Raw genomic sequence first — 57,671 nt, forward strand, 5'->3', positions numbered from 1 at the left:
CTTGTTATGGAGTTTGGTAATGTTTTGGTATCTTTCCTGTGAATCTGTATCTTTATTGCAATTGATTTGAATGATATTTGTGGGCGTTATACCCACAAATATACAAAGGTTAGATTAGGGCTTCACAAAGCAGTGAAATAGGATGGATAGTTGTAGTGTTAGTGTTTTCTTCGATTTGCCATTTACAAGTTTCACAATCAGTAATTGCGTAATCAGGTTTGGCAGCTTTAATTTTGTCGAATATATTCTTACCTATCGCAACTGATGTTTCGTAGTTTTCAGTTTTAAATCCATAAGTGCCCGCTAAACCACAGCATTCACTATCTAATACCTGCACCTCTAAGCCAGGAATCGCTCGGAGTAACTCAATAGTATAAATATTGCCGCCACTGCGTTCTAAATGACAAGGAGTGTGATAAACAATTTTCTTATTTAGAGGCTTCATTTTAGGTCCTCGACCATTCATGATTTCTTTTAATAAGAAACGAGTAACGTATTCAATCTTTTTGGCTACTTTGGTGTTATCTACATCTAGAACATGAGGGTACTCTTGTTGCAAAGTAAATGAACAGGTTGAAGAGGTGGATAGAATCGGAACATCTTGACGTTCAATCGCAGCTTCTAAGTTAGCCACATTAAATTCTGCATTCTTCTGTGCTTTTTTATGAAAACCATTAGCAATAAGAGGGACACCACAACACTTTTCTTTATCTAACAATTGAACCCCGATGTTCATATTGTTCATTACTTTAATGAAGTCTTTACCTAGTTGTGGATGGTTGTAGTTGACAAAACAGCCATGAAAATAATGCACTTGTCGCTCAAATACACTCTGATCATTCACTTCTTTTTTATACCATTTTCTAAAAGTACCATGAGAGTATTTAGGCAGTGATTTATGATCATGTACACCAATGGTTTTATGCATTACTTTTTTTACTAAAGGAACGCTGGTAACTGCGTTTACAACAGGTGCTACAGGAGTGGCAATTGAACCAAATAGATCCGTATGACTTAATACAAAATCACGAAGACCTTTCATGTTGTATGCTGGCTTGCCATATTTTCCACGAGCGACTGCAATCATGTCGCCAATTTTTACCCCAGATGGACAAGCGGTTTCACAACGTTTGCAATTTGTGCAAAGTTTAAGGGTTTCATCATAGTATTCTGGGCTTTTAAAGCGTAGGCGTTCGCCATCTGGTCCGCATTGTTTTGGCCCTGGATAATCAGGGTTTTCTTTTGCTACTGGACAATAGACGGTACAAACGGTGCATTTTAAACATTGATCAAAACTGGTATTCGCGGGTGCTCTAAAAATAAGATTGTCTTTTAATACGCTGTCTTTGAGAAAAGACGACTTAAATAATGGGCTGCTCATAACGCGACCTCTGCTTTTGTATTGTTATTTTGTAAAGAGTCGTTGCACTGTAATTGTTCTATGATGGATTCTGCAGCGTGAAAGCCTGAACTAATTGCAACACCACTACCGCTACCTTCTAATATAGGGTTATAGCCAGATAGAATTGCGCCAGCACAGTATAAATTGTCGATCACATGACCTGATTTAATCGCTTGGAAATTGGTTGTTGTCTTAATACCCATACTTAAAAATGGGTGCGATTGAGTACTAAAAAAATCGTGACTGTACCAATCCGTTCTTTTATCACTTTGTGCTATATCCAATCCAAAGATGGGTTCAATCATTGAATCAACATTCGCCTTTAATCCTTGGCTAAAAAAGCTACCAGTGGCTAAGACAAACTGTTTGGCTTGTAGCGGAAAATCGCCATGGTTTTTAGTGAAAAGACGATTTAAACGATAGTGAGAATGCTCAGGGTCACTTTTATCCACATAAGAAAACTCCCCTTGAACGACATGATCACCATTTAACATGGTACCACCTAGCTCAATAAAGGCGTGTTTCATGCTTTCTTCTAAGCGTATACCTAGTAATGAAGGCGGCATAGTAGGTACTTCGCATAGTGTTAGCTTAGTTAATTGCTCAATTTCACGAAGGTAGCTTAATCCCGTGCCATTTCCAAAAATAGATGGGAGTACAACTAAATCACCTGGATTGGCGTGTTGCTGTAAAGCGTAAGCTAACTCTTGTCGGTTTGCTCTTTTAGATAATAAGCGAGATATATCGATAGAGCGTAATTCACAATGATTACGCTGAATATCATTAAATGCAGAAAGTGATATGCTCGCTGTTGTTATTTCAAGATCAGATAATTGAGTGATCTGTTTTAAATTGTCTTGAGCCAGTTTAGGTTGGAAATCACGAAAGCCATCAATAGTAATCAACACCATTTTTTGTGTTTTGTTTTTTTCTAAATCAATAGGGAATTGATGTACAAAAGGTTGTGATAACCACGTTGATTTCATTGTTCCTAATGGTGTTAGACGGTAGTGATTCAAACCATCTTTTTGGGATGTTAAAGGAACACCAATAGCTGATAATGTTGTTTTATACCAATTGATAGCCCGTTCTACGGTCTCTTTACCCAATGCTGCGTAGGGGTGAGACGGATACTCTTTCGAAAAAGTTTCGAGACTATCCATTGGATTAATAACATGCTTACCTGAGGGGGTTTTGGCAAGAACATCAATCGAACCTGATGAGAAATGCAAAGCGCTTTGACCTGAGGCAATCACTGCGGTCTTTAGTCCTGCTTCTAAGCAACGTAAAGCACAGCTTAAACCAGCCATGCCGCCGCCGATGATAATGGTGTCGAAATTCATAATGTTGCCTCTTTTGATTCTTTTTCAGAGTGTTGGTTTGGAATGTCACTTGCTCCGAACAGACCTTCATAAATCCAATAGCTAAACTCTGCTTCTCGTAGTGCATCTCCCCAGAATACAGGTTTGATGCCTTTCCAGCGTTCTTCTAAAAAGTGAGTTAATAGTTGGCTTGATTGGTTACCACTGATTTGTCCACACTCTTCAAATAGTCCAGCCGCACGATAGGTACATAGTTCTCCTTGGCAGGGGCCCATACCTAAGCGAGTGCGGCGACGAAGATCAACCAGGTTGTGAACATCTAATTGGTTAATGGCGTAGTTAATTTCACCTTGGGTTACCATTTCGCATTCACAGATCACGGCTTGATCTTTAGCTTCATCGGTTAAAAACTGTTGAGCACGTTCACCGTGTCGATAAATCGCACTTTGGTAAACCGGTTTTGCAAGACTTGCGGTTTTTTTTGCGGTAATTGATGCGCCATTTGAGCCCGGTAGCGGACGAATATGAGTGGTACACTCTTGTGTATTTCCTAGCTTATTAGCCACAAGATCTGTTGTCATTTCTGCCATTAAACGAGAGGTCATTAGTTTACCGCCGGTAATGGTTGTAAATCCGTCTAAACCGTCTTTTTCACCGTGGTCGAGTAGCACTATGCCGCGACTGATGTTTCGACCTGTACCGTCGTCGTCAACAGCAACTAATGGGCGGACACCAGCATAGGCGCGTAAAACTCGTGTATTTGCCATGATTGGTGCGAGTTTTGCGCCTTCACGCATGAGAATATCAACTTCTTTAGCACTTACATGCAAATCATCAATCTTGTCATAATCAATGTGTTCTGATGTGGTTCCGATAAGTGAAATCGTATCCCCTGGCACTAAAATATCGGCATCAGAGGGTTTACGGCAACGGTTAATCACTAAGTTATTAATACGATAATCTAAGATCAGTAATGAACCTTTTGCTGGAAACATTTTGATGCTCAAATCGGCGTATTCGCAAATATTTTGTCCCCAAATACCAGCGGCATTAATGACTTGTTGTGCAAAGATTTCAATTTTCTGATTGGTCTTTACATCAATACAGTTCACTCCGAGCACCGTATCTTGATGTCGAATAAGGGAAGTCACATGGGTATGTGTGAGCAAACGCGCACCATTTTCTTTCGCATCTAGGACATTCGCTGCACATAAACGAAAAGGATCGAGCGTTCCATCGGGGACTTGAACGGCGCCAATTAAATCAGGGTTTACGTTTGGTTCAAGTAATAACGCTTCTTTTGGTGTAAGTTGTTTTGCCTCAATACCAGCAGATCCGCATGAATCAATAAACTGTTTTTGAAAATCTAAGTCATCATCAGGAAGTGAGATAAATAAGCCTTGAGTATTTTCAACACAATGCTTAGCAATGGTTTTTAAGATCTTGTTTTCATGGATACATTCTTTTGCTGATTCGTTATCAGTCACGGCATAGCGGGCGCCAGAGTGAAGTAAGCCATGGTTGCGACCTGTGGTACCAGAAGCTAAATCGTCTTTCTCAATTAAAATACAATCGATACCTCGCAAAGCACAATCACGCATAATTCCGGTGCCTGTTGCTCCGCCACCAATAATGATAACGGAAGTTTCTAATCGAGAAGTTTTGTCCATAATTTAGTCTCTTTTTTTACCACTTTTGATGTATGAAATCATCATGATATTAATGTTCGACACATTCTTTGATCTAACGCAAAAATGTTCGTTCGCGCATTCGTCTCGTTTTCGTTTTGGTGGATATGTCACATAGAAATAAATGAACGAACAGAAAAAAGTTGAAAATTGAGAGGGGTAATGAGAATAAATGTCGTTTGTTGAGTTGGGATTTTGTAAAGATACGATCTGGTTCAAAACCAGACTAAAAGTGGTGATATAATCGAGAAAATTAATAGTCAATCTTAGGTATTGAATGATGAAAATAACTATAGATAAACAAACATTCACTATCGATGAAGAGATAACACTTTTAGCAGCTGCAAAGGAATGCAATGTCGAAATCCCTTCACTATGCGGAAACAATATCAATGGTGAGAAAGTACCATGTGATTTATGCGTAGTTGAAATTGAAGGTCAAGGAATTCAACGAGCTTGTGAAACTCAAGCGGTTGATGGTATGCAAGTGATCACTTCGTCTGAAGCGTTAGTAAAACGTCGTCAAAGTGCATTAAACAAAATTCTTTCTGATCATTACGCAGATTGCGAAGCGCCGTGCCAAACTGCGTGTCCAGCGGGCGTAGATATACAATCATATCTGTACCATATTTCACAAAATGATCATCAAAAAGCCATTGAGGTCATTAAACGAACATTGCCAATGCCATTATCTATTGGTCGTGTTTGTCCTGCGTTCTGTGAAACGGAATGCCGTCGTGGTTTGGTTGATGAGCCATTAGCTATTCGTCAGTTAAAGCGTCACGCAGCTGACGTGGACCTGCATGCTCAAGAATCTTACGTACCACCAAAGAAGGCAGGCAAAGGAAAATCCATTGCTGTGATTGGTAGTGGTCCGGGTGGATTAACCTGTGGTTATTATCTGACTAATGAGGGTTACAGTGTAACGGTGTTTGAGTCAATGCCTAAAGCAGGCGGTTGGCTACGTTATGGTATTCCTGAATATCGTTTACCAAAATCGATTTTAGATAAAGAAATCGAATTGATGTGTCGTAACGGTATGGAAATTCAAACTTCTGTGAAACTAGGTGAGGATTTCTCATTAACACAGTTAAGTGATGAGTATGATGCTGTCTGTTTGGCTGTTGGTGCTTCAAAAGCCGTTGAAATGCATTATCAAGGCAGTGAGCTTGGTGGTTGTTATTTAGGTGTTGATTACTTAAAAGATTACGTAACAGAATCTAAATTAACGACAGGTAAAAAAGTCGCGGTTATTGGTGGTGGTAATACGGCGATTGATTGTGCTCGTACAGCGGTGCGTGATGGTGCCGATACAACGCTTATTTATCGTCGTACTCGTGAAGAGATGCCAGCAGAAGATTATGAAGTGGTTGAAGCTGAACATGAAGGTGTTAAGTTCCATTTTTTAACTAACCCTGTTGAAAATATTGCTGATGAAAATGGACGAGTAGCTCAAGTTCGCTTGGAGAAAATGGCATTAGGTGAACCTGATGCGTCTGGTCGTCGTAGTCCTCAGGCAACCGGTGAATTTTTCATTGAAGAGTTTGATACCGTGATTTCTGCGGTATCACAAAAACCGGATTTAAGCTTTTTAGAGAACGATACGATTGATTTGCCACTGACTCGTTGGAATACCGCTGACGCAAACAGTTTGACAATGCACAGTGGTGTGAAAAATATTTTTAGCATCGGTGATTTCCGTCGTGGTCCTGCGACGGCGATTGAAGCGGTTGCTGATGGCCGTATTGCTGCAGAAGCGATTGATCGTTTCTTTAACGGTGACATGGAGAAAATCCCAACCAAACCGTTTAATTCTCAAAAAGAGAAGAAGACTAAGCAAGTTGATCCTAAGCACTTTGAACATATCCAAAAAGCAATGCGAGTCATCATGCCTGAGTTAACGGCAGAGCAACGTGAACAAAGCTTTGATGAAGTTGAAACGGGCTTTGATAACTTGGATGCAATACGTGAAGCTGAGCGTTGCTTAGAGTGTGCATGTCAGGCAAACACCAATTGTGGACTGCGTGATTACGCAACGGAATATAAAGCGGATGAAACGGATTTAAGCAACGAAAGTAAACAGAAGTTTGCTATTGATACCAGCTCTGAATTCATCGTGTTTGATGCCAACCGTTGTATTAGTTGTGGTCAATGTGTTGAAGCGTGTAACGAAAAAGGCGTGCATGGCGTTTTAAGCTTCATGAAAAATGAAGATGGAACTAATGCCTCTCGTCCTGAATGTCGTGCAGGGTTTGAGCACGGTTATCAAATGGGTAACTCAAACTGTGTACAATGTGGTGCGTGTGTTCAAGCGTGTCCTGTTGGCGCATTGGTTGATTCTCGTGATAAATCTCAAGGCCGAATCGAAGTTTTAAAACCGGTTGATACGATTTGTACATACTGCGGTGTGGGTTGTAAGTTAACCATGATGGTTGATGAATCAACAAACAAAATTAAATACGTTCAAGGCGCTAAATCGTCTCCTGTGAACGAAGGCATGCTGTGTGTTAAAGGTCGCTTTGGTTTTGATTTTGTTAGCAGTGATGAGCGTTTAAAAACACCGTTAATTCGTAAAAATGGTGAGTTAATTCCTGCTAGTTGGGAAGAGGCGATCACATTAGTTGCTGATAAGTTCAGTACCATTAAATCTCAACATGGCGGCAATGCGTTAGCGGGATTCTCGTCGGCAAAAACCACCAATGAAGATAACTACGCATTCCAAAAATTAGTACGTCGTGAGTTTGAAACCAATAACCTTGACCACTGTGCACGCTTATGTCACTCAACGACGGTAACGGGCTTAGAAGCGTCTATTGGTAGTGGGGCGATGACCAATGATATTCCAAGTATTAAACATTCTGATCTGATCTTTATTATTGGTTCAGATACCACATCAGCTCACCCGATCATTGCTTCTCACATTAAACAAGCCATCCGTCATCACGGTGCTCGTTTGATTGTTGCGGATCCAAAGCAAGTAGATATCTCTGATCATGCTGAGCTGTATGTAGCACAACGTCCGGGTACGGATGTGATGCTACTTAACGGTATTATGCAGCAGATCATCAAAAATAACTGGCACGATCAGGCATACATCGCTGAACGTGTTGAAGGTTTTGATGAACTAAAAGCAGAAGTCATGTCAGAGGCGTATTCACCTGAGAAAATTGAGTTAATCACAGGCGTAAAAGCACAAGATGTGATTGAAATGGCACGTTACATTGGTACTGCTAAACGTACTGCTATTTATTATTCAATGGGTATTACGCAGCATACGACGGGCCATGATAACGTTCGATCTATTGCTAACTTACAAATGCTGTGTGGCAACATTGGTATTGAAGGTGGTGGTATTAATCCACTTCGTGGTCAATCAAACGTACAAGGTGCGTGTGATATGGGTGCGTTGCCAACAGATTTCCCAGGTTACCAAAAGGTCGAGAATCCTGCGGTTTATGAGAAATTTGTAAAAGCGTGGAATAAGCCAACATTGCCAAGTAAGAAAGGCTTAACATTAACAGAAATCATTGATGCAGCCTGCCATGAACAAGTAAAAGGTCTATTTGTGATGGGTGAGAACCCAGTATTGAGTGACCCTGATCAAGCACACGTTATTCACGGTTTAGAGAAATTAGATTTCCTAGTTGTACAAGATATCTTTATGACAGAAACCGCAGCGTATGCTGATGTGATTTTACCGTCGTGCTCATTTGCAGAAAAAGCGGGTCATTTTACCAATACTGAGCGCCGTGTTCAGCGTATCTCACCTGCGGTAAATCCTCCGGGTGAAGCGAAAGAAGATTGGTGGATCATTCAAGAAATTGCTAATGCAATGGGTGGTGAATGGAATTACCAATCGGTTGAAGATATTACTGAGGAAATCACTCAAGTGACGCCTCAGTACCAAGGTATGCATTGGGATGCGATTGGTAAAAATGGACTTCAATGGCCGTGTAATGATGCGAATCTACAAGGCACTCGCATTATGCATAATCAGCAGTTCTTACGTGGTAAAGGCCAAATGGCAGCGGTTCCATTTAGATATGCGGCAGAGCTTCCAGATGAAGAGTATCCATTAGTATTAACAACGGGTCGCTTATTGGAGCAGTACCATACAGGCACCATGACACGTAAAACCAAAGGGTTGAACAACCTTGCTGGTCCGCGCGCTATGATGAGTGTGGCAGATGCTGAGCGCTTAGGTATTTCAAACAGTGAGATGGTTCGAGTATCAACACGCCGTGGTACGATTGAAGCACCAGCATTTGTGACTAAGCGTATGCAAGAAGGGGTGATATTTGTACCGTTCCATTTTGTGGAAGCGGCAGCGAATAAACTGACCACAACAGCACTTGATCCTCATGCCAAGATCCCTGAGTTTAAAGTCGCAGCAGTGAAGGTAGAAAAGGTATTACAACCAGAACCTGAAGTCTGTGTATAAATAATGTAATAACGTAAAATAAAATGCCGATGATTTGAGTAATCATCGGGCATTTTTTATGTTTAGAAATAGTGTTATGAATTACTTATTGTTGATGGCGTTCAACTCTGCAATTTTCACAATCACATCAACCGCTTGTTTCATGCCATTAATCGTAATGAATTCATGAATACCGTGGAAGTTATAACCACCTGTAAAGATATTAGGGCAAGGTAAACCCATGAAGGATAAACGAGCGCCATCCGTACCGCCACGAATAGGCTTGATATCAGGTTGAATGTCACACGCTGTCATTGCTTCTTTAGCTAATTCAATCACGTGTGGGTGAGGTTCTACCATTTCACGCATATTAAAGTAGCTATCGGTTAAGACTAATTCAACGCGACCTTTCTCTAATTTTGCATTTAATTCATTCACTTTTTGCTGCATAAAGGCTTTACGCTCAGCCATACCTTCACGGCTAAAATCACGAACAATATAACCAAGTTCGGTTTTGGCTACGCCTGCGTTCATTGATTTTAAATGATAGAAACCTTCATAGCCTTCGGTGCCTTCTGGTGTTTCATCTGCTGGCATCATCATTTGAAATTGAGCTGCGATATTCATGGAGTTAACCATCTTACCTTTAGCCGTACCCGGATGAACGTTCACACCATGACAAATGACATCCGCACTTGTGGCATTAAAGTTTTCATATTCCAACTCACCTACAGGGCCGCCATCGATAGTGTAAGCCCATTTTGCATTGAACTTCTTAACATCAAATAGGTTTGCGCCACGTCCAATCTCTTCATCGGGAGTGAAGCCGATACAAATATCACCGTGTGGGATCTCTGGGTTCGCTTTTAATACAGCAATGGCAGTTAGGATTTCGGCAATGCCTGCTTTGTTATCAGCACCAAGTAAAGTTGTACCATCTGTGGTGATCAAATCGTGACCGATTAAGTTGAGTAAGTCAGGGAACTGGTTTGGTGTTAATTCTTCACCACTAGTGCCAAGGGTTATTGTGTCGCCTTGATAATTATTGATGATTTGTGGTTTTACATCTTCACCTGATGCATCAGGGGCTGTGTCCATGTGAGCAATAAAGCCAATTGCAGGCACATCATAGTCTACGTTTGAAGGCAAACGCCCCATGACATAACCATTTTCATCAATAGAGACATCAGAAAGTTCTAATTCATTTAATTCAGAAACTAGTTGGTTAGCCAAATTGAATTGTTTTTCAGTGCTTGGACATTGTGGTGCAGAAGGATTGGATTGAGTATCAATACTCACATAAGAAAGAAAGCGTTCTACAAGGTCTTTCATGATATTCACTCTATGTAATTGAAAACAAAATTGAGTGAAAGTATTGATCAAAAAGGTATTTTAAAGTTTGCGATGGGTCATAAAAAACAAAGTGGTTAGCGCATATTTAGATTATATGCGCTAAGTAAAAATAGTTATTTCTTATCTTTAGCTTTTAAGATGAAACCAAATTGTTCAATTAAATTGCTGATAGATTTAAACAACATAGTACGTTCTGATTTCGAGTATTTTGATAGTTCCTGATGGAACTCAATAACATCAGACATTGTGACCCCTAGCCAGTCGGGAATATTATCACTACCTGAAATGATCCAACCAATCTCTTTTCTCAGAATAAAGCTTAAAGGGATCAATTTGGATATATGAGGGCTAGAAAGTCCGCTAGTCCAGTTAATTACCGTTCTTGTAGAGACGTCACATGCTGTAGCAATTTGAGAATTAGATAGTCCTAGCTCTGTTTTTCTTGCCTCGATCCGTCGAGAAATGCTTTCCATAGAGGTGCTTTCATCTAACACAATTATATACCTCGGAAATGTTAATTTTTAAAAACGGTTTCATTATTGAGAGAAATAATATTTCAGACTTTTATAGTTACATAAGAAATAAAGTTCATTTTGTGATTTTATTCTAAATAATAGGAACTATGCACTTTATTTAAGATGTTCTTTCTTTCAAGAATAAACGTTTTTAAATCGTCGAATTTTAAAAGAGTTAACACGAATATGTGATAACTAGATGTTGCGTGTTAAGATAAAAGTAAATTAATTTATTTTTATCTTATTGATTATTATCCAATAAGAGTGTATCGGATTGATTGTATGGCTGCATATTAATCATATTTAGATAGTATTGCAAATAGTTTATAGAATAAATATCTAATTAATTAATGTGAAAGTGTTTTATAATGTTATTATTATTTTAATATGTGTATGGAATAGGTTTTTAAATACATTTCATTCATTTTCTATTAATAACTTGTTCACTATGGCGAAATATGATTAGATATACTTTTATTAAGGTAATGTATTAATTTATGGTTAATTGTTTGTGTGTTTTTAGGGGGGGGAATGGCAATAGCAAGACATATTCAAGCATCGGTTACTTTTGATACTTTGCCATCGGACATTTATCTATTATTTGATGCATTTCGCTCTAACACAGAGACAAGATCTCATTCTCACTCTTGGGGGCAATTACAAATTATAAGTGGTGGGATTTTAGAGTTAGAAGCAGAAGGGCATCGTTTTTTAGCACCTTCTCATTTTGCTATATGGGTACCTGCTGGTGTGCAACACCAAAGTTATAATCGAAAACCGATAGCGTATTGTTCGGTAAATATTATCCCTGAACTTGCGAAACAATTACCTGACCATACCTGTTTATTAGAAGTCAGCCCTTTAGTTGAAGTTTTAATTGCGGAATTACGTGAGAATAAGATCCAGCAACCTCAGAATGAACAGCAGGAAAGGTTAATTCATGTTCTTTTTGATCAGCTTCTAATTGCTAAGCAGAGTGAGCGATTTTTACCTACATCACAAGATAAGTTGCTTAAACCTATTTTAGAGGCGCTAGAAGCGAATCCTGCAGATGAAACATCTTTAGCTCAATGGGCAGCAAGAAATCATACAACAGAAAGAACATTGGCTCGTCATTGCCAAAATGAATTAGGCATGAGTTTTACTGAATGGCGCTTACGGATCCGATACCTTTATTCTTTGGATTTATTGCGAAAGAAGATGTCGATTAAAGAAATTGCGTTTAGTTTAGGCTATAACCAAACCAGTCCTTTTATCACTATGTTTAAACGATACGCGGATTGCACTCCCGAGCAGTATAAATTAAAACATTCAATATAATGTATTAACGCTGGTCGTTTTTTTGAGCAAATCTAAAAGAAAAAAATACGATAAATAAAAAACTTAAGGGAATAATGGCTGCAGTAATTTCAAGCCAGTAAGCACCTGAAAATAAACTACTTAAAATCAAATGGCCTACAATAGATAGAAGAGCACAGAGAATAGCAATTAGAATCAGTTTTAGTTCTGGTGACATAAGCATTTTATTGATAATTAGTGTTGTCATTACTTTAACACGAGTGTATCTACGAAAAAGGATTAGATGTGTGATGAGGAGAGCAGAGTGATACGAAATGAATATATTGATTATCTATTAGCGAAACCATGCTGTGAAGATTCTTTTCCATTTGGTCCTGAAGCTCATGTTTTTAAGGTATTTAATAAAATGTTTGCACTTATAGGGTATAGGAATGAACAGTTAAGCATTACCCTTAAAGCGGCACCGGAAGATGTTACGTTTTTAACGGAGGAATTTACCTCTATTGAACGAGGTTATCATATGAACAAAAAGCATTGGATAACCATTACGCCTTCAAGTGATATTACAGTCAGTATGATAGAAGCGTGGATTGATGACTCATATTCTCTGGTTACATCAAAGTTAACCAAATTAGAGAAAAGTCAGATTAAAAAATAACAACACAACGACTTCTTCTATTTAGACGTTCAAAGTATGTACTAGATAAATAGGGTTGGTAAAACAGCCATTTCCAATGTGAAAATGGCTTTTCATTAAAGACTAAAACAGCTGTTAAGTTGGTATTCATCTCCATTCTTGGCTGTATATTCTTTATCTACTTGATGAGCTTTAATGTGTGAACTGCTGTCACGCTTTATTAAACTAATCCAATGACGCATAGCCGCTAAGCTAAAGTCCTGACTGAACGTTGTGCATGTTTCTATTTCTACATCAGCTATGGTAACCAGTGAATCTTTACCTGGCGTATGAAGACCAAAAATAATTTCAACATGACTGCCACTGTTGTCTTTTAATAAAATAGTATCAGGCGATGATCTGTGTCCTGTGAAAGCAACAAATTTTCCTGGATTGCGTAATCCACTGCAACCACCATCTTTAAAGAAAACTACTAAATGATGATAATCAAGTAAGTAGTTAGTAACGTCTTGATGTGAGCCTTTTGTTAGTGGGAATAATTGGTCAAGAAGACCTTTGATTTGATGTTGTTTCTCTTCTTGTTTTGCTTCCATTTTTTCGACGGCATAAACAGCTTCAGCCATAAACGGAGTTTCATGTTGTGTATTACTTTCTTTGTTTATATTGGTAATCGCCATAATGGTACCCTCGAAAAAGTCTTTATCTAATACCGATTTAATTATCGGCATTGTTAGGTAAGTCACACTGGTCAGAGTTGTTTGCTTACTTAAATTGAAGCTTAGCTTAATTTTAACTACAATTTCACAACAAAAACTTAACAGTGTGAATTTTACAAGATGCGACAGTCAAAAAGTATTATTAGACAGAGCCATTTTCTTGGAACAAAAATTCGTAATCTGAGAAAACGCAATCACTTAACGATGGAAGATCTTTCTACTCGGTGTATTCGAGTGGATCCTGAAAACTCTCCATCAGTCTCGTACCTTTCTATGATCGAAAGAGGAAAGCGTGTTCCTAGCGCTGATATGCTTGAAGTGATTGCAACCGTATTTCAAAAAGAAAGCAGTTGGTTTTTAGATAATGAGCCCGAGCCACAAGCGATAACACCTGATAAAGGAAGAAAAGGCGGGATTAGTGGAATGGTTCTTGAACCAAGTTTTCTTTTTTCCAATGACATTCTTCAAATTGCAATTCCAGAAATGCTTAATCAAACAGGTGTGACAGGAAGGCAATTTGCTCATCTTCTTATACGGGCACACCAAGAAAATAATCAAAATCATTTCCCTGATCTAGAGCGGGCAGCAGAAGAGGTGGGGTTAAAGCAATTGCCTCTGAGCGTTGAACAAATGATGGATATGGCATTAAAGCATGGGTTAGTTTTAAAGTGGGTGAAGGAAACACCAAAGGCTGTTATTGATGAATTTGGTGTTAATGGAAAAGAGTTGCTGACCTCTTTTTTTGAACCTCCTTCTACGGTTTATTTAAATGAGATGCTAAAACAGCATTCAACAAGATTGAAATATGATTTAGCCGTTTATATTGGCCATTGCGTTTTACATAATAAAGAAGGATTAAAAAGTTCGCTATCTGTAGGAAGTCACCGAGTTTTTGATGAAGAAGTCCATCACACAGACAGTGCTCTGAATGCACAAGATATACTGCATGCATGGCGTGATTTTGAATCGAGTTTTTTTGCTGGAGCTCTGTTGTGTCCTAAAGTGCCATTTAGACAATTACTTGACCGGTATGGATATGAAGTTGAGGCTCATCGTTTAGCTGGTGTTTCTCCTTCTGTTGCGATGCGAAGAATGACGGTTGTTTCACCTTATCCTCATTGGCATTATTTTGATGCTTATGCTCCAGGAAAACTTAAAGCTGTATACAGAGGTAATGGGATCCCTTTGCCATGGGGTAATATGAAGCAGGTTAGTGACCCATGTCAGCATTGGGCGGTATTTAGACGATTAACTGAGCCTAAAGAGGGCAGTTCTGCTCAAATTTCGATTTTAAATGTAGGGTCAGAGCCACGAATATATTGCTGTGAATCAATAAATATGACAGATCCTGCAGGTAATAATAGGGTGTTATGTGCTGGTGTAGATTTAAACCCAGCAATAGAAGCACAAGGCAAAGATGCAGTTGCTTTAGCTAGGGATCTACAGAAAGCATGTGTAAAAAATGGAGGAGAAAGTTCGATTTCGAAAAGTATTAAACGAGAGCTTATTAGTGTCGCTAAAATTTTAAATATTAACTGGATTGAGCGTGGTGTAGAGAGTGATGCTAAAGTGATATGCTCTCGAGGGGCGGTTTGTCCTAGAAAACCTACTTGCTATAAATAATAGCCGTTACTGATTGATTTAACGGCTATTTTTAATTTTAGCTATACTGATATACTAAGTAAGATAATCCGGATTCTGTATTGTAAAATAAGGATACATCGTCATCTATTGGAAATAATAAAATGTTTAACCCAGTTGTGGGATATTGAAATAAGTTTTTATATGCAACCGCTTTTTTAGGATCAGATATAGAGCCAACATAACTTGCACAGTCACCTTCATTGCACTCAAGGAAAGGTTTTTCCGGTTCTCTAGTGTATGAGCATTGTCCTGCAAAGCCAGTTTCATCAATAACAATAGATACTTTATTATAAACGTATTTATTATTTCTTTGCTTTAAGTTGTAATTGGCAATTACCAGTCCGCTGTAATAATTATCATTTTCGCTTTTAACCATTATCTGAGCTGCATAATTAAATCGCACAGGATTTGTATTTAATTCATCTTTATATTTTGTTTCTGTAAACTTAACATCTTGAATATATTGAGTAATAATTGTATTCGATTCATTGTTTTGTAAAAATATAACTTTATTGTATGTTAAATCACACTGTGTACCAATTTGTCGACAAGCTGATATGTTTAAGTTATTTGATTGTCGATTAATATAATAAGTTGTGTTACTTCTTAAAACAGTTGGATCAAAAACAAATGGCAATGAGTCACTTGTTTGAAATACATTTGGCATTAACTCTTCTAATTTTATTTCATCATTGTTTTTTTCATTTGATATATGCTTTTCAAAATCAATCAAAAATAAACAAAAGGATATGATAATAGTAATTAATAAAAACAAATGATTCTGATTTAGTTTACTTTTTTTAAATAAAGTACCATTTACATCTGCCTTATATCCCTTTTTCTTAATAGTTTCAATTAGATAGATTTCATTGTGATTTAATTTTTTGCGTAAAACTGAAATCGTCTGTGGTACAACACCTATATTGCTTGCTGTTCCCTCCCAAACATAAGTAAAAATCTCATCTTTTGAGAAAACTTTATTTGGTGAGGTTAAAAGCAATTTTAAAATTTTTGATTCACTATGAGTCAGCTTAATTATGCAATCGTTCTTAATTATTTGGTTTGTTTTTGGATTAAACGTTATATCTTTAAATCGTATAAGATTTTTATTGAGCATTATGTAACCTAAGAGAAGGAAACTGAAAAACTAAAAGGATTATTAATATTATTGTTGTTATAACAGCAAGCATATCAAGAAAGAAACTTCATTATCAATAAATAAACCAAAATCAACCATGAATGTTTTCTATTGTTACGATAAAAAAAGCAAATCATTTAACCTTTTGATTTAAAAGGAGTTGTTTTTGTTGTGGTAATATTAAGAATAATTATTCTCACTTATTGTCAGTTTACACAAAAATTATCAATATAATTATCGAGGAAAAGAATTACATGCTGGTTTTTGGTGAGGATTATTATTTCAATAAAATAATAAAAATATAAAGATGTGTATGAGGTATTAAGATAAATGAAAATGGCACTTATATTATGATTTAGTATGAGATGAAAATATAAGTACCATTATTAATTTAATTAAAGGTTGGTTTTATTCATCAATATCATCTGCATAGCCTTTTGGTGGTGGAGTCCAAGCTCGTTCAGATTGATTGTGTTTATCTGAACGATCCTTACTCATTGCGTGTTTAATCGTTCCTTCTAATTCAATGAAAAGCTTACGGTAGTTATTATCAAAACGTTCACCTTCAGAATCGTCTAACCATGCTTGATAAAGTTTATCTGAACTTTGATTTTCTACTTTTTTGTAGGCTATTTTTTGTTGCTCTACATGAAACGGGTGTTGTCCTAGATTGCGCATGGCTTCAGCACCCATTTCAAGTGCTGAGCGGGTGGTTTCTGATTCAATGAAATCAGCACCAGCACAACGAAGCATATATGAGTGGCCTCTATCAAAAGCACGTGCGAGTATTTTTACTTTTGGATACGTGTGCTTGACGTATTTAACCAGTTCTATACTGCTTTCTTGATTATCAATAGCCACAACAAGCATGGCAGCGTGCTCAATTCCTGCTGTGTGAAGTAAATCAGGACGAGTTGCATCGCCAAAGTAACTTTTGGTATTTACTTTTCTTAAAGAATCGACTTGATCTGCTTGATGATCGAGTACAACAGTATTTACATGATTAGATACTAAGAAACGGTTGACGACTTGGCCGAACCGACCGCCACCAGCAATAATTACCGTGCCTTTTTCTTCAATTGTGTCACTTTCTCTTTCATTTGATTGTTGTTCAAATTTAGGCAGAATTACTTTATCAAATAAGATAAATAAACCTGGGGTAAAGAACATAGAAAGAGCAACAACCAATGACAATGGTTGAGCGACTTCTTGTGGTAATACATGGTTTTGAACGGTAAAACTTAATAAAACAAACCCAAATTCCCCTGCTTGCGCTAGGCTAAGCGTAAATAACCAACGGTTACTGTTTTTGATCTTAAAGATCAGAGCTAATATATATAAAACAGCTGCTTTTAGTACCATGACACCGATTGTTAAACCGATGATTAGGAAGAAATCATTAAATAGGATGCCAAAATCGATCCCTGCACCTACGGTAATGAAGAATAATCCCAATAAAAGCCCTTTAAATGGATCTATGTTGGATTCAAGTTCATGTCTAAATTCTGAGTTTGCCAAAACAACACCAGCAAGGAAAGTACCTAGAGCTGGAGATAGGTCGACTAAACTCATTAAGGCTGCAATACCAATAACAAGCATGAGTGCTGTTGCTGTGAATATTTCTCTAAGTCCAGAGCTTGCTACAAAGCGAAATAGAGGGCGACTTAAATAATGACCGCCAACGACAACTAATGCGATGGATGCGGTAATCACTAGTCCATATGCCCAACCAGGAAGGCCTGCAACGAGGGTTAATTCTTCATGATGCTCAGCAGCGGTTGCGGCTGCCAATTGCGCTTTTGCTACTAATTCAGGTAAAGCTAATAGTGGAATAAAAGCTAGCATTGGGATCACAGCAATATCTTGAAAAAGTAATACCGAGAAAGCATTTTGGCCGCCTTCTGTTTTGGCCAATCCTTTTTCATTGAATGTTTGCAATACTATCGCTGTGGATGATAGGGCAAAGATTAGGCCAATGGTCAGTGCAATAGTCCATGATTGGCCGAAGAACATAGCAAGCCCCATTACGACCGCAGTAGTGCCGACAACTTGCAGTCCTCCTAATCCCATGAGACGGTTACGCATATTCCATAGCATTTTAGGTTCAAGTTCTAAACCGACAAGAAATAGCATCATAACAACGCCAAATTCGGCAAAATGTTGAATAGTCGTTGTTTCTTCGCCAACAAGGCCAATGATTGGTCCTATAACCACCCCAGCAATTAAATAGCCAAGAACAGAACCAAGTCCTAGACGTTTAGCGATTGGTACAGCAATAACAGCAGCAACAAGGTAGATAAAAGCTTGTAAAAAATATCCAGTCATAATGCTTTTATTCCTTAATAAATTTATCGAATGAGTGGTTTAGTTTGGGTAAAGTTTTTGCTACCTCAGTATCAACACGATTTTCAATTAATGCGGACAGTAAGACTTTAAAGCGCTCAGTATGTCTTTCAATTCGGTCATCTTCTAACGCGGTTCTAGCGCCAAATAGCACTAATGGAGCGATATACTCCATATGAGTTAGTGAGGCCATCTGTTCAAGCGGATGTAGGAGCTCACGGATAGTGAATTGATTATATCCATTGGTTTGATAAGCCTCTTCCTTACCTCCAGCTGTGATAGCACATAGAAAGGTTTTTCCTTTTAGTGCATTACCGTCTGTACCATAAGCAAAACCGTACTCTAAAACCATATCTTGCCACTCTTTTAAAATAGCTGGGGTTGAGTACCAATAAAGCGGAAATTGAAAGATAATAACATCATGATCTAAAAGTTGTTTTTGTTCTTTATCGATATCAATATTGAATTTTGGATAATCATGGTACAAATCGACAACAGTGACATGCTCAATTTTTTTAGCTTGTTTAATTAATGCCACATTAACTTCAGAGCGGTGTTGAGAAGGATGAGCGAATAAAATCAGTACTTTTTTAGCCGGGCTTGTCATAAAACCTCTTTATATTATTTAAGTTATTGTATTTATGTTTACATGATAGCAAGAAAATATAATAGAAATGTTTTTCAGCTTGTAAATTTTGCATAAATTATAACAATTAGGGTGTTTAATGTACGTGAGGCGTAGATGATAGGTTAATTATCGCAATGCCAATACTGATAAATCCAATACCTAACCAAATTTTATTGTCTAAATGTTGATGATAAAATGCACTTGAAATCAGCGTTACCGCAATGATTGCTAATCCCGCCCATGATGCGTGAGCAATTCCTACAGGTAATGTCTTCATTGCTTGACTAAGAAAATAAAAAGCACCTAGATGACCAGTAATTACAATGACATTTGGTATTAGGTGTGAAAGACCATCGGTTGCTTTAAGTGCAACGTGTGAAAATGCTTCTGAAGCAACTGCAAGAAGAAGAAAAAGCCATCCCATTTTATTAATTCCTATTTAGCGGTGTTGGTAAGTAGGTGTAGTATAGTTATTTCAAATTTAATGATAATAGCTAATAGAATTAATTACTTTTACGTGAGTGTAATAATAGGTGGATTGAAGAGGAGTCGGCTCAATATTAATGATATTGAGCCTAATTTTTAGAAGAAGTTAATTGAGCGACGACCACTCTCAGGATCAACGGTGGTTGGTTGATCTTGTTTTTGTTTTTTCTTCTTAGTTTTTTTGGTCTTTGGAGCTGAATACTCAGATTCGATTTGAGCTGGTTGAGGATTTTCTTCAATTTCAGGTAGCTCACCAACAGGAGTGTCACAAATTACAACGTAGTATTCTTCATTGAATTCAATGACATCGCCATCATACATTTTTCGACGTTTACGTTGTTCTAGTTCACCATTAACGCCAACATAGCCTTCGCCAATAACATGTTTAGCTTCACCGCCACCACTAACAACGTTAGCAATTTTTAGGACTTTATATAGCTCGATAGGTTGAACATTCACTTCAACACCAATGGCTTCAACTTCAAATTCTTCTTGATCTGACATGAGGATCTCTATGATTAGCAATTACACATATTGTAACTGAGAGCGTAAGTGTCGCCTAGGGCTATTTTCAGAAGAGTCAGGACTTAGTAAAGTAAAAACGGTGCTGTATTATTAGCACCGTTTTATTAAGAGTTAATCAACTATTTCAACATCTGTTTTAGGAACAGAGCAACAAGCCAGTATCATTCCTGCCTCTTTTAATTTTTGATTAAGAGCTGGGGAATCTTCTTGCTCAACCTCTCCTGATTCTAATGTTACTCGACAAGCACCACATAAACCGGCACGACAGCTGTTATTTATGCTTAATCCTGCCTCTTCGACTTGCATAAGAAGCGGTTGCTCCGTATTACCCGTGAATAAGTGACCATTTAAGCTGATAGTGACTTCTTCTGGAGTATCAGATTTTTCACTTGTGTGTGGGGTTGCTTTTTTCTCTTGTGTTTCAGAACTAGAATCAAGGTAAAACTCTTTTTCTTTACTTTCTAACACCTCAATCTTATCACCTAGCTTAATTGTGCCTTCATTTTTGGCAATGAGGTTTTGCCCAAAATACACATTGCCACTCTCATCTGCTCGGAAAGTTGAGAACGTTTTTAACGGTTCTTTGTTTGGGTGATATTGTGCTGTTCTTGGATTTACTGTTGTTAAAATGCAACGTTGGCAAGGTTTAACTATTTCAAATTCTACTTCACCAATGCGAATACGCTTCAAGAATCTTCAATAAAAGGCTCATCGCCGGAAATAACTAAATTTGTGCGAAATTGCGACATTGTATGGTGACTAGTACTGCGCTTATTTAGCTCTGCAAGAGAGGCTTCGCTAATGACAAGCAATGGATAACCATCGGCAAAGCTCACGTTTGTTTGGATTTTTTCACGGATACGATTTGATTGTTCACCAGTATAAAGTAATTGTGCATCTGTTGATAAAATGGAAGAGAACCATTGATTAGCTTCTTGATTCGTTGAGTAGGCAGAAAAAGAGTCATTCCATACTTTTGCTTCTGTTTGTTTCATCTCTAATTCATTGAAAGTGAGATGCAGATCAATTAATCCTGGATAACAAAGAATTAGACCATCAGGTTCAATGATCGCACTAATTTTAACCATTTGAGGATGAGTGCGAGCGGTGATCATTTTGCCATTAGGGTCGGTAACCATAAAGCGACGGTCACACTGTAATCCTTGCTTTTCAACATAAGCGCTAGATTGAGATACACCAGCAATTGATTTAACAGGGAAAATATTAATTTGAGATAAAGTTGAAATTGTTTTGCTCACAATGATGTCCGTATTATATGTGTTATGGAAATAAGGAGTGTACCAAAAGTACTTGAGATACACTCTTTAATGATTAAGTCATTTGGAAAGAAGTAAAATTAACGGTAGTTATAAAGTCTTTCTCTGTTTGTTCTATGGTGAATGCCCAGTTCATTCTTTCACAAATACGTTCAACAATAACTAGGCCGCAACCATATCCTGCATTATAGGTATCATTACCATCGTGGCAGTTGGTAATGCAAAGTTGGTTGTTATTAAGCTCTATTTGAATGTCTCCCACACTGTAACTGAAAGCATTCTTGATTAAGTTATTTATAACAACGGTAATGAAGCTACTAGGAGCAAGACAAGGCTCTCCTTCAATAATTGAAAGCTGTGCTCCCATCTCTTGTTTTGCGAATAAAGGCTGTAAGTGATTGAGCTGGGTTTTTAGAATCTCTTCAATTTTATAATGATGAAAATGATGCGCTTCAATGTCTTGTTTACCTAAAAGTAAAAAGGTTTCTGTAAGCAGTGTCATCTCTTCACTTGCTTGATGTAAGCGATTAATCGCTTTTAAAGCAACGTTTGGTTGATTTGGTACTTTTGCTAATAAATCAGCAGACCCTTGGATTACCATTATTGGTGTTCTCAATTCATGGGAAGCAAAGCGACTGAATTCTTTTTCTCGGGTAAAGAATTGAGCGATGTGATGCTTACTCTTTAATAAAGAACGTTCAATTTCTTGAGTTTCTTGGTACTTAGTATCAATAGTAAAATCAGGGTGCTCAGGAGACATTAAATCCACTTTATGCTGAATATGGCGAAGTGGGACCGAGATACTACGAACAAAGTAAATACCATATAAGATCATTAAAATGGTTGAAAAAGTGCCTAAAAATAAAGTTAATGTGTGTAGATTGGCCTCATACTCATCTAAATAATCATCCGCATCGTCTTGAAAAAGAATATAAAGCAATCCTTCTCCAGAGGGATGTGGTGTGACAATAAAGTGCTTATCTTCCGTACCTAAAAGTTGTTCATACAAGCCTGCTTTTTTATAGTTATTCAACCAAAGAGGATGTTCTCTTTCGCTCCAGTAAGTTGAAAACTCATCTTCATTAGGCAACGGCGTATCATCGCCTAATTGAGCGTATTTCTTGATGTATTGGTTTGCTTCTGTATCTAGCCAGTGATGCAAACTAATGATTTCTAATTGATCTTCTGCAATATAAATTACAGCCCAGAATAATCCGAACATCAAAAAAGTGAGGATGCCAAATGTCCAACGGATCTTTTTAAAAAAACTCGGTTGTTGGGAGCTTTTATTTAAGTCGGTAGCCTTTTCCATGAATGGTCTCTAGTCTTGGAATATCAAAATCTTTATCAATGGCGTTTCTAATCGTGTATAAATGACTTCTTAGAGCATCACTTGATGGCGATTCATCACCCCAAACATGTTCAATTACATCATTTTTACTGACGATATCTGGTGCTTTTTTCATTAATAACGCAATGATTTTTAATTGTATCGGCGCTAATTTAATGAGTTTTTGTTGGCGATATAACGTGCCAGCCTTTACATCCATTTCCATGTCTTCAAAGGTCAGTTTACCTATATCTGTTCTTCTGCCTCGTTTAGATAAAGCTAATAAGCGTACGTGAAGTTCTTCCATAGCAAACGGTTTAACTAAATAGTCATCACCACCTACTTCAAAAGCATGAATCTTATCTTCTAATGTATCTTTAGCGGTTAAAAATAGAATAGGAGTACTACAAGCATAATCATTACGCAGAGCCTCAACGGTACTGATACCGTCGAGTTTAGGCATCATGATATCCATAATAATAACGTCAAAGCTCTCTTCTTTTAATATCTCAATGGCGGCTGCACCGTGATAAGCACAGTCAATGTCAATTCCAACAAGCTCTAAATAATCAGCAATCGTTTCTGCTACATGATGATTATCTTCAACAATTAATACTTTCATCTTCTTCTTCACGAATCCTTCACACTCTATACGCTATTTTACCCTCATAAATTGCATTAAATATAATAATTAGGTTAAAAAATGAAGAAAGTTGCTGTTTTATTATTAGGAAGTATGGTTTTAACGGGTTGTGGCTCTGATGAATCAAGTGATAGCCACGCATCAAGTACTTATATGGGAGAGATTGAGTCTGTTAATGCTCATGCTGATTCAATGACGGTTAATGCTATGGCGTTAAGTTTGTCTAATGCTCGAATTGAGTTGAATGGTCATTATGTTGATTCCACAGAACTTGAGCCAGGTATGCAAGTTGATGTTGAATATGATGATGGTATTGCATATGAAGTTGATATTGATCCTGAAATTGTAGGTATCGCGACTCTGGTTACTGAATCTGAAATTACTGTCAATGGTCAAGTTTTTGAACATGCAAATATCGCTAAAGATCTAGTTGGTACTAATTCGAATCGAGTGATGTTATTTGGTTACATTGATCAAACAGGTAAATGGGTGATTAATGCAATTCATAAAGCGAATTTCTTACCGGCAGAAGATTTATACGAAGGTAAAATTACTTCTATTGATAAAGCGAGTTCGCATTTTAATATTGGAACAATGAAAGTTGATTATTCAAATGCTGGTATGGATCATGAAGATTTAGCTGAATTAAAAGTTAACGCTTGGGTTGAAGTTGAAGGGCAATTTAGCACTGATTTTAAAGCTTATGATGTCGATGTCGAAGATGATTTAGATTTAGCAAATGCAGAAGTAGAAGGTTACGTTACAGCATTAAATCATGATAAAACATTAATGACGCTAAACGGAAAAACTGATGTTGTTATTACTGAAAACACTCGTTTTGAAGATGGCATTAAAGATGAATTGAAAGTTGGCTCTCGAGTTGATGTTGATTTGATAAATAATGCTGGTCAACTGCAAGCTTCAGAAATTGAATTTGATTAATTTGTGAAAATATAGAAAACCACTGACTTTCATGAGTCAGTGGTTTTTTGTTTTTATGGGTAATATAAAAAATAAGTCATCATTAATGGTTAATTAGCGTTACTATTTAGTTAGATATTGATGAGTATAAAGAAGGAAACACAATGGCTGGGTTAAGTTTATTAACACTATTAGACGATATCGCTTCAGTTCTTGATGATGTGGCATTGATGTCCAAAGTTGCCGCAAAGAAAACAGCAGGTGTTTTAGGGGATGATTTAGCGCTTAATGCACAGCAAGTTTCGGGAGTTAGAGCTGAGCGTGAGATCCCTGTTGTATGGGGCGTAGCAAAAGGCTCGTTCAGAAATAAATGTATTTTAGTTCCTGCTGCGTTATTAATTAGCTCTATTGCTCCTTGGTTAATTACACCATTATTATTAATTGGCGGTTTATTTTTGTGCTTTGAAGGGGCAGAAAAAGTTCATGAGAAGTTTTTTGAACATCATGACGCGCAAAAGGAACATAAGAAAGAGAAAGAAACGAACCCAGAAGATATTGCCGATTATGAACAAAAGAAAATTAAAGGAGCGGTTCGTACTGACTTTATTCTTTCAGCTGAAATTATTGTGATTGCATTAGGTACAGTGCAAGGGCATCCATTTTTAACACAAGTATTGGTCATGAGTTTAATTGCGGTATTAATGACGATTGGTGTTTATGGCTTAGTTGCAGGTATTGTCAAAATGGATGATCTTGGGTTTTACTTACAACGAAAAAGTGAAGGTAAAGGCGTTATTGGTTCTATTGGTAATGGGTTAGTAGCAATGGCACCTAAGCTTATGAAATTACTGACGGTTGTTGGTACCATTGCTATGTTTTTAGTCGGTGGTGGTATTGTGGTACATAGCCTTCCATTTGTTCATCATGCACTAGAAAGTGTGACGAATCTGCTTCCTTCTATTCCTTATGTGTCTGCAACATATCCAACGATTGGGAATGGATTTATTGGATTATTTAGTGGTTTTCTTTTGCTCTTTATTATGGCTATGTATCAAAAGTAAAATCAAAATAATACTATTGATTGTCTGTAAATTTAATAGCGATGGCTTCGGCGTTACCGCGTTCGAAGCCTGTATTACCTCCTCCTTTTAAGCCCCAAGTACCTTCTTTTGATGCTCTAACAATAATGGCATCAGCACCCAACTTTTCAGCTTCATCTTGTAGCTTTGCAACCATCCCTTCGTTACTTCTATCGTGAAAAATTGTTTGGCCAGTTTGGGTATTAATGATCCCGAGTTCAGTGTAGGTTCTCTCTGTTGGAGGACTATAAAAAACTTCTACAGGATGGGTATTCACGGCATTTTGATTGGTTACAGTTGTCGTCTTTGCACAACCAAAAAGGAATAGGCTTGAAATGATAACGAGAGATTTAATAAAAAATGATTTCATGATTTGCCTCTATTCATCTTAAAAAGAAAGTTAGCCGATGCTCGATCACCGGCTGTTTAAGTGATTTACGTTAATTTATGCTAATTAGTGTTTATGTGTTGTTTCATAAAGCTTAGCATCGATTTCTTTTCCTTTTTTTGGACGAGGAACTATTTCAAATTTTTCATCAGCGTTAGTGAGTGAATCTGTTAGCTTTTTCAATACAGATTTATCACCTTCAATGATCGCTTGTCCATTTTCAAGTAATGATTTTAAAGTTGCTTTTTGTAGTAAAATACTTGAGATATCACCTTGGTTTATAATTAATGATGCATCGGCTTTCATCTTTTTATCAGTTAAGATGTTATTTAAATTACCGTTAGACATTTCTACAAAATAGGTTTCTTTGCTATCAGGAATAACAAGGTTTAACGTAAATGGAGTGTGCTGCGCTTTTAAAGAATCAACACGAACCGCTAAATAATCTAATAAGTTTTCAATGGTCATGTTAGCAAGGACATCTGGTGATGCAGTTTTTGGAGCTCCAGGTAAAGTGCCGACACGTAATTCTTGCGCTCCAGTTAGGTAAATGTTTCTCCATCCTGCGCCTTCTGCTTGATAACCTAATTGTTCGTAAGTATCTGCAAGTAGTCTACGAGCATCTGTATTATCTGGTTCAGCTTGGATAACTTTGTTTAAGACTGTTGCAACAAAACGGTACTCACCTTTGGTAAAATCGGTGGTTGCTTTTTTAACAATCACATCGCTGCCTCCCATATATTCAACAAATTTCGCTGATTCAGGTTTTACTGGTAATGGGTTTAAATTTGCCGGGTTCATATCAAAATAGCCTAAATACATATTATATACAGCTCGTGCGTTATGAGAGTATGTGCCGTGATAACCATTGGTGTGCCATGTCTTTTGAATGCTCTCAGGCATCACCGTATAGATTTCATCCCCCATATCTTGTAAAACAACACCGTTGTTAGCTAGACGTAGAGTTTGATTATGAGTAAAGCCATAAGCATCACGCTGCATTTTTAAGTAATCAGAAATTTCATCTGTTCCCCAAACTGGTGCCGAGTGTGATGCAAAAAGTACATCAGTATCTGATCCCCAAGTAATCAGCATTTCATTAATTTTTTTGGACCATTTCAGTCCATCGCGCACTTTTGCTCCACGAAGCGTATAAAGGTTATGCATACCTTGATAGGTAAGTTCACCTGTCCATAATGCTTTTAGGCTTGGGATATAAGTGACCATTTCAGATGCGGCTTCTGTACCAGAGGCATCCATAAATTGCATTTCTAACCCATCAATGACTAGAGTTTCAATTTCTTCATTATGGTTTAACTCGTAATCAGGTAGCACATAGGTAATTGCCCCTTTCGATAACCCTTTAGCTAATGCCGCATCAACAATACCATGTTCATGACGGTTTAATGTTGCACCATATTGATAAGCGGTTCTGCGAGACATGGCATTACCTGCTAATACGTTTTCATCAACAATTTCTTTTGTGATGAATTTTGACCCGTATACTTTTACATCAGGAAATGCTTCTTTTATTGCTGCTGAACCACCAAAATGATCGGCATGAGAATGAGAGTAGATCATTGCAACAACAGGTAAATCACCACCTTCTGGCACATTTTCTTGAAAGAATTTTAGTGACTGACTTGCAGACTCTTTAGTTAACAATACATCGTAGGCGATCCAACCATTTTCACTACGTATAAAAGAAATTGATGCTAAATCGGTGCCACGAACTTGGTATATTTTTCCTGGAATGACCTCATATAAACCTTCTGCTGCTTGGTTTAAAACAGCTTGTCGCCATAATGATGGGTTAACAGAATCAGGCGCATTATCTGCGTTAGCAACTGATGGATCTATAAAGTTAAAACTATTACGGATGATGTCGCCCGTTTGCTTGTCAAATGAAGCAATCAAGCCTTTGTTGTTATTTTCAAAAGCACGTGTATCTGAAAAATTTAGTGTTTTAGCGAATGCTTTATTTTTTTCTATTGTTGTTTTTGTTGCTGGTTTACCGCCTTGATTTCCTATGTCGCTAAAATGTTCATGGTTATGTTCGGCTGCAATAGAACCTAAAGAGATAGAAGATATTAATATCGCTAAAATTGTCTTTTTCATAAATTCACCAATTTAAATAAACTATAAATTATTTATCAATTACAAATTTTGTGAGGTCACTTTAGTAAGTTAATCCTCAGTGTTGATAGGAATATTAAAGAAATTGATACATTTAAAAAGAGAGAACACGCTATACTGACTATTTATAATATAAATGTAATGATGTGCTATTTAAGTTCAATTAATGGAGTTGATGATGTCAAAACAAAAAGATTTTGATATGAATCTATTACGGGTTTTTGTGTCCGTATGCCAAACAGGTTCATTTACTAAAGCATCAGAAGAGCTAGATTTAACTCAATCTTCTGTAAGTAATGCTATTCGTCGTTTAAAAAAGCGTTAGGGAACGAACTATTTACGAGGTCTGGGCGTGGTATCGAGATGACAGCTTTCGGAAAGCACTTTTTTGAAGCTGTGGAGCCATCAGTTATGTCTTTAGTTAATACCATTGGTCGAGACGATAGGTTTGAGCCTTTGACGTCGTCACGAAATTTTATTGTGTATGCTTTAGAGTCTGTATTACCCCGTTTGCAAATACGTTTAAGAGAGTTATTAAAGGGGAGTAATATTACAGTGACGTTAAAGGAGCTTCCTAGCAATGAAGAAGAAACATTTGATGCCTTGATGCGTGAAAAAGTGGATTTGGTGCTTGATGTAATGAAACCACATCAATCTTCTCTAAAAAGTGTGATTGTTTCTGAGGATGCCGCTTGTTGTATCGTACGTATTGGGCACCCTAGAATATTTGGAGAAATTACTCATGAACAGTATTTTAATGAGGATCATGCATTTCTAAATATGCGACGAGTAAAACAAACCATTACAGAGTTTTTAGCTAAAGAGGTATTACCTAAAAGAACAATGGGGAGCGAACATACGTCCATGCTTGGAATGATGGCTTGTGTTGCTCAATCTGATTTTGTTGGTGTTAACTCTGTTCGATTAGTTTCGCAATATAAAGAACAATTTAAATTGCAAATGTTGCCATTACCTTTTTCAACACGTACAACCTCAATTCATATGATTTGGTCTATAAAGTCACAAAGTAATAGTGCAAATCAATGGCTGCGAGAATTGATCATCGCAGCCGAAAGAGATTAATCGCTTTAACTTAAGGAACCAACCAAGCGGTTGCTTTTGATTTAGATAGAAGCCAACTTAATAGTAATGCACCAGAACCACTAAGAATAATCCAAACAGGAATAACCCATAAAGGATGGCCTGTATACCAACCATAATTTTTCATTGGCCATAAGAAGATAGGGTGGAGTAAGTAAATACCTAAACTGTATTTACTGATGAATCCAATGATAGTCTGAGATTTATCAGAGAGTGATTCTCCAAAGTATCTGCATACATAAAAAAGCATTGCAGCAGCGGCAACGGTATTAATGGTTTTGTAAGAAAGCCATCGCCCTACTGTATATTCGCCTAGCGCTACACTTTGGTTTATTACCATGAAAACGGTTGTGATAAGAGCAAAGGCACCTAAGCTGATAGCAATAGTTAGATTCCTCTTGCTCAGGTTAATGCGTTGATAAAGTGTATAACCAAGCAGTAGATAACCACTATATAACCAAATTTCCATACTCCAAATACCTTCGAATTTAATTAGATAGAAACAGGTTGTTAGCAACCAAATTCCGAGCAAAGAAAAAAGAACAGTATCATCTAATTTCTGCACTAAGACTCTTAGAAAAGGAATAATAAAATAGAGTGGTATAAAGTAATAAAAGAAACCTAAGTGGTAGTACGTATATTCAAAAGGTAAGTCTATAAGTACTGATTTAGCTGAGTTGAAGTCGTAACCTTGGGCTGTTAATCCTGAAAATAACGCATAGAAAACTGACCAAAAAAGAAAGGGTATTAATACTTTCCCTAGACGCTTTTTTATATAATAAGATGGATTAAATTCTCGCTGGTCACTCAGCATTAAAGCCCCTGTTATCATGATAAAAACAGGAACAGCCCAACGACTTAGTCCGTTTATGGTAACAGCGCTTGCCCATTGATCAAAAGGAATTACATTCAACTCATTACGATATGGGGCTAAGACATGAATGGCTACAACGGCAATTGCAGCTATGCACCTTAGTAAATCAAAAAAGAAGACTCTTCCCATAATATTCCATCCTAATTTAGTGAATTTTTAGTGTAGCAAATAGATAATCAGTTTTATGTATTAGCTCAAGTATTGTCTCTTTATAACGCAATCCTCTTTAACTGATGTCCTAGAATTGTAAGTTACATAAAAAATGTTAACACAAACGTAAATTAACTAATGTAACTGGGATTGCTTAATAAACAACAATTTTATGATGTATTATTAACATTGGCTATTAAATAATTATTTAAGGAGTGAATATGAAAATTGTTGCAGGAGCACTGATTGCACTTTTTGCGTGTTCAATAAGCGCAGAAGAAGATTCTGATTATACTATTAGCCCATATATTGTTGGTGGTAGTGATGCTAACGTTGCTGATTATGCGTTTATGGCATCCTTAATGTACGAGTATGATAATCAACCTGGTACTATTTACCCGTTTTGTGGTGGCTCTGTCTTGGATAGTATGCATATTTTAACCGCAGCGCATTGTGTCTATGATGTTCCTAATTTTACTGTTGGTGATATGAAAGTGGTTATTGAAGCAAATGATGGCCAAGATATGTTGTCTGCCGACAAAGTTCCCGTTGAGAAAATTTATTATCCAAGTGATTATGATGATGATTCATTATTAAATGATGTTGCTGTTTTAAAACTGAGTCGCCCATTAACTAATTATACGTCGGGACATGTTGCAGAATTAGGGGATTTAGCTGAACAAGGATACCGTACTGCTGATACAGATTTTACTATTGTCGGCTATGGGCGCTTAGGCTCTAATCAAGCAAATTCAAACGTAGATTTCTTATCAGCTACAGTGAAATATGTTGATCCAGCTGCGTGCGATATTTGGTCTAATTTTACGACTTCAAACAAACAAGTATGTACAACCGGAAGCTCACTTGGGAACGGACTAGTAACGGCTACTTGCCAAGGAGACTCGGGCGGACCATTGGTTTGGGACAATAATGGAGTTAAAACTCAAATAGGTATCGTTAGTTTTGGTCCTGGTGTGTGCGGTGATGAAGCTTTAGTAGCACAGTCAGTGTTTACTGATGTAAGCCAATATAAGTCATGGATACGACAAGCACAAAATGGAGAAATAGCTCCAACTATTACAGCAAGCAGCGGTGGTGGATCGGGTGGTTCAATCTCTTTTGCTAGCTTTGTTAGTCTCGTTGCATTTGGTTTGTACCGACGAAGAAAAACGAGCTTTTAATGTTGGAATAAATAGAAAAGGCATAGTATTCGACTATGCCTTTTTAGTATTAAGAATGCTTATATGTATTGAAGAACAAGACGATTCCAAACTCTCTTTTGATGTTCAAATTGCATTTTTATTTGTTTATGTTGGACATTTAAAAGTGCTAATTCATATTTTTTCGATAACGTGTCTTTTTTATTCTCGATTAACTGCTTTTTTGAATCGTAGTATTCAGCCATCCTTTCAATTAATGCGTCATACTCAGCTTCTAAATGCTCTTTAATTGCATGGTAATTATGTAATGTAGCAATTTTACTTTCTGCTTTTTTACGTAACATGAGCGCTTTGGCTTTTCTATTTTTGCTTGTGGACTAACACGAAGTTTATGAGCTAGGCCTAGCAATGAGCAGGTTTTAATAAACCATTTTGTTGGATCATATTGCCACCAGTAAATTCCATTTCGGTAGTCATTTTCAAAAATGTGGTGGTAATTATGATAGCCTTCACCAAAAGTGAAAATAGCTAAAAATCCGTTATCTCGAGCTGTATTTTTTTCTGTATAAGGTTGAGATCCCCAGATGTGAGCTAATGAGTTAATAAAGAACGTTGTGTGATGACTTAATGTTAGACGAACAGCTCCTACCATTAATAGCATGCCTATGATATCGCCATAGATAACGCCTAATAATAGAGGTACGCTAATATTCATTATAAGCGCTAAGACAATATAGTGTTTGTGTTGCCACATGAGGATATTGTCTTTTTGTAAATCTCGACAGTTGCCATAATCGTCATAGGTAGCTGGTTTATAATGACGTAGCATCCAACCAATATGAGAGAACCAAAAACCACGCTTAGCTGAGTAGGGGTCTTTGTCATTATCATCAACATGACGATGATGAATACGATGATCAGATGACCAATGAAGTGCGCTATTTTGTAATGCAAAAGCCCCACCTAGAGCAAAAATGAAACGTAATGCTGGATGGGCGTTATATGCTTTGTGCGACCATAAACGGTGATAACCAGCAGTTATGGATAGGTTACAGAAGCTAAAAGTTAAAAGTAACCAGATCCAATGTTCACTGCCTAGTGGATTGTAATAAGCATAAATAGGGGTCGCAACAAATGCGAGTAGGAAGCTAGATGTAAAAATAAATACATTTAGCCAAATAATTGATGGTTTGGTTCCTTGATTCATTTTGTAATATCCATTTAAGCGTACAGTTGTGCGCTAGAATAGTTTGAGATTAAATTATAGTCAAGAACAGACATTTAAGAATATGTAACAAATGCGATATAATTCAAGTCGAATTAAGTTTAGGGAAACAACATGAAAATCTCATTTTCTGAAGGGGATATTATTGCTAATCAACGTGAGATAGTTATTCGATTAAGCAATAAATCAAGAACAACTCTACAAGCCGAAGTGGATGCAATTACTTTAATTGGTGGAGCAAATGTTATTAATGCTGTAGGCAGTGGTGCAAAATGGTCAGTTAAGCTAGATGATGAAGTGCAACTGCAACAATTGGCCGAAGAGATCGGTATTGCAGTTGAATACTATTAATTGACAATATTAATCCTCAGGTGAAACAATTTGGTTTTTCCCTTGTTGTTTCGCTTGATACATATTCTTGTCCGCCGTTTGAATCAAGGATTCAATATTACAATTACTAGTTTGACACTGGCTTATGCCAATACTGGCAGTTACGATGTGGTGATGATCAGAAAATTGATATACTTCTAATTCACATTTTTTTAAAATGGTTGTGGCAATAGCTTTTGCTTGTTTCAAACTATGATTTGAAAGAAAAACAATAAATTCTTCTCCCCCCCAGCGACCGACAATACCCGATTCGCCAACGGCTTTTTTACATAAATTAGCAAAACGGACGATCACTTCATCACCTGAAGCGTGCCCAAATTGATCATTAATCCATTTAAAATCATCAATATCGATGAGCAAGCAGATTTCAGAACAAGTGTCACTATCGATGATTTTTTGGTTAAGCTTTTCAGTTATCGCTCTGCGATTAAATAGACCTGTTAAGTCATCATGTGATGCTTGATATTCTATTTGACGTTCAAGATGGTATTTTTCAGTCACATCAATAATTGAGGTCTGTATTGCCGGTAGGCCTCCCCAATCAATGACACTTTCAAATAGTTGAAAATAACGAGTTTGACCGTCAAAGCAGATGTTTTCAACAACATCATTGGTTGAGGTTAATTCTTTTGAGATCAGTTGTTGATATAGATTGCGAGCATTTTTTTGGTTGTACTCAGGTATAAGGCACATAAAACTATCTAATGCCATCACTTCTGCCACAGAGTTTGCTTTTATTAGAGCAACAAAAGCAGGATTTACCATTAGTGGTTTGAAATCTCTATGAACCAGAATGCCTTGTAATGAATGCCAAATAAGATCTTTGTATTTCTGCTCCTGCTCAAGGATTTGTTGGTTAGCCTGATCAATCGTTGACATATCAATTACTGTAATTTGTAGTGCAGGCGACCCTTGCCATTCAACAACATGATCGACAGTCAATACAGAAAAAATTCTGCCTTGAGTATCTTGGTTAACGTATGAACGGACTTTAGGTGTTTCTTTACCTTGCATAACATCATTATAAGCTTGTTGGGCTATTTGATGGTATTTTGGATCGATAATATCGAATAACGAACTAAGGTTCATCACCTCTTGAGCTGATTCGAAACCAAACAGTTGTGCGTATTTTTCATCAACAAATAGCGGAGTGAAATCTCGATGAATAACGACGCCATACATTGAGTCTATATGGATTGGTTTCATGGAATACCTTAGAACGTGAATCAGTGACCTATATGGTATACCTTTATGAGAAATAAGGGAAATTTACGAGCTACATTAGTGAGATAGGTAATGATACTACTATCATTATGCAGTTTTTATGTGATCAAAAAGGAGTTTTAAGAGATTTTTTGAAACCTAGGCGCTAATAAGATCTCGGAAGTATTTTCATTTTCGACAGATACAAAAAAGGCATCATCTTTCGACAATGCCTTCGTTGTAGTGGCGGAGCGGACGGGACTCGAACCCGCGACCCCCGGCGTGACAGGCCGGTATTCTAACCAACTGAACTACCGCTCCAATTTTTTGAAACCCAGACTCTATCTGAATCTCGAAAAGTGGCGGAGGGATAGGGATTTGAACCCTAGAAGGGCTATTAACCCTTGCCGGTTTTCAAGACCGGTGCTTTCGACCACTCAGCCATCCCTCCAACGCGGTGAATAATAGTAATCTTTAGTTTTTAAGTAAAGTACTTTTTTGAAAAAAGAGTTTAAGCGTTTAAAAAATAAACGTTATTCTGCATTTTTCTCAACATCGACTAAATAATCGCCTTCTAACCAGTTTCTACCAATAAGTAATTTATAGTCGAGCTTACTGCGATCACGTAAGTTAACAGCTACTTTCTTTTCTTCACCATTGAATCGTAAATGCATGCGTACTGCGTATCGACGTTCTACACCTTGTGCATTTCGGATTTTGCTTACTTTAATGATTCGTCCAGTATGTTCTTTTGCAACGTTGTCTTCGTTATAAGTTGTGAACTTAACAGTATCACCAAGATGATCACGCATATCATCACTTTCATCTTCTTGGTTTATTATTTGGATATTGGTTGCGTGAATTGACGTTGTTGCTGCACCTGTATCGATACGAGCTTCATAATCGGTATTAAGTTCATCAACGTGAATAGTTTCAATTTGTCCAACAATGGTTTTATTTGAACAGCTCTCATGAGCAAAAACAGAAGATGATAGTAACAATAGACTAATAGATAAAATGATTTTGTTCATAACAACCTTTATGTAAGTAAAAATAAAGTTCAATAAGGGTGAAGTGTAGACGCTTATTTTGGAAAGGAGTTCAGGTTTGTGTAAAAAGTTTGAACAACAAATATAAAAAAGGCGATAACTATCGCTATCGCCTTAAAAGTTTCTTTTAATCTTGTATTTCTTGTTGCTGAGAACGGTTTTTATAGATAGAACCGATAATCGCTAAGGTAATGATTGCAACGATAGTTAATAATGAGATAACCGTTGGAACTTCGTATTTTGTACCAACCAAGAACATTTTTATACCGATAAAGCTCAGTATGAATGCCAATGCAGGTTGTAGGTAGCAGAATTTATCAAGCATGCCTTGAAGAACAAAATACAATGAACGTAAACCCAATAGTGCAAACACATTTGCAGCAAAAACCAAGAAAGGTTCTTGTGTAATCGCAAAAATTGCAGGAATTGAGTCTAAAGCGAACATAATATCAGTAAACATAATTACAATAACCACTAGTAATAGAGGTGTTGCAATTGTTTTTCCGCTTACTTTAGCAAACAGTTGATTGCCATGGTATTTGTCATCAAATGGGATGTGCTTTTTAAAGAACATAACTAATTTTGATGATGCAAAATCACTGTTTTCTTCTGTATCTGCAAACCACAACTTCACACCAGTAATGATTAGGAATACAGCAAAAATGTATAGGATCCAGTGGTACTGAGCTAATAATTCAGCACCAACAAAAATCATTACTGCACGTAAAGCAAGGGCACCAATAATACCCCATAACAGAATACGTGGACGGCTTGATTCAGGGACAGCAAATTGACTAAAAATTAATGCGAAAACAAACAGGTTATCGACACTTAACATTTTTTCAAGCAAATAGCCGGTAAGGAAAGCAACACTAGCATCGGTGCGTGTATAACTACTTTCTGGAGCCATTAATGGCCAGTAAAGATAAATGACAGCACAAAAAACAAATGCAAGAGCAAACCAGAATAAAGACCAAACTAATGCTTTTTTAAGGCTTGGTGTATCTTTTCTTGTTTGAAATAGATCAAGAGCGAACATAGCGAGAACAACGAAACCAAAAAGTTCCCAAGTTAACGGTGACATAAGTATTCCTTAAATAGAGGCGAAAGGAATAGGCATGAATAAAGAGCATAGACCTTCCACCACAAACAATAAAAATTAATGTTATGGTTTTGGTCTTGTCAAAGCGATTGGCAACCTTTGCCCACTTACAGATACCGGAAGCCAAAGCTTCGGGATGACGATATCTGAACAAGATTAAGTATTAAATCTTGTGACTACTCCCCAATGATCTGGATAGTAATCCCGATCCTTAAATAATTCAAACAAAAAATAGTCGTAGGAAATTTATTTATCGAGAAAATTGATAATAAGCTGAAAGTTAGGAGGAAATCACAAACTTTTTTTTATGTTTTTAACATTTATGTCGATAATAAAAAAGGTAACTAAATTTAATAGAATATGGTGTCGGATGAATTGGATTCAAATAGCAGTCGTAGGATTGTTAATTTTACTCGCAATTGTATGTATCAATTTTTTCTTTGCGAATCAAAAACAGAAGAAGATAGAAAAAAGAAAAGAGCTTGAAGAGAGTTCGTATCGTCGTGCGCTTGCAGAAGCTCGAGCAGCAGAAAGACAAGAGCGGGTATATAAAGCGCAAACCGGTCATATTTCAACTCAACTCTTTTTAGCTAAAGAAGCAGAAATGAGTAATTTTGAAGAAGCGCTACATTGGTATGAAATGGCAGCCAATTTAAACAACAGTATTGCTATTCGTTCTGTTATTCGTTTATGTGATAGTCGTCGTGATAACCCTGAGCTAAGAGAGAAATCAACATTTTGGGGGAAAGTGGTAGCGGCTGAAGAAGGTGGGCCTGAGGATAAATTAGCGCTTGGTATTGCGTTTTTACAAGGTAAAGGCGTTGAGGCCAATATTGAAAAAGGCATTGCGTTAATAACAGAAGCCGCAGAAGCGAATCATATTCCAGCGCAATTGTTTATTGCCGATTGGTATGTTGCAGAAGCAAACCCACAACCGAATGCAAAATTAGCCGCGGAATGGAATCTACGAGCAGCGATGCTTGATAATGTTGAAGCGCAGATCCGTATCGGTAAGCAATATGCTGAAGGGAGAGGTGTTGCTGTGGATCCGAAGAAAGCAACATATTGGTTAGAAGTTGCAGCTGAATCTGGTGATGCTAAAGCACAATACTTCGCTGGTGAAATGGGGGCTGATACCAATGAAAAAGGTAATTCAATAGCCTATATCTGGTTATGGCTTGCTGCTAAAATGGCATTGAAGCCGCAGTTTCTCGACGAGATCATGTCGGGCATTTAGTCGGGGTTGATGCGGTAATTGGATTGCAAAGTATGGCAAAACCACTTTATGAAAAGATGAGTAAAGGTAAGCTTAAAAAGCACGCCATCATTAAATCTTTGGATAAGCTGTATCAACGAGAAAGTTATTTTCCTGATGAGAATGAATTTATGGTTGGAGAAGAGTCAAATACTTCAGCGACTGAAAATGAGATTACAGCAGACAATGCAGAAAATGTAGTTTCAGTAACAGAAACAAAAGAAGAAATAAAAGAGCCAATGAATTTTAGCCAAACTAAAATGGATAGTGGGACTAAGTTTTAATTCTCCATGTGTAAAAGGAGCGCCAAGTGCGCTCCTTTTTTATATGTTTAATAAAGAGAGTTAATCATTCATTTCAAATAAAATAGGGCAATGATCACTCAGTTGATATTTTTTGACGTCGCTTTCCATAAATTGTTGCTGAGTCACTTGGAAAGAACGATTCGAGATATTTGTAATGCCGTGATCGATCAAACGAGTGAATGTTGTGTACTTAGGCCAGTCTCGTTTCCATTGTTTAACTGTGCAGCGTGCTTTTGTATCTTCAGTTAGTAATAATGGTGTATCAGAAGTATTGTTCTTTATATTCTTCCATAACCAGCTTCTCGGGTGCGCAAGAGTATGATTGAAATCCCCTAAAATTAGATACTTTTCATTATTGGCTTCACGAGAGTTAATCCATTCTATTACCTCATCGGTTTGTTGTTTTAACGTCGAACACGAATAGTTTTTCTTCTTTTGTCCTAAACATCCGGATTTTAGATGCACAGATAAAAGGTGCACAGGGCGTGATGGTTTGCCTATATTAGCCACAATATAGGTAGCGTAGCGTAACTTGCTGGTTTTTTCTTTGGTAATAATGAAAAATCATTAGGATCTATAACAGGAATTGACTGATGAACGGCGAAACCTGTGTACTGATTTATGTCAGTAAATTGAAGTTTCGAGTTCAAAGAACGATCAGAGAGAAAGATTTTATAATCATTTCCCACTATTTTTTGGATTGCTTCTTTTGAATCGACTTCTTGAAAAGCTAAAATTTTGCTATTTGATTGCGAAAAATAAAAATTTAGTTGTTCAAAATCTTGTTGACTTCGATCTGATGAGCGAAATTTTTCAGAAGGCGAAAGCGTTAACCATTCCATATTCCATGTCGATAATGTGATCGCATAGCTTGAAAATGTACTAAAAGTAAGCATTAAAAAAATCAGTGTTCGAGTAATTCGTTGATTCATAAGTCCTCCAGAAATCGCAAGCAGTTTAATTAAAAATTTACCACTTAGCACACAAAAAAATGTTTCATTTTCATACATTGCAACGAAAGTGAGAACAATCTTAAAGCAGTGGTGAAAGTAGAATCACCCATAAAATTAGATTGATCTAGATCAAAGTATTTTGTTCTCAGATCGAGCCTAATACACCACATCTTGTGTTGCCTAGTTCAACACCCCCACTATTTAGTATTTGGAGTCACTGTGAATATAACTGTAATCAAGCGAGATGGAAGTCGCGCAGCATATAAAAGTTCTCGTATAATTGACGCTGTAAAAGGTGCTTCAGAGCAGGTGACTCCTGAGATAGAGAGTTACGCTAAATTAGTTGCTCATGCTGTTGAGATTGCATTACAGGGACAACAAGAAGTGGGCATTCGCCAGATCCAAGAACTGGTTGAAAACGAATTAATGCAAGGACCACATAAAGTACTTGCTCGTGCTTATATTGAATATCGCCATGATAGAGATATTGCTCGTGAAAAAATCAGCGTACTAAATAAGGAAATTAGTGGCCTGATTGAACAAAGCAATGCTGAGCTACTGAATGAAAACGCGAATAAAGACGGTAAAGTGATTCCAACTCAACGTGATTTATTAGCGGGTATTGTGGCTAAGCACTACGCAACTCGTCATATTTTACCTCGTGATATTGTACAAGCGCACGAACGTGGTGAAATTCATTACCACGATTTAGATTACGCACCATTTTTCCCAATGTTTAACTGTATGCTGATTGATTTAAAAGGCATGTTAACGGGTGGCTTTAAAATGGGTAATGCGGAAATTGATACACCAAAATCAATTGCAACCGCAACTGCTGTAACGGCACAAATTATTGCACAAGTAGCAAGTCATATTTATGGCGGAACTACGATCAACCGTATTGATGAAATTTTAGCGCCTTACGTAACTGTGAGTTATGAAAAAGCGTTAAAGCTTGCTGAAAAGTGGGGCATTCCTGATGCTGAAGCTTTTGCTCAAGCTCAAACAGAAAAAGAGTGTTATGACGCATTCCAATCGCTTGAATACGAAGTAAACACATTACATACAGCAAATGGACAAACACCATTTGTAACATTTGGCTTTGGTTTAGGTACGAGCTGGGAATCTAAACTGATCCAGCGCTCTATTTTAGAAAACCGTATTGCTGGCCTAGGTAAAAACCGTAAAACAGCGGTATTCCCTAAATTAGTATTTGCGATTCGTGATGGACTAAACCATAAAAAGCAGATCCAAACTACGATATTAAACAATTAGCATTAGAATGTGCGTCAAAACGCATGTACCCAGATATCCTTAACTATGACAAAGTAGTTGAAGTGACGGGTTCATTTAAAACGCCAATGGGTTGTCGTAGCTTCCTAGATTTATATGAAGAGAACGGTGAGCAAATTCACGATGGTCGTAATAACCTAGGTGTTGTTAGCTTAAACCTACCTCGCGTTGCGATTGAAGCAAAAGGTGATGTAGATACATTCTATAAACTGCTTGATGAGCGTTTAGTGCTATGTCGTCGTGCGCTAGAATCACGTATTTCTCGTTTAGAAGGTGTTAAAGCTCGTGTTGCTCCAATCCTTTATATGGAAGGGGCGTGTGGTGTTCGTCTAAAACCAGATGATGACATCATTAATATCTTTAAAAATGGTCGAGCATCTGTATCGCTTGGTTACATTGGCGTGCATGAAACAATTGAAGCACTATTTGGTAGTGATGATCATCTATATGACAATGCAGAGCTTCAAGTTAAAGCATTAGAGATTATTCAGTACCTAAAAGATGCAGTTCAAGTATGGACAAAAGAAACTGGCTTTGGCTTTAGCTTGTATGGTACTCCAAGTGAAAACTTATGTTCTCGTTTCTGTAAGCTTGATAACACACAATTTGGTGTGATTGATAAAGTGACAGATAAAGGCTACTACACAAACAGTTTCCACTTAGATGTACAGAAGAAAGTGAATCCTTACGATAAGATTGACTTTGAAATGCCATACCCAGAAATCTCAAGTGGTGGCTTCATTTGTTATGGTGAATTCCCTAACATGCAACGTAACATTGAAGCATTAGAAAACGTATGGGATTACAGCTATACGCGTGTTCCTTATTACGGCACAAATACACCGATCGATGAGTGCTACGAATGTGGTTATAACGGTGAATTTGAATGTACAAGTAAAGGCTTCACTTGTCCTAAATGTGGCAATCATGATTCAACGAAAGTATCAGTAACACGTCGTGTGTGTGGTTATTTAGGTAGCCCTGATGCACGTCCATTTAACTTCGGTAAACAAGAAGAAGTTCAACGTCGAGTGAAACATTTATAATGAACTATCACGTATATCATTCAATTGATGTGGTTAATGGACCGGGTACGCGTTGTACCCTGTTCGTTTCAGGTTGTGAGCATAACTGTAAAGGTTGCTATAACAAATCCACACTTAATCCAAATTCAGGACATCTTTTTACTAAAGAGCTAGAAGATAAGATTATTGCTGATTTGAATGATACACGTATTCCACGTAGAGGATTGTCATTGTCTGGTGGTGATCCTCTTCATCCAATGAACTGTGAATCTGTTCTTAAGTTAGTAAAACGTGTTAAATCTGAATGTGAAAATAAAGATATTTGGATGTGGACGGGCTACACCCTAAGTGAGCTAAATCCAACACAAAAAGAGATCGTAGATTTAATTGACACCTTGATTGACGGTCGTTTTGAACAAGACAAAGCGGATCCATCATTGGATTGGCGTGGTAGTAGCAATCAGATTATTTATACATTCAATGTATTGTAAGAAAATTGTAAAAATCTAAACAATAAAACGTGATATTTTCCTATCTGAATGGTAACTTAAATACATTACAGATCATAAGGATATGAAAATATGCTGCAAAACATAGCAACTCCTGCTAAAGATCCCATTCTTTCTCTTTCTATCGAATACCGAGCTGATGATCGTGATAATAAAGTCGATCTCGGCATCGGTGTTTATCGTAACGATCAAGGTTTAACACCAATCATGAAAGCCGTAAGCGATTCGGCGAAATCTATTGCAGCAGAGCAAACCACAAAAGCTTATGTTGGTCTTGCTGGTTGTGAAGTTTTTAATCAAAGCATGGTTGATTTATTGTTACGTGATACCTCAGCTTATGAGCGTGTATCTGCGATTCAAACTCCTGGAGCGAGTGGTGCTTTACGCATGCTTGCTGATTTAATTAAATCAACAGAGCCAGGTGCAACTGTTTGGATAAGTAACCCAAGTTATGTTAACCATCAGCCTGTAATGGAAGCTGCTGGCCTTAACGTTCGTCATTACACATATTTCAATCCTCTGACAAAACAAGTGGATAGCGAAGCTATGCTTGCTGACTTAGCAAACGCTGGTCCTAAAGACATTATTTTACTGCACGGTTGTTGCCATAATCCGACTGGCGCAGATATTCGTCTTTCTGATTGGATAGCTATAACAGAGTTAGCATTAAAAAATGGCTTTATTCCTTTTGTCGATATTGCATACCAAGGATTTGGTGATGGATTAGAAGCTGATGCTGCTGGTTTACGGTTTATGGCAGACCGTGTACCTCAAATGTTTATAGCAACATCATGCTCGAAAAATTTTGGTTTGTATCGTGAACGAACAGGTGCGGCGATGGTGATCGCTGGCAATATTGAGATAGCAATGAATGCTAAAGCGAAACTGCTGCAAATGGCTCGTGCGACTTATACTATGCCGCCAGATCATGGTGCTGCGATTGTTGGTCGAATTTTAAATGATGAGCAATTAACGTTATCGTGGCGCACTGAATTGGATGAGATGCAAAAACGCTTAGTTGGTTTACGAACTAACTTATGTGAAGCACTACGTAATGAAACGCAATCAGAGACATTTGATTTTATTGAACAGCATAAAGGTATGTTCTCAGTAATTGGTTTTACGCCAGAGCAGATGGCATCTTTAAAATCAGAACATGGTATTTACGCTGTGGGTGATGGTCGAATCAATATTGCAGGAATGCAAGAAAAGCACATTGAGTATATTGCTAAATCTGTTGCCTCTGTTGCAAATAAGTAACAGACAAAATAAAGATCTTAACTATACTAATGAAATATAACAGATAAACCGTAAAGGAAAACGAATGAAGATAGCAAAAAAATGGTCAACGTTACTTTTACCAATACTGCTTGCTGGTTGTATGTCAACAGCGACAACAACGCCAGAAACTGATGGCGCAACGAATCCATCAGTAGAAGAACCATCCACTAAGCCTGATGTAAAACCAGAGCAAAAACCACAAGTAGATCCAAAACCACCTGTAAAACCTGAAGCAAATGAATTAAAAACAGCGGATGGAAAACTGTTATTGGGTGAAGAAGAGTGGATTTACATTAAAGCCATCAATCATAGCGCTAAAGCTCGTATTGATACGGGAGCGACGACATCTTCTATTTCTGCTGTAGATATTGAAATGTTTGAGCGTGATGGTAAAAAGTGGGTTAAGTTTAAGTTGGCTCATAATGATAAAGAAACCAAAGAGTTTGAGTCACCTATATCACGTATTGTTACGATTCGACAATCAAGTACAGAAAAACGTACCGATCGTCCTGTGATTGAAGCTTGGGTTCAAATTGGTGATTTGAAAACTAAAACTGAATTCACTCTGAATGATCGCACACACATGACATTCCCTGTGTTACTTGGCCGTACTTTCTTCCGAGATGTTGCCGTTGTTGATGTAAGTAAGAAATATATTCAACCAAAAGTAAAAGCTGAAAAATAACGCATTTTTTATTGTAGGTTTATGAATAAAAACGCCCAATATAGATTGGGCGTTTTTTTGTTTAGTCACAGTGAAATTAAAATAACTTATAATTTGAGGCGTTTCTCTGTTCTCTGTGTGTTTGCAGTTGAGCTATTTGTTTATAAATAACGTAATAGCGACTGATATTTGCAACATAGTGAACAGGCTCTTTACTTACGTACTTCCTTGCCATTATCTCGACGTTATTAAACCAAATATTAGGGTTATAACCGTGTTTTACTGCCATTCTACGCATTTTTCGAACGTTAGCAGGGCCAGCATTATAAGCGGCTAAAGAAAAGTACATTTGGTTCTCTTCTGTTATCTCTGGTTTTAAAAAGTAACGTTTATGTACAAAATTCATATATTTAACACCAGCATGGATGTTATTTTCTAGTTCTCTGAAGTTTTTGATATTGATATAAGGTTCTCTTGCCGTCTTCGGTAAAACTTGCATGATTCCAACAGCACCCATATGTGAGACAAGACGGTTATTGAATTTGGACTCTTGATAAGCTTGAGCTGAAATCATTAACCAATCAAATTCATATTTATCCGCATATTGCTCAAAGAGCGTCGCTAAACTTTTAAATTGTTTTACTGTTTCAGGGTCTACTGCTTTTTTTAGCCACTTGGTGTTAGCAAGGTATTTTTTATAAATAACATTACCTAAAAAAGATCCTTGTCGAATGGTTCTAATGTATTTGTTTACTGCTGTTTTTAATTCTGGGCTGTTTTTTCTCATTGCCCAACCAATATTGGCGTTTTCTCTGATCGGAAGAGTTTCATATATGGTGATATTCTTCATGACTTGAGACCAAAGACGTGATTTATGACTATCGATAACCGTAATTGGTAAAATATCTTGGTTGAGCATTTCCATTAATTCATAGTCTTGTAAGTTTTCTTCTAAGAATTGAACATTGATAGGGGAGATCCCTTGGAAGATAACTGCTTATTAATTCGCTGTAAGCTCTCAAAATAGCTTGAGCTTGGTCTAACCCATACTTCTTTACCCGATAAATCTTCTAGAGATTCTAAAGGAGGTGTAGATGGTGAGCTAACGAGCCACTCTTGGCTGTTACTGATCACAGGATCACTAAAATCGACATATTGCAGTCGTTGCGGGGTAATCGTTAGGTTGGCAACGGCAAGATCACCAAAGCCTCGTTCTAAAGCGGTAAATAAGTCATCCCGAGGGATAGGGATGACTTGAACATTAACGTGAATTTTATTTTTGCGTAAATGTAATTCGAAATGATGAAGAAATTCGGCAATGATCCCTTTCGGTTGCCCTTTTTCTATGTAGTAAAAGCCAAGATCAGCAGATACTAATACTCGTATCGTTCCTTTTTCTCTAGTGCTTTCAAATCGCCAACATAAGGTGTCTGAGTTAACGGTGAAAGCTCTATTGCAAAAGCGAGCTGAGGAAGCAGTAATAATACCCAGAAAACGCGACGTAAACGATCCATGTTATGAGTCCTTGTTTAACAGTGTATTAACAATTTATGTTGAAATTAGATGAAATTCAAGTCCTCTTCATTCTATGCTCTCGGTTTACATTAGATATTATCAAAGTCGAATGTGGCTTTATTTAACGCATTACGTTGCTCTTTTTGTTCTTTTAACTGAACTATTTGTTTATAAATCACATAGTAACGACTTATGTTTGATACATAATGAACTGGTTCTTTACTGATATATTTCAACGCCATTAATTCCACATTATTGAACCAAACATTAGGGTCATAACCTTGTTCTTGCGCTTTTTTTCGAATGCGTCTTATTTTAGCAGGTCCTGCATTATAAGCGGCTAATGAGAAGTAGAGCTGATTATCTGCGGATATTTCTGGTTTATCAAAATATCGTTTATGCACAAAGCTTAAGTATTTAATACCTGCATGTATGTTGTTTTCTAAGGTATAAATATTGTCTATTTGAACATGCTTATCTTTTGCTGTGCTCGGTAAGACTTGCATGATTCCAACAGCACCTTTATGAGATACGGCTTTATTATCCAACCTAGATTCTTGATAAGCTAAGGCTGAAGTTAGCTGCCAATCTAAGTTATACATACTAGAGTAGTGTTTAAATAAATCAGACAGCTCGTAAAGCTTATCGATATTATCGGTTTGTAGAATTTTCGCTAACCACTTTTCGTCATTAAGGTATTTCTTATAAATTAAATTGCCTAGAAATGACCCTTTTTTTATTTTAGTAATGTATTGATTTACGACATTAGTTAGCTGAGGGCTATTTTTTCGTACTGCCCATGCGATATTAATATCTTGTTTTAATGGGAATTCTTCATGATATTGAATGTTAGGAATGATCTTTTTCCATAGTATTGCTCGATAGTTTTCTATTACGGTTGCTGGCAATAACTTATTTTCAACCATCTCAAGAACTTCATTATCACCTAATGATTCTTCTAAAAAATGAACATCCATAGGAGCCATATTATTTGACGTTAGTTGTTCATTAATGTTTTGAAGTGTCTCAAAGTAACTGGAGCTGCCTTTTACCCATATTTCTTTACCTGAAAGATCGGCTAGCTCAGTGATAGGGGCGTGTCCTTTAGCTGTGATTAACCACTCTTCACTGTCTTTTATTGTGGGAGTACTAAAGTCGATATGGCGTAATCGAGCTTTGGTGATCGCTAAGTGGCCAACGGCAATGTCTCCAAACCCTGCTTTTAATGACCATATTAAATCATCATCAGAGACGGGAATAATTCGAATATGAGTGTGATCATTTTTTTTCGCTAAATGACGCTCAAAGTGTGAGAGAAATTCTGAAATTATTCCGATGGGTTTACCATTACTTACTTGATAAAAACCTACTTCCATTGAAACCAGAACACGAATTACCCCTTTTTTTGATATCTCATTGTAATCACCCTTATAGGATTTGTTACTTAGAGGGGCTAGCTCAAGTGCTTCAGCGTTTATAGGTAAAATAAGTAGAGTAAAAATAACTTATGGAATAGATTCATAGTTTGTCATCCATGATACAACATGATTACAACTTATGTTTCCATACTGTTAAAGACAAGGCGTTATTTTACTGTTTTTCTGTCGTTTTATTTTTGAGACGACAACGATGAACTAAGCTACAATTAAGTGTTTAATTTATGATTATTTAAGTTTTTTTTTGAGGGGAATAGTAATAGTGAAAATGTTTAGTATTCACTAGGTGAATATAAGTCAGCAGTTTTTTTGCTGACTTATATAGATGGTTATGTTCGTTAAAGAGGGAGTTAGAATGTGAAACGAGCAGTCATCATCATTTGTCCGCCATATACGCCATTAAATTTGGCTTCTGCACCCACAGATAATTGTTCTGTTGAGTGGAATCGGAAATGAACACTACCAATATTCTTGCTGTCATTACTATCAAACAATTGACCGTATTGTGCACCTACTTCAATTTGTTGCATTAACCACACACGGAAACCGATATTAATCTCGGTAAGCATTTCATCGCCAAATTTATCACTTCCTTTGTCTTTCACGTTGTGTAGTAATAATTGACCATAAATATCAGAAAATTCGTTAACTGGACCGTTAAAACCAATACCACCGCTAATATCCCAATCACCAGAAAATTTAGTGTCTGCTTTTGCTATCAAGTGAGAGTTTTCAGTGAACTGTTGGTTAACTTGAACCCCATAAGTACCAGGACTGGTTCCAATTCGTGCTTCAAAAAAGCTGTAAGGAAAGTTATTTGCCATTGCTGTCGAAGAAGATAGCGCTGTTGCTAATAAGAACGCTTTTTTGATGAATTTTGTTGATGCCATAACCTTATAACCTGATATTTATGAATTTTATCTATAAAAAAAGCCTGCAAAAAGCAGGCCAGTTTATAAGGAGAGGGTATGTTTTATAGTATCTGAATTCGCTCTACTTCAATTTCTGGAGTGCTACCACCTTCATATTCACCAAAAATACGAACCTTGGTTGTTTCATTGATTGCAGTTGGTTGTGAAATATCATCATCTAACTCGATTTGAATTTCTTTTGTACCATCAGTAAATACATATTTGTCTTTTCGAATGTGGCGAATGATTCTTCCATCAATAATAGCGTCTTGTTCTGCAAACATACTTGTATCAGTTAATAGTTCCGCAACCGATGTGGTTTCAACCGGTCCTGTATAGTTAAAAGTTCGAGAGTCGTGATCTTTATTATGTCCTCCATCTGCAAGTGCGATCGTTGGAGATAGGATTAGAGCGGCTGTGATTGCGATAATTGTCTTTTTCATAATGGCTTCCTTTTGTAAATAATTTCTAGTACCTAGTACCTAGTACCTAGTACCTAGTACCTAGTACCTAGTACCTAGTACCTAGTACCTAGTACCTAGTACCTAGAACTTGTCTCGTTTAGTTGTCTCTATTAAAGCAAATACAGTTTGAATCTAGCGTGAGGGAGATGTTCATATTCCATTCATTTTTAAACAAGAAGCGATAATCGATTGATGTTATTATTCTTGTTCTTAAAAATTTTATGAATTTAGATGGAATTATGCGTAAATATTCTCCCTTGATGGTTCAAGGAACCACATCAGATGCTGGAAAGACAGTTCTTGTGGCAGGCTTATGCCGATTGCTTGCCAATAAAGGGATCCAAGTTGCCCTTTTAAACCACAGAATATGGCGTTAAATAGCGCAGTGACAGAAGATGGTGGAGAGATTGGCCGAGCTCAAGCTCTTCAAGCTGATGCTGCAAGGGTTAAATCGCATGTTCATATGAATCCAATCTTACTCAAACCAAATACAGATATTGGCGCTCAAGTTATTGTCCAAGGAAAGGCGATTGAAACCATGGATGCATGGGGCTTCCACGATTATAAAAAGTTGGCAATGCCATATGTATTAGAATCATTTTCTTATTTATCTAATAACTATGAATGCGTAGTTATTGAAGGGGCAGGGAGCCCTGCTGAGATAAATTTACGTGAAAATGATATAGCGAATATGGGGTTTGCGGAGGCGGCAGACGTTCCTGTCATTATTGTTGCTGATATTGATCGTGGTGGGGTATTTGCCCATCTTTATGGCACATTGGCTTTATTGTCTGAATCAGAGCAAGCTCGAGTAAAAGGTTTCGTTATTAACCGTTTTCGTGGGATATTTCACTTCTTGTTCCTGGGCTTGAATGGCTAGAAGAAAAAACGGGTAAGCCTGTATTGGGGGTCATTCCTTATTTGCATGGTTTAAATTTAGAAGCTGAAGATGCGATAAAAAGTGAGCAATTGGATAAAGGTAAATTTATCGTAAAAGTGCCAGTGGTAACTCGTATTAGTAACCATACGGATTTTGATCCATTGCGTTTGCATCCAGAGATTGATTTGCAATTTATCGGGAAAGGCGATTCTTTATCTGGCGCTGATTTTATTATTTTACCAGGAAGCAAATCGGTCCAGGTGGATTTAGAATACATAAAATCCCAAGGTTGGGATAAAGATATTGAGCGCCATTTACGATATGGCGGAAAAGTAATGGGAATTTGTGGCGGTTATCAAATGCTTGGTGAGCATCTTGCCGACCCTCTTGGTATTGAAGGTGTCCCGTGTCGTGTTAAAGGATTGGGGTATTTATCAATTTCAACAGAATTACAAAAACAGAAGCAACTGACGTTAGTGGAAGGCACACTAGCACTGCCTAATCAAAATGCGGTCAAAGTAAAAGGGTATGAGATACATGCTGGTGTAAGCACTAAGTTAGGAAAAGAGCACATACCAATCAGTATTCATACAAAAGATGCGATGAGATATGATGGTACTATTAACGATGAAAATTCTATTTTTGGTACGTACTTACATGGCGTTTTTGATGAACCAGAAGCATTTGAAGTGATTTTAACGTGGGCTGGATTAGAAAAATGCCAAGCAATTAATATGCACGATATCCAAGAAGAGGCCATTGAGCGCATTGCAAAATCAATGGAAGAAAGTTTAGATTTATCATTAATTTGGCCTGATGTTTTTGAAAAGAATAAAGCTTATTAAAGGGAACACTAATGTTACGAATAACGCTGTTTTTAACTTTAATGATGAGTGCATTTTTTGCTTCTGCAAATGTGACGGTTTATGCCGCATCATCATTAACAAATGTAATGGATGATATTGTTTATGCTTATCAACGCCAAACTGGAAATAAAATTCGTGTAAGTTATGCTGGTTCATCTTCTCTTGCTCGTCAGATAGCTAACGGAGCACCTGCTGATATTTATTTATCTGCTAACACTAAGTGGATGGATTATTTACTAAATCAAGATCAAATAGAGCCGAACACAAATCGAGATTTATTAAAAAATAGTTTAGTACTCGTTGCTTCAAAAAGTACACCAAAAGTGGATTCGTGGCAGTGGTTTATACAGCAAAAAGATTTACGTTTATCTATGGCTGATCCTAGACACGTACCGGCAGGTATTTATGGTAAACAGAGTCTAGAGAACCAAAAACGTTGGGAGTCTGTCAGTCATCGAATTGCATCAGGAAATAATGTCCGTTCTGCACTGTTGTTTGTAGAACGTGATGAAGCACCATTAGGTATTGTATATAAAACCGATGCGCTTTCTTCAAAAGGTGTGACGATTGTTGAGGAATTTCCTAATGAAACACACGATCCGATTATTTATCCTGTAGCTATCGTTAAAGATAAATCATCACAAGAGGTGCTCGATTTTTATCATTACTTACTATCTAAAAAGGCAACAGATCAATTTATGAAATACGGATTTACCCCTTTCAAATGATACTGACAGATTACGAAATAGAAGCGTTACTGCTGAGTTTAAAAATTGCTGGGATTGCGGTGAGCTTTTCATTGCCCATCGGGATCTTGCTTGCTTGGTTATTAGCGCGTTGTGACTTCAAAGGAAAGTCTATACTAGATGGTATCATTCATTTACCTTTGGTATTACCACCTGTCGTTATTGGATATTTATTGCTTATTTCAATGGGGCGACAAGGTATTATTGGTAAATGGCTCTATGAATGGTTTGGGTTAACCTTTAGCTTTAACTGGAAAGGTGCCGCTTTAGCCTCCGCGATTGTCGCTTTGCCGTTGATGGTTCGTGCGATTCGTTTAGCGTTAGAATCTGTTGATCAAAAACTGGAACAGGCGGCAAGAACACTTGGTGCTTCACGTTTTAAAGTCTTTTCTACTATCACGCTTCCCTTGATGCTGCCAGGTATTCTTACTGGAGCCGTTTTAGCTTTCGCACGCAGTTTGGGAGAGTTTGGGGCAACAATCAGTTTTGTATCTAATATTGAGGGTGAAACACGAACTTTACCCCTTGCTATGTTTAGCTATATTGAAATTCCTGGAGCAGAAATGGAAGCTGCACGTTTGTGTGTTATTTCAATCATTGTCGCCTTAATTTCATTGCTATTATCTGAATTTTTAGCTCGTGCAAGCAAAAAGAAGTTGATGGGTTAAGTCATGTTAGTGATTGATATAAAAAAACAACTTGGTGATTTGTTATTAGACGTTAAGTTATCACTTCCTTCTTCTGGTATCAGTGCGATCTTTGGACGTTCTGGTGCAGGGAAATCCTCACTTGCCAATGTAATTAGCGGATTAACTTCTCCTGAAGAGGGCCGTATTACATTAAATAATCGTGTTTTATTTGATTCAGAATCAAAAGTATCGATGCCGCCAGAAAAGCGTAATATCGGTTACGTTTTTCAAGATGCTCGTTTATTTCCTCATTATAAAGTGGAAGGTAACTTGTTGTATGGGTGTGGTGGAAAAAGAACACCGCATTTTAACGATGTAGTGAAGTTATTAGATATTGAGTCCTTATTGACTCGTTATCCACATTCTTTATCTGGTGGTGAAAAGCAACGAGTTGCCATCGGACGAGCCATCTTATCTGAACCAGCGCTGTTAATCATGGATGAGCCATTGGCGTCTTTAGATCTGCCAAGAAAACATGAGGTCATGCCTTATTTGGAGCGCCTTGCAAAAGAGATTAAAATTCCAATCCTTTATGTTTCACACAGCTTAGATGAAATTTTACGATTAGCCGATAATATGGTGCTGTTAAATCAAGGTAGCGTCAGTTTATCAGGAGATATTACCTCTGTTTGGGGCTCTCCGTTAATGAGACCGTGGTTAAACGCTTCGGAGCATTCTGCATTATTGGAAGGTACGATTTCTGAATTACACTCAGATCATCCTATGACAAAAGTGACACTCAATAATAGTCAACAAGGTATTTGGGTAAAGTCTCCTTGTGATTGTGTTGAAGAAGGAAAAAAAATTCGTTTACGTATCCGCGCTAATGATGTATCACTCATTAAACAGCAGCCTCAACATAGCTCAATTCGTAATATTTTACCGGTTGTTATTGAAGATCTTAGTGAGGATAAAGAGAATGATGTTGTTGCGGTAAAATTAAATTTATCTGGCCATGTTTTATGGGCCAATATTACCCTTTGGGCTCGTGATGAGTTGCAGTTAGGTATAGGACAATCTTGGTTCGCTCAAATTAAAGGGGTCAGTGTGACACAGTCTGATCTATGTTCAAAATAAGGAAAACATAATGAAGTACCAATGGATCTTATTTGATGCAGATGAAACCTTGTTTCACTTTGACGCTTTTGCAGGCTTGCAACGAATGTTTGCTGGCTATGGTGTTGAATTTGGTAAAGAAGAGTTTATTGAATACCAATTAGTGAATAAACCTTTGTGGATCGATTATCAAAATAATGAAATAACGGCTCAGCAATTACAAGAAACACGTTTTGAAGAGTGGGCAAAAAAGGTAGGCGTGACGCCAAAAGCCATGAATAGTGCTTTTATGATGGCAATGGCTGAGATTTGTACACCATTGGATGGTGCAAGAGAATTACTTGATTCATTGTTAGCAAGTAATGTGAAGATGGGGATCATTACTAATGGCTTCACTGAATTACAAAAAATTCGTTTAGAGAAAACTGAATTTAGCCATTATTTTGAGCTTATCGTTATTTCAGAGCAAGTAGGAATAGCAAAACCAGATAAGCGCATTTTTGAACATACCTTTTCTATGATAGGTAATGTTGATTTGTCTACTGTACTGATGGTAGGGGATAACCCGGACTCTGATGTATTAGGAGGCATGAATGCAGGTATAGATACATGTTGGCTTAATGTTGATGGTAAAGCCTGTCCTGAGGGCGTTGAGCCAACTTATGAAGTGGCTTCCTTATCGGAATTGAAAACGATACTTAAGTCGCTATAAGAAAAAAATAAAAAAGCCCTTAGGATCTTTGTCCTAAGGGCTTTTTATGCAGTAAAACGAATTGGTAGCAATGGTGTTTCTTATTCTTCAGAAGTTGCTGAATCCGTCACATTGTCAGACGCTTGTTCTGCTTCAAGTTCCATTTTTTCTCTATCTGCTTTCGAGATATATTTTGGCTTGTTTGCGCGACTTTGCTTAGTTTGATTTTTACGGTGTTTCTTTAAAATCGCGTCTTTAACTTTCTTTTTACGACTCATTGAATTACCACATTAAATCATCAGGAATAACAAACTCTGCGTATGGGTCATCTTCGTCTTTTTCTTCTTCAGAAATAACGTTGTTTAACACTACGATAGACTCATCACGAAGTGTGATTTTGTCAGCAACACCAGCAGGAACGACTTCGTAATCATCATTAAAGTTCACGATAGCAAGACGACCTGCAACGAGTTGATCTTGCATTGCTTTATCAACGTAAATTTTCTTCACTAACGTACCATCAGTAAAGTTATAACCGATATCACCATGTGCACGATCAATTTTGTTTACGCTAATTAGTTGCTTAATCTGAGCAGCTAATTCTTTTTGCTCTTTTTCGAGTTTCTGCTGCAGGCTTAATTCTTTGTCTCTTTCTGCTTGAGCGAGTTTATTTGCTTCAACCGCTGCTTTTGCTTCGCGATTTTGAACTCTTGATTTTTTCGATGCTTTTTTTGCTTTCGCTGCTTTCTTTTGGTTCACTAACCCAGCTTTTAGCATTTGCTCTTGTAAGCTCAGTGCCATATGTTGTTCCTAATTAATATTTGCAGAATTAAAATGATTATCCCATGAGTTGTATGGGATTTAAAGATATAGAGAGAAGTAAGATGAAAAGCCCTTGCCGTGCAGCGTGTAAAAATGAAGGTGGTATCTGCAGTGGATGCAAACGAACCATGAAAGAAATTCTAGAATGGCGCGATTTAGGAGAAGATGGCAGAGAGAAAGTTATGGGGGTTTTGAGTGGTGAAATTACAACTCATTTATGCCCTGAGTGTGGTGGTTCTGCTCAATGTGATATCGCTATGGGTAAAGCCACATGTTGGTGTTTTGAGCTTGAACCTCGCTCAGTAAATCTTACATCTGACACATCAACATGCCTTTGTCGACATTGCTTAGTAAAAAAGCCTGTACCCTAGTTTTTATGTGCTACTCTGTGTGGATTAACTTATAATGATTGATCTAAGTCAATTTTTAAGGGCTTTTTATCCGGCTACTCTTTAGGGGTAATTAACATTATTAACAATTACTACATAAAATTAATTTGTCACATCTATTAATATTTTTATATTTAATTTTTCAATTAAATACATCTCTGGATGAGCTCAAAAAAGTAGTGGATAAAAGGACTTATCTTCAAAATTTAATTGAAGCACTATTTGTGAGGGATTAAAATTTACGGCAAATAGGTTCGACAAGTTGTTAACATTTTCTATATTTAACAGTAGAAAAATAACTAGGAATATAATTATGAGCAATGTAGTAAAGCAAAGCGATGAAAATAAACGCTCTTCTGAATGGAAAGCATTTTTCTTCATCACAGTTGTTCTTTTCCCAATTTTAAGTGTGGGTGTGGTTGGTGCTTACGGTTTCTCTGTATGGTTCATGCAGATGCTGTTTTTTGGAATGCCTGGTCACGGCGGTTAATTCTTGAATAAAGAATGCTGTTACTAACGATTTAGAATTATTAGAAGAGATACAATTATGATGTCATTTATTAAAAAAGCTTGGGCTGTTTTTGCACGTCCGAGTGTTCATATCAGCTTGGTGTTTTAACCCTTGGTGGTTTCGTTGCCGGGGTGATTTTCTGGGGTGGTTTTAACACTGCTTTAGAAGCAACAAATACAGAAGAATTCTGTGTAAGCTGTCACGCAGACAACATTGCACCAGAATACGCTGGTACTATTCACGATAAAAACCGTTCAGGTGTACGTGCGACATGTCCAGACTGTCACGTTCCACATGATTGGACTTCAAAAATTGCTCGTAAAATGCAAGCAAGTAAAGAAGTATTTGCACACGTATTCGGCTTTATTGATACTCCAGAGAAATTTGAAGAGCGTCGTATCATCTTAGCCCAACACGAGTGGGATCGCTTTAGCGCAAACAAATCTCTTGAATGTCGTAACTGTCACGACTACGACGGCATGGATTTCTCTAAAATGCAGCCTACGGCTCGTATTCAAATGCAAGGTGCAAAAGAACGAGATCAAAGCTGTGTTGACTGTCACAAAGGTATCGCACACAAACTTCCAGCAAACATGGATAGCTCTGGTGGCATGATCAGCGAGTTAACTCAACTTGCAGGCAATACTAAGTATGAAGATGGTCAAACTTACGTTTCTGTTCGTCACTTACCAATGTATGAAGATGAAAAACTAACTGTTGAAGCGGGTCTATTAAATCCTGCATCTCAAGTTACTGTAATTGAAGAGAAAGGCGATGCAATGAAAGTTGCTATCGACGGTTGGCGTAAAGTTAAAGGCTTCGGTCGTGTTATCCAAGAAGATTTTGGTATGAACATCGCTGTAGGTTCTTTACTTAAGAGCGTATCTCAAAACGACAAATTTGTTCAGAAATTTGAAACTAAAGAAGATGAATTAACAGGTCTACCTTGGCAGCGTGTTACTGTGAATCTATGGATGAAGAAAGAAGACTTCATGCCTGATTACACAACGGTTTGGCAGAAAGCTGAAGAATCATACAAAACTAACTGTTCTGTATGTCATACACAGCCTGCAGAAGCACACTTCGATTCAAATACATGGCCTGGTATGTTTGACGGTATGATGGCATTCGTTAACTTCGATACAGACAGCAAGTCACTTGTATTGAAATACCTACAAAAACACTCTTCAGATTTTTCTGACGAAAAACACTAAGAATTAATTGGAGTAGATAGAATATGTCTATTAGCAGAAGAAGTTTTCTAAAAGGTGTTGCAACAACAAGTGCAGTATCTTTAGTAGGTCCAAGCCTACTAATGTCTTCAAAAGCAAATGCAGCTGAAACTACAGGTACATGGCGTACGTCTGGTTCACACTGGGGTGCATTCCGTGCACACATTTACGGTGGTAAAGTTCAAGAGCTTAAAGCAATTGAATTAGATAAATACCCAACAGATATGTTGAATGGTATCAAAGGTATTATCTACAGCCCAAGCCGTGTACGTTACCCAATGGTTCGTCTTGATTGGTTGAAAAAGCATAAGTACTCAGCTGAGACTCGTGGTAACAACCGTTTTATTCGTGTAACTTGGGATGAAGCATTAGATCTTTTCTACCGTGAATTAGAGCGCGTTCAAAAAGACTACGGTCCATGGGCTCTACACGCAGGTCAAACTGGTTGGAACCAAACAGGTTCTTTCCACAACTGTACAGCTCAAATGCAACGTGCGGTTGGTATGCACGGTAACTTCATTAAGAAAGTAGGTGACTACTCGACGGGTGCTGGTCAAACGATCATGCCATACGTACTGGGTTCTACAGAAGTTTACGCACAAGGTACATCTTGGTCTGAGATCCTAAAACACTCAGACAACATTATTTTATGGGCAACGGATCCAGTTAAAAACTTACAAGTAGGTTGGAACTGTGAAACTCATGAATCTTACGCATACCTTGAGCAACTTAAAGAAAAAGTAGCGAAAGGTGAGATCAACGTACTTTCTGTTGACCCTGTTAAGAACAAAACACAGCGTTACCTACAGAATGACCACATGTACATTAACCCACAATCTGATGTGGCGTTCATGCTGGCTGTAGCTTACACGCTATACACAGAAGACATGTACGATAAGAAGTTCATCGAAACTTACTGTTTAGGTTTTGATGAGTTCATGCAATACGTACTGGGTGAGACTAAAGATAAAGTAGTTAAAACTCCTGAGTGGGCTTCTGAAATCTGTGGCGTATCACCAGAGCAAATTCGTGAGTTCGCGAAAATGATGTCTACTGGTCGTACACAGATCCTATTCGGCTGGTGTATTCAACGTCAACAACACGGTGAACAACCATACTGGATGGGTACAGTTTTATCAGCAATGACTGGTCAAATCGGTCTAGCTGGTGGTGGTGTTTCTTACAGTCATCACTACTCAAGTGTTGGTGTTCCATCAACAGGATTCTCTGGTCCTGGTGGTTTCCCACGTAACGTGGACCAAGGTCATGAGCCTAAGTGGAATAACAATGACTACAACGGTTACAGCAGTACAATTCCTGTTGCTCGTTGGATCGACTGTCTATTAGAACCAGGTAAAGAGATCCGTTACAACGGTTCTAAAGTTGTACTGCCTGATTTCAAAATGATGGTTATCTCTGGTAACAACCCTTGGCATCACCACCAAGATCGTAACCGTATGAAGAAAGCGTTCCAAAAACTTCAAACGGTTGTGACAATTGATTTCACTTGGACTGCAACATGTCGTTTTTCAGACATCGTGCTACCAGCGTGTACGCAATGGGAACGTAATGATATTGACCAATACGGTTCATACTCTGCACGTGGTCTAATTGCAATGCATAAACTGGTTGATCCTCTGTATCAATCAAAATCAGACTTCGAGATCATGACTGAGCTAACACGTCGTTTTGGCCGTCATAAAGAATACACTCGTGGTATGGATGAAATGGAGTGGATCCGTTCACTTTATGCAGAATGTCGCACAGCGAACGAAGGCAAGTTTGAAATGCCTGAGTTTGATGAGTTCTGGGAAAAAGGTGTTCTAGACTTCGGTGAAGGTAAGCCATGGGTACGTCATGCTGCGTTCCGTGAAGACCCAGAAGTTAACGCATTAGGTACACCATCAGGCTTCATCGAAATTTCAAGTCGTAAGATTGAACGTTTCGGTTATGAGCACTGTCAAGGTCACCCAATGTGGTTCGAAAAATCAGAACGTTCACATGGTGGTCCTGGTTCTAAGAAACACCCATTCT

49 protein-coding genes, 2 tRNA genes and 6 pseudogenes (1 of these 57 cut by a window edge) are annotated in these 57,671 nt (G+C 37.4%); 25 read left to right on the forward strand and 32 right to left on the reverse strand.

Annotated features, from left to right (window positions below):
• Positions 1-109: 109 nt before the first annotated feature.
• The 3 genes from glpC to glpA are packed head-to-tail and all read right to left on the reverse strand — an operon-like array spanning position 110 to position 4,394.
• Positions 110-1,381 (reverse strand): anaerobic glycerol-3-phosphate dehydrogenase subunit GlpC, encoded by a 1,272-nt coding sequence (gene glpC / locus AAFX60_015330; protein XDF79786.1) that lies wholly within the window; start codon positions 1,379-1,381, stop codon positions 110-112.
• On the reverse strand, positions 1,378-2,745 hold the full coding sequence (glpB, locus tag AAFX60_015335; protein ID XDF79787.1) for a glycerol-3-phosphate dehydrogenase subunit GlpB: 1,368 nt from the start codon (positions 2,743-2,745) through the stop codon (positions 1,378-1,380). The genes glpC and glpB overlap by 4 nt, the downstream gene beginning before the upstream one ends.
• On the reverse strand, positions 2,742-4,394 hold the full coding sequence (glpA, locus tag AAFX60_015340) for an anaerobic glycerol-3-phosphate dehydrogenase subunit A (GenBank protein XDF79788.1): 1,653 nt from the start codon (positions 4,392-4,394) through the stop codon (positions 2,742-2,744). The genes glpB and glpA overlap by 4 nt, the downstream gene beginning before the upstream one ends.
• A gap of 295 nt (positions 4,395-4,689) precedes the next feature.
• On the opposite strand from glpA, the gene fdhF reads away from it, so the two are divergent.
• Entirely contained in the window at positions 4,690-8,853 is a 4,164-nt protein-coding gene (gene fdhF, locus AAFX60_015345; protein ID XDF79789.1) for a formate dehydrogenase subunit alpha, read from the forward strand.
• A gap of 81 nt (positions 8,854-8,934) precedes the next feature.
• Here fdhF and pepT read toward each other — a convergent pair whose 3' ends face one another.
• Together pepT and AAFX60_015355 are read right to left on the reverse strand one after the other, a co-directional pair.
• Entirely contained in the window at positions 8,935-10,164 is a 1,230-nt protein-coding gene (gene pepT, locus AAFX60_015350) for a peptidase T (protein ID XDF79790.1), read from the reverse strand.
• Positions 10,165-10,298: 134 nt separating this feature from the next.
• Positions 10,299-10,679 (reverse strand): helix-turn-helix domain-containing protein, encoded by a 381-nt coding sequence (locus tag AAFX60_015355; protein ID XDF79791.1) that lies wholly within the window; start codon positions 10,677-10,679, stop codon positions 10,299-10,301.
• Between the two features lie 552 nt (positions 10,680-11,231).
• Here AAFX60_015355 and AAFX60_015360 point away from each other — a divergent pair.
• Positions 11,232-12,020, forward strand: a complete 789-nt coding sequence (locus tag AAFX60_015360) for a helix-turn-helix transcriptional regulator (protein ID XDF79792.1) — start codon at positions 11,232-11,234, stop codon at positions 12,018-12,020.
• A gap of 4 nt (positions 12,021-12,024) precedes the next feature.
• Here AAFX60_015360 and AAFX60_015365 read toward each other — a convergent pair whose 3' ends face one another.
• A complete protein-coding gene (locus AAFX60_015365) occupies positions 12,025-12,246 on the reverse strand; it encodes a hypothetical protein (protein XDF79793.1) in 222 nt (73 codons plus the stop codon).
• A gap of 57 nt (positions 12,247-12,303) precedes the next feature.
• On the opposite strand from AAFX60_015365, the gene AAFX60_015370 reads away from it, so the two are divergent.
• Complete coding sequence (locus tag AAFX60_015370; GenBank protein XDF79794.1) at positions 12,304-12,657, forward strand: MmcQ/YjbR family DNA-binding protein; 354 nt, start codon at positions 12,304-12,306, stop codon at positions 12,655-12,657.
• Positions 12,658-12,752: 95 nt separating this feature from the next.
• Here the strand turns inward: AAFX60_015370 and AAFX60_015375 are convergent, their stop codons facing one another.
• Positions 12,753-13,313, reverse strand: coding sequence for a hypothetical protein (locus AAFX60_015375; GenBank protein ID XDF79795.1), 561 nt, complete (start codon positions 13,311-13,313; stop codon positions 12,753-12,755).
• Between the two features lie 159 nt (positions 13,314-13,472).
• On the opposite strand from AAFX60_015375, the gene AAFX60_015380 reads away from it, so the two are divergent.
• Entirely contained in the window at positions 13,473-14,975 is a 1,503-nt protein-coding gene (locus AAFX60_015380) for a DUF3612 domain-containing protein (GenBank protein XDF79796.1), read from the forward strand.
• Positions 14,976-15,012: 37 nt separating this feature from the next.
• On the opposite strand, the gene AAFX60_015385 is transcribed toward AAFX60_015380, so the two are convergent.
• From AAFX60_015385 to AAFX60_015420, 8 genes and pseudogenes are all read right to left on the reverse strand, one after another.
• Entirely contained in the window at positions 15,013-16,113 is a 1,101-nt protein-coding gene (locus AAFX60_015385; GenBank protein ID XDF79797.1) for a winged helix-turn-helix domain-containing protein, read from the reverse strand.
• 429 nt (positions 16,114-16,542) lie between these two features.
• On the reverse strand, positions 16,543-18,459 hold the full coding sequence (locus AAFX60_015390; GenBank protein XDF79798.1) for a monovalent cation:proton antiporter-2 (CPA2) family protein: 1,917 nt from the start codon (positions 18,457-18,459) through the stop codon (positions 16,543-16,545).
• Between the two features lie 7 nt (positions 18,460-18,466).
• Positions 18,467-19,084 carry an NAD(P)H-dependent oxidoreductase gene (locus tag AAFX60_015395; protein ID XDF79799.1) on the reverse strand — a complete coding sequence of 206 codons (618 nt, stop codon included), beginning with the start codon at positions 19,082-19,084 and terminating at the stop codon, positions 18,467-18,469.
• Positions 19,085-19,199: 115 nt separating this feature from the next.
• Positions 19,200-19,529 carry a multidrug efflux SMR transporter gene (locus AAFX60_015400; GenBank protein ID XDF79800.1) on the reverse strand — a complete coding sequence of 110 codons (330 nt, stop codon included), beginning with the start codon at positions 19,527-19,529 and terminating at the stop codon, positions 19,200-19,202.
• Between the two features lie 158 nt (positions 19,530-19,687).
• Complete coding sequence (locus AAFX60_015405; GenBank protein XDF79801.1) at positions 19,688-20,095, reverse strand: RNA-binding S4 domain-containing protein; 408 nt, start codon at positions 20,093-20,095, stop codon at positions 19,688-19,690.
• A gap of 132 nt (positions 20,096-20,227) precedes the next feature.
• A pseudogene (locus AAFX60_015410) lies at positions 20,228-21,375 on the reverse strand (YcbX family protein).
• A gap of 73 nt (positions 21,376-21,448) precedes the next feature.
• On the reverse strand, positions 21,449-22,705 hold the full coding sequence (locus AAFX60_015415; protein XDF79802.1) for a HAMP domain-containing sensor histidine kinase: 1,257 nt from the start codon (positions 22,703-22,705) through the stop codon (positions 21,449-21,451).
• Positions 22,680-23,345 (reverse strand): response regulator transcription factor, encoded by a 666-nt coding sequence (locus AAFX60_015420; GenBank protein ID XDF79803.1) that lies wholly within the window; start codon positions 23,343-23,345, stop codon positions 22,680-22,682. Before AAFX60_015420 ends, AAFX60_015415 begins: the two co-directional genes overlap by 26 nt.
• A gap of 81 nt (positions 23,346-23,426) precedes the next feature.
• Between AAFX60_015420 and AAFX60_015425 the strand changes: the two genes are divergently transcribed.
• Positions 23,427-24,308, forward strand: coding sequence for a DUF5666 domain-containing protein (locus AAFX60_015425; GenBank protein ID XDF79804.1), 882 nt, complete (start codon positions 23,427-23,429; stop codon positions 24,306-24,308).
• Positions 24,309-24,451: 143 nt separating this feature from the next.
• A complete protein-coding gene (locus AAFX60_015430; protein ID XDF79805.1) occupies positions 24,452-25,348 on the forward strand; it encodes a DUF808 domain-containing protein in 897 nt (298 codons plus the stop codon).
• Between the two features lie 13 nt (positions 25,349-25,361).
• Here AAFX60_015430 and AAFX60_015435 read toward each other — a convergent pair whose 3' ends face one another.
• Positions 25,362-25,736 (reverse strand): hypothetical protein, encoded by a 375-nt coding sequence (locus tag AAFX60_015435; protein ID XDF79806.1) that lies wholly within the window; start codon positions 25,734-25,736, stop codon positions 25,362-25,364.
• Positions 25,737-25,820: 84 nt separating this feature from the next.
• Complete coding sequence (locus tag AAFX60_015440) at positions 25,821-27,872, reverse strand: alkyl sulfatase dimerization domain-containing protein (protein XDF79807.1); 2,052 nt, start codon at positions 27,870-27,872, stop codon at positions 25,821-25,823.
• Between the two features lie 196 nt (positions 27,873-28,068).
• Between AAFX60_015440 and AAFX60_015445 the strand changes: the two genes are divergently transcribed.
• Together AAFX60_015445 and AAFX60_015450 are read left to right on the forward strand one after the other, a co-directional pair.
• Positions 28,069-28,215, forward strand: coding sequence for a LysR family transcriptional regulator (locus AAFX60_015445; protein ID XDF79808.1), 147 nt, complete (start codon positions 28,069-28,071; stop codon positions 28,213-28,215).
• An 86-nt stretch (positions 28,216-28,301) separates the two neighbouring features.
• Entirely contained in the window at positions 28,302-28,973 is a 672-nt protein-coding gene (locus AAFX60_015450) for a LysR substrate-binding domain-containing protein (GenBank protein ID XDF79809.1), read from the forward strand.
• Between the two features lie 10 nt (positions 28,974-28,983).
• Here the strand turns inward: AAFX60_015450 and AAFX60_015455 are convergent, their stop codons facing one another.
• A complete protein-coding gene (locus AAFX60_015455; protein ID XDF80184.1) occupies positions 28,984-29,997 on the reverse strand; it encodes an acyltransferase in 1,014 nt (337 codons plus the stop codon).
• A gap of 239 nt (positions 29,998-30,236) precedes the next feature.
• On the opposite strand from AAFX60_015455, the gene AAFX60_015460 reads away from it, so the two are divergent.
• Positions 30,237-31,196 (forward strand): serine protease, encoded by a 960-nt coding sequence (locus AAFX60_015460; protein ID XDF79810.1) that lies wholly within the window; start codon positions 30,237-30,239, stop codon positions 31,194-31,196.
• 59 nt (positions 31,197-31,255) lie between these two features.
• Here the strand turns inward: AAFX60_015460 and AAFX60_015465 are convergent.
• Positions 31,256-32,382, reverse strand: a pseudogene (locus AAFX60_015465) (fatty acid desaturase).
• Between the two features lie 132 nt (positions 32,383-32,514).
• Here AAFX60_015465 and AAFX60_015470 point away from each other — a divergent pair.
• On the forward strand, positions 32,515-32,751 hold the full coding sequence (locus tag AAFX60_015470; protein ID XDF79811.1) for a DUF3389 domain-containing protein: 237 nt from the start codon (positions 32,515-32,517) through the stop codon (positions 32,749-32,751).
• 9 nt (positions 32,752-32,760) lie between these two features.
• On the opposite strand, the gene AAFX60_015475 is transcribed toward AAFX60_015470, so the two are convergent.
• The 5 genes from AAFX60_015475 to AAFX60_015495 form a co-directional block, all read right to left on the reverse strand.
• Positions 32,761-33,996 (reverse strand): sensor domain-containing diguanylate cyclase, encoded by a 1,236-nt coding sequence (locus tag AAFX60_015475; protein ID XDF79812.1) that lies wholly within the window; start codon positions 33,994-33,996, stop codon positions 32,761-32,763.
• Positions 33,997-34,237: 241 nt separating this feature from the next.
• Positions 34,238-34,314: transfer RNA gene (locus tag AAFX60_015480), tRNA-Asp, on the reverse strand.
• 39 nt (positions 34,315-34,353) lie between these two features.
• A tRNA-Ser gene (locus AAFX60_015485) sits at positions 34,354-34,444 on the reverse strand.
• An 82-nt stretch (positions 34,445-34,526) separates the two neighbouring features.
• Entirely contained in the window at positions 34,527-35,024 is a 498-nt protein-coding gene (locus tag AAFX60_015490; GenBank protein XDF79813.1) for a RimK/LysX family protein, read from the reverse strand.
• A 145-nt stretch (positions 35,025-35,169) separates the two neighbouring features.
• Positions 35,170-36,126, reverse strand: a complete 957-nt coding sequence (locus AAFX60_015495; protein XDF79814.1) for a TerC/Alx family metal homeostasis membrane protein — start codon at positions 36,124-36,126, stop codon at positions 35,170-35,172.
• Between the two features lie 388 nt (positions 36,127-36,514).
• On the opposite strand from AAFX60_015495, the gene AAFX60_015500 reads away from it, so the two are divergent.
• Together AAFX60_015500 and AAFX60_015505 are read left to right on the forward strand one after the other, a co-directional pair.
• Positions 36,515-37,381, forward strand: a complete 867-nt coding sequence (locus AAFX60_015500) for a tetratricopeptide repeat protein (GenBank protein ID XDF79815.1) — start codon at positions 36,515-36,517, stop codon at positions 37,379-37,381.
• Positions 37,382-37,413: 32 nt separating this feature from the next.
• On the forward strand, positions 37,414-37,683 hold the full coding sequence (locus tag AAFX60_015505; protein XDF79816.1) for a hypothetical protein: 270 nt from the start codon (positions 37,414-37,416) through the stop codon (positions 37,681-37,683).
• A 60-nt stretch (positions 37,684-37,743) separates the two neighbouring features.
• On the opposite strand, the gene AAFX60_015510 is transcribed toward AAFX60_015505, so the two are convergent.
• Entirely contained in the window at positions 37,744-38,214 is a 471-nt protein-coding gene (locus AAFX60_015510; GenBank protein ID XDF79817.1) for a hypothetical protein, read from the reverse strand.
• On the reverse strand, positions 38,202-38,636 hold the full coding sequence (locus tag AAFX60_015515) for a hypothetical protein (protein XDF79818.1): 435 nt from the start codon (positions 38,634-38,636) through the stop codon (positions 38,202-38,204). The genes AAFX60_015510 and AAFX60_015515 overlap by 13 nt, the downstream gene beginning before the upstream one ends.
• A 240-nt stretch (positions 38,637-38,876) precedes the next feature.
• Here AAFX60_015515 and nrdD point away from each other — a divergent pair.
• From nrdD to AAFX60_015535, 4 genes and pseudogenes are all read left to right on the forward strand, one after another.
• A pseudogene (nrdD, locus tag AAFX60_015520) lies at positions 38,877-40,996 on the forward strand (anaerobic ribonucleoside-triphosphate reductase).
• Entirely contained in the window at positions 40,996-41,466 is a 471-nt protein-coding gene (gene nrdG / locus AAFX60_015525; GenBank protein XDF79819.1) for an anaerobic ribonucleoside-triphosphate reductase-activating protein, read from the forward strand. Before nrdD ends, nrdG begins: the two are co-directional and overlap by 1 nt.
• 90 nt (positions 41,467-41,556) lie before the next feature.
• A complete protein-coding gene (locus AAFX60_015530; GenBank protein ID XDF79820.1) occupies positions 41,557-42,744 on the forward strand; it encodes an amino acid aminotransferase in 1,188 nt (395 codons plus the stop codon).
• Positions 42,745-42,808: 64 nt separating this feature from the next.
• The gene (locus AAFX60_015535; protein ID XDF79821.1) at positions 42,809-43,450 is read left to right on the forward strand and encodes an ATP-dependent zinc protease; all 642 of its coding nucleotides are present in this window, start codon (positions 42,809-42,811) and stop codon (positions 43,448-43,450) included.
• A gap of 76 nt (positions 43,451-43,526) precedes the next feature.
• Here the strand turns inward: AAFX60_015535 and AAFX60_015540 are convergent.
• The 4 genes and pseudogenes from AAFX60_015540 to AAFX60_015555 form a co-directional block, all read right to left on the reverse strand.
• Positions 43,527-44,943, reverse strand: a pseudogene (locus tag AAFX60_015540) (lytic transglycosylase F).
• Positions 44,944-45,033: 90 nt separating this feature from the next.
• The gene (locus AAFX60_015545; GenBank protein XDF79822.1) at positions 45,034-46,320 is read right to left on the reverse strand and encodes a transglycosylase SLT domain-containing protein; all 1,287 of its coding nucleotides are present in this window, start codon (positions 46,318-46,320) and stop codon (positions 45,034-45,036) included.
• Between the two features lie 410 nt (positions 46,321-46,730).
• Entirely contained in the window at positions 46,731-47,270 is a 540-nt protein-coding gene (locus AAFX60_015550) for a hypothetical protein (GenBank protein XDF79823.1), read from the reverse strand.
• An 83-nt stretch (positions 47,271-47,353) separates the two neighbouring features.
• Positions 47,354-47,734 carry a NirD/YgiW/YdeI family stress tolerance protein gene (locus AAFX60_015555; protein XDF79824.1) on the reverse strand — a complete coding sequence of 127 codons (381 nt, stop codon included), beginning with the start codon at positions 47,732-47,734 and terminating at the stop codon, positions 47,354-47,356.
• A 260-nt stretch (positions 47,735-47,994) separates the two neighbouring features.
• Here AAFX60_015555 and AAFX60_015560 point away from each other — a divergent pair.
• The 5 genes and pseudogenes from AAFX60_015560 to yjjG all read left to right on the forward strand — a co-directional run bounded on the left by AAFX60_015560 (position 47,995) and on the right by yjjG (position 52,704).
• Positions 47,995-49,480 (forward strand): annotated as a pseudogene (locus AAFX60_015560) (cobyric acid synthase).
• Between the two features lie 11 nt (positions 49,481-49,491).
• Complete coding sequence (gene modA, locus AAFX60_015565; protein XDF79825.1) at positions 49,492-50,229, forward strand: molybdate ABC transporter substrate-binding protein; 738 nt, start codon at positions 49,492-49,494, stop codon at positions 50,227-50,229.
• Entirely contained in the window at positions 50,226-50,915 is a 690-nt protein-coding gene (gene modB / locus AAFX60_015570) for a molybdate ABC transporter permease subunit (GenBank protein XDF79826.1), read from the forward strand. The genes modA and modB overlap by 4 nt, the downstream gene beginning before the upstream one ends.
• A gap of 3 nt (positions 50,916-50,918) precedes the next feature.
• Complete coding sequence (modC, locus tag AAFX60_015575) at positions 50,919-52,013, forward strand: molybdenum ABC transporter ATP-binding protein ModC (protein ID XDF79827.1); 1,095 nt, start codon at positions 50,919-50,921, stop codon at positions 52,011-52,013.
• A gap of 10 nt (positions 52,014-52,023) precedes the next feature.
• Positions 52,024-52,704 carry a pyrimidine 5'-nucleotidase gene (yjjG, locus tag AAFX60_015580; protein XDF79828.1) on the forward strand — a complete coding sequence of 227 codons (681 nt, stop codon included), beginning with the start codon at positions 52,024-52,026 and terminating at the stop codon, positions 52,702-52,704.
• An 80-nt stretch (positions 52,705-52,784) separates the two neighbouring features.
• On the opposite strand, the gene AAFX60_015585 is transcribed toward yjjG, so the two are convergent.
• Both AAFX60_015585 and AAFX60_015590 read right to left on the reverse strand, forming a co-directional pair.
• Positions 52,785-52,961: a DUF2986 domain-containing protein gene (locus AAFX60_015585; GenBank protein ID XDF79829.1), complete on the reverse strand. Its 177-nt coding sequence runs from the start codon at positions 52,959-52,961 to the stop codon at positions 52,785-52,787.
• Positions 52,962-52,965: 4 nt separating this feature from the next.
• Positions 52,966-53,484 carry a DUF2058 domain-containing protein gene (locus AAFX60_015590; protein ID XDF79830.1) on the reverse strand — a complete coding sequence of 173 codons (519 nt, stop codon included), beginning with the start codon at positions 53,482-53,484 and terminating at the stop codon, positions 52,966-52,968.
• An 83-nt stretch (positions 53,485-53,567) separates the two neighbouring features.
• Between AAFX60_015590 and AAFX60_015595 the strand changes: the two genes are divergently transcribed.
• The 4 genes and pseudogenes from AAFX60_015595 to torA form a co-directional block, all read left to right on the forward strand.
• Positions 53,568-53,876 (forward strand): cysteine-rich CWC family protein, encoded by a 309-nt coding sequence (locus AAFX60_015595; GenBank protein XDF79831.1) that lies wholly within the window; start codon positions 53,568-53,570, stop codon positions 53,874-53,876.
• 331 nt (positions 53,877-54,207) lie between these two features.
• Positions 54,208-54,384, forward strand: a complete 177-nt coding sequence (gene torE, locus AAFX60_015600; GenBank protein ID XDF79832.1) for a trimethylamine N-oxide reductase system protein TorE — start codon at positions 54,208-54,210, stop codon at positions 54,382-54,384.
• 57 nt (positions 54,385-54,441) lie between these two features.
• Positions 54,442-55,619 (forward strand): annotated as a pseudogene (torC, locus tag AAFX60_015605) (pentaheme c-type cytochrome TorC).
• 23 nt (positions 55,620-55,642) lie between these two features.
• On the forward strand, positions 55,643-57,671 hold the 5' portion of the coding sequence (gene torA / locus AAFX60_015610; GenBank protein XDF79833.1) for a trimethylamine-N-oxide reductase TorA. The gene runs 434 nt beyond the window's last position; 2,029 of the gene's 2,463 nt are visible here — the first part of the coding sequence; it begins with the start codon at positions 55,643-55,645; its stop codon lies beyond the right edge, outside the window.

This window comes from Aliivibrio fischeri (genome assembly GCA_038993745.2).
In the GTDB taxonomy this organism is placed as follows: domain Bacteria; phylum Pseudomonadota; class Gammaproteobacteria; order Enterobacterales; family Vibrionaceae; genus Aliivibrio; species Aliivibrio fischeri_B.

Excerpts from the sequence above, each read along its gene's own strand:
- glpC (XDF79786.1), bottom strand. The coding sequence starts at position 1,381 with ATGAGCAGCCCATTATTTAAGTCGTCTTTTCTCAAAGACAGCGTATTA.
- glpB (XDF79787.1), bottom strand. The coding sequence starts at position 2,745 with ATGAATTTCGACACCATTATCATCGGCGGCGGCATGGCTGGTTTAAGC.
- glpA (XDF79788.1), bottom strand. The coding sequence starts at position 4,394 with ATGGACAAAACTTCTCGATTAGAAACTTCCGTTATCATTATTGGTGGC.
- fdhF (XDF79789.1), top strand. The coding sequence starts at position 4,690 with ATGATGAAAATAACTATAGATAAACAAACATTCACTATCGATGAAGAG.
- pepT (XDF79790.1), bottom strand. The coding sequence starts at position 10,164 with ATGAAAGACCTTGTAGAACGCTTTCTTTCTTATGTGAGTATTGATACT.
- AAFX60_015360 (XDF79792.1), top strand. The coding sequence starts at position 11,232 with ATGGCAATAGCAAGACATATTCAAGCATCGGTTACTTTTGATACTTTG.
- AAFX60_015365 (XDF79793.1), bottom strand. The coding sequence starts at position 12,246 with ATGACAACACTAATTATCAATAAAATGCTTATGTCACCAGAACTAAAA.
- AAFX60_015375 (XDF79795.1), bottom strand. The coding sequence starts at position 13,313 with ATGGCGATTACCAATATAAACAAAGAAAGTAATACACAACATGAAACT.
- AAFX60_015380 (XDF79796.1), top strand. The coding sequence starts at position 13,473 with ATGCGACAGTCAAAAAGTATTATTAGACAGAGCCATTTTCTTGGAACA.
- AAFX60_015385 (XDF79797.1), bottom strand. The coding sequence starts at position 16,113 with ATGCTCAATAAAAATCTTATACGATTTAAAGATATAACGTTTAATCCA.
- AAFX60_015390 (XDF79798.1), bottom strand. The coding sequence starts at position 18,459 with ATGACTGGATATTTTTTACAAGCTTTTATCTACCTTGTTGCTGCTGTT.
- AAFX60_015395 (XDF79799.1), bottom strand. The coding sequence starts at position 19,084 with ATGACAAGCCCGGCTAAAAAAGTACTGATTTTATTCGCTCATCCTTCT.
- AAFX60_015400 (XDF79800.1), bottom strand. The coding sequence starts at position 19,529 with ATGGGATGGCTTTTTCTTCTTCTTGCAGTTGCTTCAGAAGCATTTTCA.
- AAFX60_015405 (XDF79801.1), bottom strand. The coding sequence starts at position 20,095 with ATGTCAGATCAAGAAGAATTTGAAGTTGAAGCCATTGGTGTTGAAGTG.
- AAFX60_015415 (XDF79802.1), bottom strand. The coding sequence starts at position 22,705 with ATGGAAAAGGCTACCGACTTAAATAAAAGCTCCCAACAACCGAGTTTT.
- AAFX60_015420 (XDF79803.1), bottom strand. The coding sequence starts at position 23,345 with ATGAAAGTATTAATTGTTGAAGATAATCATCATGTAGCAGAAACGATT.
- AAFX60_015425 (XDF79804.1), top strand. The coding sequence starts at position 23,427 with ATGAAGAAAGTTGCTGTTTTATTATTAGGAAGTATGGTTTTAACGGGT.
- AAFX60_015430 (XDF79805.1), top strand. The coding sequence starts at position 24,452 with ATGGCTGGGTTAAGTTTATTAACACTATTAGACGATATCGCTTCAGTT.
- AAFX60_015435 (XDF79806.1), bottom strand. The coding sequence starts at position 25,736 with ATGAAATCATTTTTTATTAAATCTCTCGTTATCATTTCAAGCCTATTC.
- AAFX60_015440 (XDF79807.1), bottom strand. The coding sequence starts at position 27,872 with ATGAAAAAGACAATTTTAGCGATATTAATATCTTCTATCTCTTTAGGT.
- AAFX60_015445 (XDF79808.1), top strand. The coding sequence starts at position 28,069 with ATGTCAAAACAAAAAGATTTTGATATGAATCTATTACGGGTTTTTGTG.
- AAFX60_015450 (XDF79809.1), top strand. The coding sequence starts at position 28,302 with ATGTCTTTAGTTAATACCATTGGTCGAGACGATAGGTTTGAGCCTTTG.
- AAFX60_015460 (XDF79810.1), top strand. The coding sequence starts at position 30,237 with ATGAAAATTGTTGCAGGAGCACTGATTGCACTTTTTGCGTGTTCAATA.
- AAFX60_015470 (XDF79811.1), top strand. The coding sequence starts at position 32,515 with ATGAAAATCTCATTTTCTGAAGGGGATATTATTGCTAATCAACGTGAG.
- AAFX60_015475 (XDF79812.1), bottom strand. The coding sequence starts at position 33,996 with ATGAAACCAATCCATATAGACTCAATGTATGGCGTCGTTATTCATCGA.
- AAFX60_015490 (XDF79813.1), bottom strand. The coding sequence starts at position 35,024 with ATGAACAAAATCATTTTATCTATTAGTCTATTGTTACTATCATCTTCT.
- AAFX60_015495 (XDF79814.1), bottom strand. The coding sequence starts at position 36,126 with ATGTCACCGTTAACTTGGGAACTTTTTGGTTTCGTTGTTCTCGCTATG.
- AAFX60_015500 (XDF79815.1), top strand. The coding sequence starts at position 36,515 with ATGAATTGGATTCAAATAGCAGTCGTAGGATTGTTAATTTTACTCGCA.
- AAFX60_015505 (XDF79816.1), top strand. The coding sequence starts at position 37,414 with ATGGCAAAACCACTTTATGAAAAGATGAGTAAAGGTAAGCTTAAAAAG.
- AAFX60_015515 (XDF79818.1), bottom strand. The coding sequence starts at position 38,636 with ATGAATCAACGAATTACTCGAACACTGATTTTTTTAATGCTTACTTTT.
- nrdG (XDF79819.1), top strand. The coding sequence starts at position 40,996 with ATGAACTATCACGTATATCATTCAATTGATGTGGTTAATGGACCGGGT.
- AAFX60_015530 (XDF79820.1), top strand. The coding sequence starts at position 41,557 with ATGCTGCAAAACATAGCAACTCCTGCTAAAGATCCCATTCTTTCTCTT.
- AAFX60_015535 (XDF79821.1), top strand. The coding sequence starts at position 42,809 with ATGAAGATAGCAAAAAAATGGTCAACGTTACTTTTACCAATACTGCTT.
- AAFX60_015545 (XDF79822.1), bottom strand. The coding sequence starts at position 46,320 with ATGGAAGTAGGTTTTTATCAAGTAAGTAATGGTAAACCCATCGGAATA.
- AAFX60_015550 (XDF79823.1), bottom strand. The coding sequence starts at position 47,270 with ATGGCATCAACAAAATTCATCAAAAAAGCGTTCTTATTAGCAACAGCG.
- AAFX60_015555 (XDF79824.1), bottom strand. The coding sequence starts at position 47,734 with ATGAAAAAGACAATTATCGCAATCACAGCCGCTCTAATCCTATCTCCA.
- modA (XDF79825.1), top strand. The coding sequence starts at position 49,492 with ATGTTACGAATAACGCTGTTTTTAACTTTAATGATGAGTGCATTTTTT.
- modB (XDF79826.1), top strand. The coding sequence starts at position 50,226 with ATGATACTGACAGATTACGAAATAGAAGCGTTACTGCTGAGTTTAAAA.
- modC (XDF79827.1), top strand. The coding sequence starts at position 50,919 with ATGTTAGTGATTGATATAAAAAAACAACTTGGTGATTTGTTATTAGAC.
- yjjG (XDF79828.1), top strand. The coding sequence starts at position 52,024 with ATGAAGTACCAATGGATCTTATTTGATGCAGATGAAACCTTGTTTCAC.
- AAFX60_015585 (XDF79829.1), bottom strand. The coding sequence starts at position 52,961 with ATGAGTCGTAAAAAGAAAGTTAAAGACGCGATTTTAAAGAAACACCGT.
- AAFX60_015590 (XDF79830.1), bottom strand. The coding sequence starts at position 53,484 with ATGGCACTGAGCTTACAAGAGCAAATGCTAAAAGCTGGGTTAGTGAAC.
- AAFX60_015595 (XDF79831.1), top strand. The coding sequence starts at position 53,568 with ATGAAAAGCCCTTGCCGTGCAGCGTGTAAAAATGAAGGTGGTATCTGC.
- torE (XDF79832.1), top strand. The coding sequence starts at position 54,208 with ATGAGCAATGTAGTAAAGCAAAGCGATGAAAATAAACGCTCTTCTGAA.